This is a genomic window from Streptomyces sp. PTL18 (assembly GCF_059510295.1).
In genome coordinates this window covers 395,072-443,415 of the sequence record NZ_JCAJZO010000005.1, presented here as the reverse complement: position 1 = coordinate 443,415, position 48,344 = coordinate 395,072, and the positions used below count along the sequence as shown (strand labels likewise).

42 protein-coding genes, 1 rRNA gene and 1 pseudogene are annotated in these 48,344 nt (G+C 72.2%); 33 read left to right on the top strand and 11 right to left on the bottom strand.

The features are described 5' to 3' along the window. The first annotated feature begins 84 nt into the window (after nucleotides 1-84). The 3 genes from rrf to AC5WS8_RS13175 all read left to right on the top strand — a co-directional run bounded on the left by rrf (nucleotide 85) and on the right by AC5WS8_RS13175 (nucleotide 2,055). Nucleotides 85-201, top strand: a 5S ribosomal RNA gene (gene rrf / locus AC5WS8_RS13185). 190 nt (nucleotides 202-391) lie between these two features. Further along, on the top strand, nucleotides 392-1,402 hold the full coding sequence (locus AC5WS8_RS13180; RefSeq protein ID WP_496103518.1) for a hypothetical protein: 1,011 nt from the start codon (nucleotides 392-394) through the stop codon (nucleotides 1,400-1,402). Then, nucleotides 1,339-2,055 (top strand): tetratricopeptide repeat protein, encoded by a 717-nt coding sequence (locus AC5WS8_RS13175; RefSeq protein ID WP_496103517.1) that lies wholly within the window; start codon nucleotides 1,339-1,341, stop codon nucleotides 2,053-2,055. Before AC5WS8_RS13180 ends, AC5WS8_RS13175 begins: the two co-directional genes overlap by 64 nt. A 65-nt stretch (nucleotides 2,056-2,120) precedes the next feature. On the opposite strand, the gene AC5WS8_RS13170 is transcribed toward AC5WS8_RS13175, so the two are convergent. Then, on the bottom strand, nucleotides 2,121-3,416 hold the full coding sequence (locus AC5WS8_RS13170; RefSeq protein ID WP_496103516.1) for a DUF1015 domain-containing protein: 1,296 nt from the start codon (nucleotides 3,414-3,416) through the stop codon (nucleotides 2,121-2,123). A 72-nt stretch (nucleotides 3,417-3,488) separates the two neighbouring features. Between AC5WS8_RS13170 and AC5WS8_RS13165 the strand changes: the two genes are divergently transcribed. The 4 genes from AC5WS8_RS13165 to AC5WS8_RS13150 are packed head-to-tail and all read left to right on the top strand — an operon-like array spanning nucleotide 3,489 to nucleotide 7,555. Continuing rightward, a complete protein-coding gene (locus AC5WS8_RS13165; RefSeq protein ID WP_496103515.1) occupies nucleotides 3,489-4,517 on the top strand; it encodes an HAD hydrolase-like protein in 1,029 nt (342 codons plus the stop codon). Between the two features lie 52 nt (nucleotides 4,518-4,569). Further along, entirely contained in the window at nucleotides 4,570-5,613 is a 1,044-nt protein-coding gene (locus AC5WS8_RS13160; RefSeq protein ID WP_496103514.1) for a FecCD family ABC transporter permease, read from the top strand. After that, complete coding sequence (locus AC5WS8_RS13155; protein ID WP_496103513.1) at nucleotides 5,610-6,647, top strand: FecCD family ABC transporter permease; 1,038 nt, start codon at nucleotides 5,610-5,612, stop codon at nucleotides 6,645-6,647. Before AC5WS8_RS13160 ends, AC5WS8_RS13155 begins: the two co-directional genes overlap by 4 nt. Nucleotides 6,648-6,667: 20 nt before the next feature. Beyond that, complete coding sequence (locus AC5WS8_RS13150) at nucleotides 6,668-7,555, top strand: ABC transporter ATP-binding protein (protein WP_496103512.1); 888 nt, start codon at nucleotides 6,668-6,670, stop codon at nucleotides 7,553-7,555. Here AC5WS8_RS13150 and AC5WS8_RS13145 read toward each other — a convergent pair. Beyond that, nucleotides 7,539-7,886 (bottom strand): sterol-binding protein, encoded by a 348-nt coding sequence (locus AC5WS8_RS13145; protein WP_496103511.1) that lies wholly within the window; start codon nucleotides 7,884-7,886, stop codon nucleotides 7,539-7,541. The genes AC5WS8_RS13150 and AC5WS8_RS13145 overlap by 17 nt on opposite strands. Before the next feature lie 53 nt (nucleotides 7,887-7,939). Here AC5WS8_RS13145 and AC5WS8_RS13140 point away from each other — a divergent pair, with 53 nt between their 5' ends. The 6 genes from AC5WS8_RS13140 to AC5WS8_RS13115 all read left to right on the top strand — a co-directional run bounded on the left by AC5WS8_RS13140 (nucleotide 7,940) and on the right by AC5WS8_RS13115 (nucleotide 14,253). Beyond that, nucleotides 7,940-8,254 (top strand): hypothetical protein, encoded by a 315-nt coding sequence (locus AC5WS8_RS13140; protein ID WP_496103510.1) that lies wholly within the window; start codon nucleotides 7,940-7,942, stop codon nucleotides 8,252-8,254. Between the two features lie 7 nt (nucleotides 8,255-8,261). Beyond that, nucleotides 8,262-9,077 carry a TlyA family RNA methyltransferase gene (locus AC5WS8_RS13135; protein ID WP_496103509.1) on the top strand — a complete coding sequence of 272 codons (816 nt, stop codon included), beginning with the start codon at nucleotides 8,262-8,264 and terminating at the stop codon, nucleotides 9,075-9,077. Beyond that, nucleotides 9,074-9,979, top strand: coding sequence for an NAD kinase (locus AC5WS8_RS13130; RefSeq protein WP_496103508.1), 906 nt, complete (start codon nucleotides 9,074-9,076; stop codon nucleotides 9,977-9,979). Before AC5WS8_RS13135 ends, AC5WS8_RS13130 begins: the two co-directional genes overlap by 4 nt. Before the next feature lie 110 nt (nucleotides 9,980-10,089). Beyond that, the gene (gene recN, locus AC5WS8_RS13125; RefSeq protein ID WP_496103544.1) at nucleotides 10,090-11,808 is read left to right on the top strand and encodes a DNA repair protein RecN; all 1,719 of its coding nucleotides are present in this window, start codon (nucleotides 10,090-10,092) and stop codon (nucleotides 11,806-11,808) included. Nucleotides 11,809-12,083: 275 nt separating this feature from the next. After that, nucleotides 12,084-12,929, top strand: coding sequence for a hypothetical protein (locus tag AC5WS8_RS13120; protein WP_496103543.1), 846 nt, complete (start codon nucleotides 12,084-12,086; stop codon nucleotides 12,927-12,929). Nucleotides 12,930-13,116: 187 nt separating this feature from the next. Continuing rightward, on the top strand, nucleotides 13,117-14,253 hold the full coding sequence (locus AC5WS8_RS13115; RefSeq protein WP_496103507.1) for a glycosyltransferase family 4 protein: 1,137 nt from the start codon (nucleotides 13,117-13,119) through the stop codon (nucleotides 14,251-14,253). Nucleotides 14,254-14,259: 6 nt separating this feature from the next. On the opposite strand, the gene AC5WS8_RS13110 is transcribed toward AC5WS8_RS13115, so the two are convergent. From AC5WS8_RS13110 to AC5WS8_RS13100, 3 genes are all read right to left on the bottom strand, one after another. After that, on the bottom strand, nucleotides 14,260-15,900 hold the full coding sequence (locus AC5WS8_RS13110; RefSeq protein ID WP_496103506.1) for a PucR family transcriptional regulator: 1,641 nt from the start codon (nucleotides 15,898-15,900) through the stop codon (nucleotides 14,260-14,262). A 49-nt stretch (nucleotides 15,901-15,949) separates the two neighbouring features. Next, entirely contained in the window at nucleotides 15,950-17,332 is a 1,383-nt protein-coding gene (locus AC5WS8_RS13105) for an FAD-binding oxidoreductase (RefSeq protein WP_496103505.1), read from the bottom strand. Nucleotides 17,333-17,409: 77 nt separating this feature from the next. Further along, entirely contained in the window at nucleotides 17,410-19,212 is a 1,803-nt protein-coding gene (locus AC5WS8_RS13100; RefSeq protein WP_496103504.1) for a glycoside hydrolase family 15 protein, read from the bottom strand. Between the two features lie 494 nt (nucleotides 19,213-19,706). Between AC5WS8_RS13100 and pyrG the strand changes: the two genes are divergently transcribed. The 14 genes and pseudogenes from pyrG (at nucleotide 19,707) to der (ending at nucleotide 35,235) form a co-directional block, all read left to right on the top strand. Further along, nucleotides 19,707-21,383, top strand: a complete 1,677-nt coding sequence (gene pyrG, locus AC5WS8_RS13095) for a CTP synthase (protein WP_496103542.1) — start codon at nucleotides 19,707-19,709, stop codon at nucleotides 21,381-21,383. 93 nt (nucleotides 21,384-21,476) lie between these two features. Continuing rightward, nucleotides 21,477-22,106: an NUDIX domain-containing protein gene (locus tag AC5WS8_RS13090; RefSeq protein WP_496103503.1), complete on the top strand. Its 630-nt coding sequence runs from the start codon at nucleotides 21,477-21,479 to the stop codon at nucleotides 22,104-22,106. Between the two features lie 209 nt (nucleotides 22,107-22,315). After that, a pseudogene (locus AC5WS8_RS13085) lies at nucleotides 22,316-24,386 on the top strand (tetratricopeptide repeat protein). A 135-nt stretch (nucleotides 24,387-24,521) separates the two neighbouring features. Further along, complete coding sequence (gene ald, locus AC5WS8_RS13080) at nucleotides 24,522-25,646, top strand: alanine dehydrogenase (RefSeq protein WP_496103502.1); 1,125 nt, start codon at nucleotides 24,522-24,524, stop codon at nucleotides 25,644-25,646. A gap of 411 nt (nucleotides 25,647-26,057) precedes the next feature. Beyond that, a complete protein-coding gene (locus AC5WS8_RS13075) occupies nucleotides 26,058-27,191 on the top strand; it encodes a ParA family protein (RefSeq protein ID WP_496103501.1) in 1,134 nt (377 codons plus the stop codon). After that, a complete protein-coding gene (locus tag AC5WS8_RS13070) occupies nucleotides 27,176-27,766 on the top strand; it encodes a hypothetical protein (RefSeq protein ID WP_496103500.1) in 591 nt (196 codons plus the stop codon). The genes AC5WS8_RS13075 and AC5WS8_RS13070 overlap by 16 nt, the downstream gene beginning before the upstream one ends. A gap of 19 nt (nucleotides 27,767-27,785) precedes the next feature. After that, complete coding sequence (locus AC5WS8_RS13065) at nucleotides 27,786-28,856, top strand: segregation and condensation protein A (protein WP_496103499.1); 1,071 nt, start codon at nucleotides 27,786-27,788, stop codon at nucleotides 28,854-28,856. Continuing rightward, nucleotides 28,853-29,524, top strand: coding sequence for an SMC-Scp complex subunit ScpB (scpB, locus tag AC5WS8_RS13060; protein ID WP_496103498.1), 672 nt, complete (start codon nucleotides 28,853-28,855; stop codon nucleotides 29,522-29,524). Before AC5WS8_RS13065 ends, scpB begins: the two co-directional genes overlap by 4 nt. After that, nucleotides 29,524-30,603 carry a pseudouridine synthase gene (locus AC5WS8_RS13055; RefSeq protein ID WP_496103497.1) on the top strand — a complete coding sequence of 360 codons (1,080 nt, stop codon included), beginning with the start codon at nucleotides 29,524-29,526 and terminating at the stop codon, nucleotides 30,601-30,603. Before scpB ends, AC5WS8_RS13055 begins: the two co-directional genes overlap by 1 nt. Nucleotides 30,604-30,689: 86 nt before the next feature. Continuing rightward, nucleotides 30,690-31,052 carry a chorismate mutase gene (aroH, locus tag AC5WS8_RS13050; RefSeq protein ID WP_496103496.1) on the top strand — a complete coding sequence of 121 codons (363 nt, stop codon included), beginning with the start codon at nucleotides 30,690-30,692 and terminating at the stop codon, nucleotides 31,050-31,052. After that, complete coding sequence (locus tag AC5WS8_RS13045) at nucleotides 31,049-32,134, top strand: prephenate dehydrogenase (protein WP_496103495.1); 1,086 nt, start codon at nucleotides 31,049-31,051, stop codon at nucleotides 32,132-32,134. Before aroH ends, AC5WS8_RS13045 begins: the two co-directional genes overlap by 4 nt. 161 nt (nucleotides 32,135-32,295) lie before the next feature. After that, nucleotides 32,296-32,991, top strand: coding sequence for a (d)CMP kinase (gene cmk / locus AC5WS8_RS13040; RefSeq protein WP_496103494.1), 696 nt, complete (start codon nucleotides 32,296-32,298; stop codon nucleotides 32,989-32,991). After that, nucleotides 32,949-33,680 (top strand): lysophospholipid acyltransferase family protein, encoded by a 732-nt coding sequence (locus AC5WS8_RS13035; RefSeq protein WP_496103493.1) that lies wholly within the window; start codon nucleotides 32,949-32,951, stop codon nucleotides 33,678-33,680. The genes cmk and AC5WS8_RS13035 overlap by 43 nt, the downstream gene beginning before the upstream one ends. A 73-nt stretch (nucleotides 33,681-33,753) precedes the next feature. Further along, a complete protein-coding gene (der, locus tag AC5WS8_RS13030; RefSeq protein ID WP_496103492.1) occupies nucleotides 33,754-35,235 on the top strand; it encodes a ribosome biogenesis GTPase Der in 1,482 nt (493 codons plus the stop codon). Between the two features lie 66 nt (nucleotides 35,236-35,301). Here the strand turns inward: der and AC5WS8_RS13025 are convergent, their stop codons facing one another. Beyond that, nucleotides 35,302-35,628, bottom strand: a complete 327-nt coding sequence (locus AC5WS8_RS13025) for a hypothetical protein (protein WP_496103541.1) — start codon at nucleotides 35,626-35,628, stop codon at nucleotides 35,302-35,304. A gap of 88 nt (nucleotides 35,629-35,716) precedes the next feature. Next, complete coding sequence (locus tag AC5WS8_RS13020) at nucleotides 35,717-36,490, bottom strand: DUF8842 C-terminal domain-containing protein (protein ID WP_496103491.1); 774 nt, start codon at nucleotides 36,488-36,490, stop codon at nucleotides 35,717-35,719. Nucleotides 36,491-37,031: 541 nt separating this feature from the next. Here AC5WS8_RS13020 and AC5WS8_RS13015 point away from each other — a divergent pair. The 3 genes from AC5WS8_RS13015 (at nucleotide 37,032) to AC5WS8_RS13005 (ending at nucleotide 39,808) form a co-directional block, all read left to right on the top strand. Beyond that, complete coding sequence (locus AC5WS8_RS13015) at nucleotides 37,032-37,688, top strand: transglycosylase family protein (protein WP_496103490.1); 657 nt, start codon at nucleotides 37,032-37,034, stop codon at nucleotides 37,686-37,688. 236 nt (nucleotides 37,689-37,924) lie between these two features. Further along, nucleotides 37,925-38,722, top strand: a complete 798-nt coding sequence (locus AC5WS8_RS13010) for a hypothetical protein (RefSeq protein ID WP_496103540.1) — start codon at nucleotides 37,925-37,927, stop codon at nucleotides 38,720-38,722. A gap of 48 nt (nucleotides 38,723-38,770) precedes the next feature. After that, entirely contained in the window at nucleotides 38,771-39,808 is a 1,038-nt protein-coding gene (locus AC5WS8_RS13005) for a helix-turn-helix transcriptional regulator (protein WP_496103489.1), read from the top strand. Here the strand turns inward: AC5WS8_RS13005 and ctaD are convergent. Continuing rightward, nucleotides 39,690-41,381, bottom strand: a complete 1,692-nt coding sequence (gene ctaD, locus AC5WS8_RS13000; RefSeq protein ID WP_496103488.1) for an aa3-type cytochrome oxidase subunit I — start codon at nucleotides 41,379-41,381, stop codon at nucleotides 39,690-39,692. The genes AC5WS8_RS13005 and ctaD overlap by 119 nt on opposite strands. A 433-nt stretch (nucleotides 41,382-41,814) precedes the next feature. Here ctaD and AC5WS8_RS12995 point away from each other — a divergent pair, with 433 nt between their 5' ends. Further along, nucleotides 41,815-42,030, top strand: a complete 216-nt coding sequence (locus tag AC5WS8_RS12995) for an I78 family peptidase inhibitor (RefSeq protein WP_496103487.1) — start codon at nucleotides 41,815-41,817, stop codon at nucleotides 42,028-42,030. A 105-nt stretch (nucleotides 42,031-42,135) separates the two neighbouring features. Here AC5WS8_RS12995 and AC5WS8_RS12990 read toward each other — a convergent pair whose 3' ends face one another. Together AC5WS8_RS12990 and AC5WS8_RS12985 are read right to left on the bottom strand one after the other, a co-directional pair. Beyond that, nucleotides 42,136-43,155 (bottom strand): phosphatase PAP2 family protein, encoded by a 1,020-nt coding sequence (locus AC5WS8_RS12990; RefSeq protein WP_496103486.1) that lies wholly within the window; start codon nucleotides 43,153-43,155, stop codon nucleotides 42,136-42,138. Nucleotides 43,156-43,394: 239 nt separating this feature from the next. Next, nucleotides 43,395-44,567, bottom strand: coding sequence for a glycosyltransferase family 39 protein (locus tag AC5WS8_RS12985; RefSeq protein ID WP_496103485.1), 1,173 nt, complete (start codon nucleotides 44,565-44,567; stop codon nucleotides 43,395-43,397). Between the two features lie 257 nt (nucleotides 44,568-44,824). Between AC5WS8_RS12985 and AC5WS8_RS12980 the strand changes: the two genes are divergently transcribed. Beyond that, nucleotides 44,825-46,423: an MFS transporter gene (locus AC5WS8_RS12980; protein WP_496103484.1), complete on the top strand. Its 1,599-nt coding sequence runs from the start codon at nucleotides 44,825-44,827 to the stop codon at nucleotides 46,421-46,423. 110 nt (nucleotides 46,424-46,533) lie between these two features. After that, nucleotides 46,534-47,724 (top strand): acyl-CoA dehydrogenase family protein, encoded by a 1,191-nt coding sequence (locus AC5WS8_RS12975; RefSeq protein WP_496103483.1) that lies wholly within the window; start codon nucleotides 46,534-46,536, stop codon nucleotides 47,722-47,724. 43 nt (nucleotides 47,725-47,767) lie between these two features. On the opposite strand, the gene AC5WS8_RS12970 is transcribed toward AC5WS8_RS12975, so the two are convergent. Continuing rightward, nucleotides 47,768-48,205: a cell division protein SepF gene (locus tag AC5WS8_RS12970; protein ID WP_496103482.1), complete on the bottom strand. Its 438-nt coding sequence runs from the start codon at nucleotides 48,203-48,205 to the stop codon at nucleotides 47,768-47,770. Nucleotides 48,206-48,344: the final 139 nt, after the last annotated feature.

Sequence of the window (48,344 nt, the reverse complement as noted above, 5' to 3'; positions counted from 1 at the left end):
CAGTTCTGAGGCAACGAACAGTTGCCGGCTTTGAGCTGAACAGACAATTGAAGAGTGTGCTTGTTCGCTCGAAACCACTAGGGTTTCGGTGGTCATAGCGTGAGGGAAACGCCCGGTTACATTCCGAACCCGGAAGCTAAGCCTTACAGCGCCGATGGTACTGCAGGGGGGACCCTGTGGGAGAGTAGGACACCGCCGAACAATCTTTGGAGGACCCTTGGTCCCAGCGACATGCTGGGACCAAGGGTCCTTTTTCGTTTTCCCCGAGCGCGCCGGGCACCCGGCTGCGCGACAATGATTTTGCGGTACCGAAGACAGGAGTCACCCATGTCCACCAACTCTCCCGACGAGCGTCCTGAGCGCGACCAGCGCCGCCGGGACAGTGGTGACCGTGGCGGCTACCGCGGTGGCCCGCGCCGCGGCGATGACCGAGGAGGCTACGGCCGGCGCGACGAACGTCGTGGGGACGACCGCCGGCGCGACGAACGTCGTGGGGACGAACGTCGTGGGGACGAACGTCGTGGAGACGACCGCCGTGACGGCGACCGTGGCGGGTTCCGTGGCCGTGACGACCGCGACCGTGGGGGACGCCCTTCCTTCCGTCGTGACGACCGCTCGTCCGCCCCGCGCCGCGACGACCGCGACCGCGGTTTCCGCCGCGACGGCGACCGCCCGCCCTTCCGCCGTGATGACGATCGTGGCGGGTACGGTCGCCGTGATGACGATCGTGGCGGGTACGGCCGTCGTGATGACGATCGTGGCGGGTACGGCCGTCGTGATGACGACCGTGGCAGGTACGGTCGCCGTGATGACGACCGTGGCGGGTACGGCCGACGTGACGATCGTGGCTTCCGCCGTGACGACCAGCGCGGCGGCCAGGGCCGTGATGACGACCGTGGCGGGTACGGCCGACGTGACGAGCGGCGGGACGACCGGCGCGACGGCGGCCGCGGCGGCTTCCGTGGAGACGACCGTCGAGACGCCCGCCGAGACGACCGGCCGTCCGGCACGCGTCGTGATGACAGCCGCGACGATCGGGGCGGCTTCCGCCGCGACGACACCCGCTCCGACCGCGGTGGTTTCCGGGGGCGTGACGACCGCGGTGGGCGTCCCGGTGGTTTCCGCGGGCGTGACGACCGGGGTGGGCGTCCCGGTGGTTTCCGCGGGCGTGACGAGCGTGGTGGGCGTGACGAGCGCGGTGGGCGCCCCGGAGGCTTCCGTGGCCGCGACGACCGGCGCGGGGGCGGCCGGTTCCGCGAGGAGCGGGAGCGTGACCGCGAGCCGATCAAGCGACTGCCGATCCCCGAGGACGTCACCGGCGAGGAGATCGACAAGGACGTGCGGCAGGAGCTGCAGAGCCTGCCCAAGACGCTCGCCGAAGACGTGGCCAAGAACCTGGTGATGGTCGCCCGGCTCATCGACGAGGACCCGGAGGGCGCCTACGGGTACTCCAGGGTGGCGCTGCGCCTCGCGTCCCGCGTCGCCGCCGTGCGCGAAGCGGCAGGCTTCGCCGCGTACGCCAACCAGAAGTACAGTGAGGCGCTCGCGGAGTTCCGGGCCGCCCGGCGCATGACCGGGAACGTCGACCTGTGGCCCGTCATGGCCGACTGCGAGCGCGGTCTCGGCCGACCCGAGAAGGCGCTGGACATGGCCGGCGCACCTGAGGTGCACAAGCTCGACAAGGCCGGTCAGGTCGAGATGCGGCTCGTGGCGGCCGGTGCGCGCCGCGACATGGGGCAGCTCGACGCGGCGATCGTGACGCTGCAGAGCCCCGAGCTGGCGTCCAACTCCGTCCAGCCGTGGACCGCGCGGCTGCGGTACGCGTACGCCGACGCGCTGCTGGCCGCCGGTCGGGACAGCGAGGCACGTGAGTGGTTCGCCAAGGCCGTCGAGGCCGACAGGGACGGCAGCACGGACGCCTCCGACCGGCTCGCCGAGCTGGACGGTGTCGAGTTCGTCGATGCCCTGGACGAGAGCGGGAGCGAGCCCGGCGCCACAGCCGGCGACAACGGCGACGGCGACAACGGCGACAACGGCGACGGCGACCACGACTGACGTCGCTCGGCGGCGCCACGACGCGGCAGGGCGGGGACCCGGACGGGTCCCCGCCCTGCCGCACCTCAGAGCTCCAACGCCCGCAGCACCAGCCCCGATGCCGGCTTGGGCCCGAAGGACGTCGACTTGCGCGGCATCGTCACACCCTGGCGGGCCAGTTCGCGGACGACCTCCTCACGGACCGGGTGCATCAGGACCGCCGTGCCGCCGTCGCGCTCCGCCTTCTCGACCGTGGCCGCCGTGTCGTGGATGTAGGCGATGTGCTCCGGTGCGTCCTCGGGGATGCGCCAGACGTGTTCCAGGAGTGCCGCGTGCAGGACCGTCGCGTCCAGGGTGCGCCAGGCCTGGGGACGGTCCGCGGGGACCGTACGGGCCAGGAGCTCCGGGGACGGCTGGTCCACCAGGTGGAAGGCGCCGTCGCCGGCGAGGAGGAAGGCGTTGCCGGCGCATGCGGCGTCGGCCAGGACCTCCAGGGCCTCGGGCAGTGGCAGGTGCAGGTCGCGTATGCGGAACAGGCCCTCCAGGGCGGCCAGCGCCTCGGTCACCGGGAGCCGGTGCAGCAGGCGGTGGATCGCCCGGACCCTGAGCGGGTAGCGGGCGGTGTCCACCAGGAGGACCAGTCCGTAGTCCCACGGGCTCGGGGAGGCGTGCTCCGCGCGGAGGCGCACATAGGTCGCCCAGCGGTGGTGGCCGTCGGCGATCAGGGCCTGGTGCCGGGCCAGGTCCGCCCGGATCTCCGCCAGAGAGCCGGGATCCGTCACCGACCACAGGCGGTGGCTGAAACCGTCTTCCGTGGTGGTGGCCAGGAGCGGAGTGCGTTCGACAGTGCGTTCGATGACGGCGGTCGCGCCGACCTCTGAGCCGGTGCCGCGGTAGGTGAGCAACAGGGGTTCGAGGTTGGCGCAGGTGGCGCGCATCAGGGCCGCACGGTCGGCTATGACGTGGGGGATGACGTCCTCGTGGGGCAGTACCACGCCCTCCGAGGGTTCCGAGACGCGCAAGGCTCCTATGACGCCGCGCTGGAGGACCCCGCCGCCCCGTTGCTCGTAGACGTACAGGCCGGGCTCGGTGTCGGTCCTCAGGACGCCCTCGGCCAGCCAGCGGCGCAGGGTCTCCGCCGCCTGTTTGGTGCGTGCCGCCGGGGTGGTGGCCTGAGGCAGTATGAGACGCACGATGTTGTGCGGGTCCGCCGACTCGAGGTGGAGGAGTCCGTCCGGGCGAACGACGACGTCGTAGGGCGGTGAGGTGACCGCGGCGAGGCTGCCGACGCGGTCGGGGTCGTAGCGCAGGCCCCGGAAGGGGGCCAGGTCAAGGCCCGTGTGTGCCGGTACGTCCTCGGGACCGGGACCTGCAGTGTTCATTGATGCATCGTAAGTGTGTCAGTGCCGTGCGGGATGATCGGGGGAAGGCGATCGAACGAGGAGCGATGCGTAATGAGCCAGACCGTCAGGACGCGGCCCGAGGGCAGTGCGGCGCCCCTGAGCGAGGCGTACGACACGGCGCTGCTCGACCTGGACGGCGTGGTGTACGCGGGCGGGAGCGCGATCGCGCACGCCGTGGAGTCGCTGGGCAGGGCGAGCCGGGGAGGGATGCATCTGGCGTACGTCACGAACAACGCGCTGCGTACGCCGGACGCGGTGGCCGCGCATCTTACGGAGCTGGGCATTCCGACGGGGGCCCCGGACGTCATCACGTCGGCGCAGGCGGTGGCGCGGCTGATCAGTGAGCAGGTGCCCGCCGGGGCGCGGGTGCTGGTGATCGGTGGCGAGGGGCTGCGGGTCGCGCTGCGGGAGCGGGGGCTCGTGCCGGTCGAGTCGGCCGACGACGATCCGGTGGTCGTGGTGCAGGGGTACGGCGGTCCGGAGCTGCCGTGGGGGCGGTTCGCGGAGGCGTGTTACGCCATCGCGCGCGGGGTGCCGTGGTTCGCGTCGAACACCGATCTGACGATCCCGAGCGCGCGCGGCATCGCTCCGGGCAACGGGGCGGCCGTGGAGGTCGTACGGATCGCGACCGGCGCGGAACCGCAGGTGGCGGGCAAGCCGCTGCCGCCGATGCATCGCGAGACGATCCTGCGCACGGGTGCGAAGCGGCCGCTGGTGGTGGGGGACCGGCTGGACACGGACATCGAGGGCGCGTTCAACGGCGGGGTGGACTCGCTGCTGGTCCTGACGGGTGTGACGGACGGCGCGCAGCTGGTGGCGGCGCCTTGGCGGCACCGGCCGACGTATGTGGACGCGGACCTGCGCGGACTGCTGACGGGGCAGCCGGAGGTGGCCGCGGCGGGCGACGGCTTCCGTTGCGGCGGCTGGACGGCGACGGCGGGGGAGGAAAGGCTGGAGCTCGAGGGCGACGGGGAGGCTCTGGACGGGCTGCGGGCGTTGTGCGCGGCGGCCTGGGCCGTGGCCGGTGAGGGTTCGTGCGGGCTGGACGCGGGGAAGGCGCTGGCACGGCTGGGGCTGTGAGCGGAGGGGCGGCCGATCGAGATGCGAAGCAAGGGTAGGCTAACCTAACCTTGTGTTGGTCGACAGTCCTCCCGAACCGCGCGCGGATGCAGCCCCCGCGCCCCCCACCCGCCGGGTGACACGCTCCCTCGGGCTCCTCGTCTCGGTCGCGATCCTCGCGTTCGTCGCGCTGGCGAGCATCGCGACCGGGGCGAAGGGGCTCTCGCCGGCGCAGGTATGGCACGGCCTGTTCCACGACTCGGGGACCTACGCCGACGTCGTGGTCGGCGACCGGCTGTCGCGTACGGTGCTCGGCCTGCTCGCCGGCGCCGCGCTCGGCCTCGCCGGTGCGGTCCTGCAGGCGCTCACCCGCAACCCGCTGGCCGATCCCGGCCTGCTCGGTATCAACGCGGGCGCGTCCGCGGCGGTCGTCACCGCCATCACGTACTTCGGTGTCACCAGCCTGAACGGCTATGTGTGGTTCGCCTTCCTCGGCGCGGCCGCCGTCGGGGCCCTGGTGTGGTTCCTCGGCGGCAGCCGGGGCGCCACACCGGTACGGCTCGCGCTCGCCGGCACCGCGATCAGCGCCGCGCTCTACGGCTACCTCCAGGCCGTGATGATCACGGACGACGCGGCGCTCGGCCAGATGCGCTTCTGGACGGTGGGCTCACTGGCCTCGGCGACGGACGCCACCGTCCGGCAGGTCCTGCCGTTCCTGCTGGCCGGTACGGTCCTCGCGCTCGCGCTGGCCCGCCCGCTGAACGCCGTGGCGATGGGCGACGACACCGCGCGCGCCCTCGGCGCGCATCTGGGCCGCACCCGCGCCCTGTCCATGGCCGCCGCCACCGTGCTGTGCGGGGCCGCGACCGCCGCCTGTGGGCCGATCGTGTTCGTCGGGCTGACGGTCCCGCACGCCGTACGGTCCTTCACCGGCCCCGACCTGCGCTGGATCCTGCCGTACGCGACCGTCCTGTCCCCGGTGCTGCTGCTCGGCGCCGACGTCGTCGGCCGGGTCGTCGCGCGACCCGCCGAACTCCAGGTCGGGATCGTGACCGCGGTGCTCGGCGGACCGGTCTTCATCCTTCTCGTACGGCGGCGGAGGACGGCCCGGCTGTGAAGTCCAAGCGTGTCCTCACAGCCCCGGGCGGGCTGTCCCTCCGACTGGACGTCCGGGCGCTCGCCGTCGTCGTCCTGCTCCTGCTCGCCGCCCTCACCGCGAGCGTGCTGCTGCTCGGCACCGGCGACTTCCCGATCCCGGCCGGGGACGTCCTCAGGACGCTGGCCGGGGACGGCGACCGGGGTCAGGAGTTCATCGTCACCGAACTGCGGCTGCCACGCGTGCTCGTCGGCCTGCTGGTCGGCGCCTCGCTCGGGCTGGGCGGCGCACTGTTCCAGTCGGTCTCCCGCAATCCGCTGGGCAGCCCGGACGTGCTCGGCCTCGGACAGGGGGCGACGGCCGGGGCGCTGGTGGTGATCGTGCTGTTCTCGGGCACCGCCACCGAGGTCGCCGTGGGCGCGCTCGTCGGCGGCCTGGTGACGGGAGCCGCCATCCACCTGCTCGCCTGGAAACAGGGCGTGCACGGATACCGGCTGGTCCTGGTCGGCATCGGAGTCTCCGCGATCGTCACAGCGGCCAACGGATTTCTGCTCACCAGGGCCGACATCGCCGATGCGGCCCGGGCCGTCTTCTGGATGACCGGCTCGCTGGGCGGCCGCGGCTGGGAGCAGGTCTGGCCGCTGCTCGCCCTGTGCGCCGTCCTCGTACCGCTCGTCCTCGGCAACGCGCGGGCGCTGCGGGTGATGGAGATGGGCGATGACGTCTCCTGCGCCCTCGGGGTGCGGGCGGAACGCGTACGGCTGCTGCTGATGGTGTCCGCGGTGCTGCTGACGGCCGGTGCCACGGCCGCCGCGGGCCCGGTCGGGTTCGTGGCCCTCACCGCACCCCAGCTGGCCCGCCGGCTCACCCGGTCACCCGGGCCCCACCTGGTGCCCTCCATGGTCATGGGCGCCACCCTGCTGATCGTCGCGGACTGGGCCTCGCAGCGCCTGTTCGGCGCCGACCAACTGCCCGTGGGCGTGGTGACCGGAGTCCTCGGCGGCGCCTATCTGTTGTGGCTGCTGGTCACCGAACGCAGGGCGGGCCGGATATGAGGGCAGCGGGAGGGCCGGCAATGCGGGCCGCGGGCGGATCCGACACCAACGACACCAGGACCACGAGGAGCACTGTGAACCGCCTCCGCGCCGACGACGTCACCCTTGCCTACGACCAGCGCGTGATCGCCGAGCGGTTGTCCGTGGAGATCCCCGACAACTCCTTCACCGTGATCGTCGGCCCGAACGCCTGCGGCAAGTCCACACTGCTGCGCGCCCTGTCCCGCATGCTCAGGCCCGCGCAGGGGCGGGTGCTGCTGGATGGCCAGGTCATCCAGTCGATGCCCGCGAAGAAGGTCGCGCGCGCCCTGGGCCTGCTGCCGCAGTCCTCCATCGCACCCGACGGGATCACCGTCGCGGATCTGGTCGGGCGCGGCCGGTACCCGCACCAGGGGCTCCTGCGCCAGTGGTCCGGCGAGGACGAGCGGGTCGTGCAGGAGTCCATGGCGCGAACCGGCGTCGCCGAACTGGCCGACCGCTACGTCGACGAGCTCTCCGGCGGCCAGCGGCAGCGCGTGTGGATCGCCATGGCGCTCGCCCAGCAGACCCCCTTGCTGCTGCTCGACGAGCCGACCACCTATCTCGACATCCAGCACCAGATCGACGTGCTCGACCTGTGTGCCGAACTGCACGAGGAGCAGGGGCGCACTCTGGTCGCGGTCCTGCACGACCTCAACCACGCCGCCCGGTACGCCACCCACCTCGTCGCCCTGCGCGGCGGCAGGGTCGTCGCCGAGGGAGCCCCGAACGACATCGTCACGGCCGAGCTGGTGAAGGAGGTCTTCGGCCTGCGCTGCCAGGTCATCCCCGACCCGGAGACGCGGACCCCGCTGGTCGTCCCGGCGGCCCGCAGGGCACGGACGCAGGCCGCCGCTGCGCCCGCTGAGGCCGCTAGAGAAGCTTCCTGAGGCGGAACAGGTCCCTCAGTCCCGCCTCCAGCTTGACCCGGCCCGAGCCCCACGCCCTGGCGAAGTGCAGGTCCCCGTCGACCATCGCCACCAGGTCGTCCCCGGCCATCGCGAGTCTGATCTGGGCCTTCTCCGGCGGTGGCCCCTGGACGGTGTCCAGCACCTCGATCCGGCCGTCCTCGAGGCGGCCGACGAAAGTGACGTCCAGGTCGGTGATGTGGCAGCTCAGCGAGCGGTCGAGGGCCGCCGCTTCGCGCACGTCCCCTCCGGCGCCCGCCAGGTTGTCCGAGAACTTCTCGAGTGCGCTGCGGCACTCCTCAATCGTGGCCATCGTGAGCGACGGTACCTCAGAGCCTGTCAGCGCTTCGCGGTAGCGTCGGGGGCATGAGCGACTCTGTGACCCAGGTTGGGGTCCCGGCGGAAGCGGCGGTACCGGAGGCGGAGGCTCCGGCGGACTTCGCGTCCGCGCCGGAGGACGACCCCTCCGCGCCGGCCGCGCTGAACGTGTCCCGGACGCCCACTGGCAACGCCGACGTGGACGCGGCCCTGGAGCGGCTCGCCGACGCCGACCACCTCGCCACGGACGGGCACATCGAGGTGTACGAGGATGTACATCAGGGGCTGCGCGACGCGCTCACCGCGCTCGACGCCCGCCCGGGACTTCCGGTGCCCCCCTCGACATACCGACACAGGAGCTGAACCGAACGTGGCAGGAGTCGCACGCCGCCGTCTCGACGCGGAGCTGGTCCGCCGGAAGCTCGCGCGTTCCCGCGAGCACGCCGGCCAGCTGATCGCCGCCGGCCGGGTCACCGTCGGCAGGACCGTCGCGACGAAGCCCGCCACGCAGGTGGAGACCGCCGCCGCCATCGTGGTCGCGCAGGACGACAGCGACCCCGACTACGTCTCCCGGGGCGGCCACAAGCTCGCCGGTGCCCTGACGGCCTTCGTCCCGCAGGGCCTGGTCGTCGAGGGGCGTCGGGCGCTCGACGCGGGCGCGTCCACCGGAGGCTTCACCGACGTCCTGCTGCGCGCGGGCGCCGCCCATGTCGTCGCCGTCGACGTCGGATACGGACAACTCGCCTGGTCTCTCCGAAGCGATGAACGCGTCACCGTCAAGGACCGTACGAACGTACGCGAGTTGACGCTCGAAGCGATCGATGGGGAGCCAGTGGATCTTGTCGTGGGGGATCTGTCCTTCATCCCGCTCGGACTGGTGCTGCCCGCCCTGGTGCGGTGCGCGAAGCCGGACGCCGACCTGGTGATGATGGTCAAGCCGCAGTTCGAGGTGGGGAAGGAACGGCTGGGCAGCGGCGGCGTGGTGCGCAGCCCGGAGCTGCGCGCCGAGGCCGTGCGGGGGGTGGCCGAGCGGGCCGCGGAACTGGGGCTCGGGGCGAAGGGTGTGACGGCCAGCCCGTTGCCCGGGCCTTCGGGCAATGTCGAGTACTTTCTGTGGCTTCGAGCCGGAGCACCCGCGCTGGACCCGGCCGACGTCGACCGTGCTGTGGCGGAGGGGCCGCGTTGACAACGAACCGAGCTCGTACTGTTTTCCTGCTGGCCCACACCGGCCGGTCCGCCGCCATCCGCAGTGCCGAGCTCGTGGTCAAGGGCCTGCTGCGCTCCGGGATCGGCGTGCGCGCCCTGGAGGACGAGGCGGCCGACCTTCCGCTGCCGGACGAGGTGCAGCTGGTCAAGGAGGCCACCCCGCAGTGCCTCGACGGGTGCGAGTTGCTCATCGTGCTCGGCGGTGACGGCACCCTGCTGCGCGGCGCCGAGTTCGCCCGCGCCTCCGGGGTGCCGATGCTCGGCGTCAACCTCGGCCGGGTCGGCTTCCTCGCCGAGGCCGAGCGTGACGACCTCGACCGGGTGGTGGACCGGGTGGTGATGAAGGCGTACGAGGTCGAGGAGCGCATGACGGTCGACGTGGTCGTGCACAAGAACGGCGACATCGTGCACACCGACTGGGCGCTCAACGAGGCGGCCGTGCAGAAGGTCTCCGCCGAGAAGCTGCTCGAGGTCGTCCTGGAGATCGACGGGCGGCCGGTGACGGGGTTCGGCTGCGACGGCATCGTGTGCGCCACCCCCACCGGGTCCACCGCGTACGCCTTCTCCGCGGGCGGGCCCGTGGTGTGGCCGGAGGTGGAGGCGCTGTTGATGGTGCCGATCAGTGCGCATGCGCTGTTCGCGAAGCCACTCGTGACGTCGCCGGACTCCGTGCTCGCGGTGGAGGTGCAGCCGGACACGTCGCACGGCGTGCTGTGGTGCGACGGGCGGCGGATGGTGGAGCTGCCGCAGGGAGCGCGGGTGGAGGTGCGGCGCGGTGCGGTACCGGTGCGGTTGGCCCGGCTGCACCATGCGTCGTTCACCGACCGGCTCGTGGCGAAGTTCGCGTTGCCCGTGTCCGGGTGGCGGGGGCGGCCGCAGTAGGAAAGTTCGCATCGTGCCCCTTTCGGGGCGCGGAGTACCTCCCGGGAGTGACACGGGCCGCTCGCACTTCCCCGGCCGGACCTCGTAAGGTCTTCTCCGTGTTGGAGGAGATGCGGATACGGTCTCTCGGAGTCATCGACGACGCCGTCGTCGAGCTGTCGCCGGGCTTCACCGCCGTGACCGGTGAGACGGGCGCGGGCAAGACCATGGTCGTCACCAGCCTCGGGCTGCTGCTCGGCGGACGTGCGGACCCCGCGCTGGTACGCATCGGTGCGAAGAACGCGGTCGTCGAGGGCCGGATCGCCCTGCCCGAGGACGCTTCCGTCGCCGTACGCGCCGAAGAGGCCGGGGCCGAGCTGGACGACGGGGCGCTGATCGTCAGCCGTACCGTTTCCGCCGAGGGACGCTCGAGGGCGCACCTGGGCGGGCGTTCCGTGCCGGTCGGCGTGCTCGCGGAGCTGGCCGACGAACTGGTCGCCGTGCACGGGCAGACCGACCAGCAGGGCCTGCTCAAGCAGTCCCGGCAGCGGCAGGCGCTGGACCGGTACGCGGGGGACGCCGTCGCCGTACCGCTCGCCAAGTACCAGGAGGCCTACCGGCGGCTGCGTGCGGTCTCGGCCGAGCTGGACGAGATCACCACGCGCGCCCGTGAACGGGCCCAGGAAGCCGACATGCTGCGCTTCGGGCTCGAGGAGATCGCGGCCGTGGAGCCGCGACCGGGCGAGGACGTCGAGCTGGCGGAGGAGGCCGAGCGGCTCGGGCACGCGGAGGCGCTGGCGTCGGCGGCGACGGCCGCGCACACGGCGCTGGTGGGCAATCCTGAGGACCCGGAGAGCGTCGACGCCTCCACCCTGGTCGCCGGCGCGCACCGCGCGCTGGAGGCGGTGCGCTCGCACGACCCGGCGCTGGCGGGGCTCGCCGACAGGCTCGGGGAGATCGGCATCCTGCTGGGCGACGTGGCCGGTGAGCTGGCCGGGTACGCCGACGACCTGGACGCGGATCCGCTGCGGCTCGCGGCCGTGGAGGAGCGGCGGGCCGCGCTCACCGCGCTGACCCGGAAGTACGGCGAGGACATCAACGCCGTTCTCGCCTGGGCCGAGCAGAGTGCCGCCCGGCTGACCGAGCTCGACGGTGACGACGAGCGGATCGAGGAGCTGACCGCCGAGCGGGACGCGCTGCGGTCCGAACTGGGCGGTCTGGCCCAGGAGCTGACGGACGCGCGCGCGGAGGCCGCCGAGCGGTTCGCCGCCGCCGTGACCGCCGAGCTGGCCTCGCTCGCCATGCCGCACGCGCGCGTGTCGTTCGACATCCGGCAGACCGAGGACCCGAACGGGGTCGAGGTCGGTGGGCGTACGGTCGCCTACGGGCCGTCGGGTGTCGACGAGGTCGAACTGCTGCTCGCACCGCACCCCGGTGCGCCGCCGCGGCCCATCGCCAGGGGCGCCTCGGGTGGTGAGCTGTCCCGCGTGATGCTCGCCGTGGAGGTCGTGTTCGCGGGTACCGACCCCGTGCCGACGTATCTCTTCGACGAGGTCGACGCGGGTGTCGGCGGCAGGGCGGCGGTCGAGATCGGGCGCCGGCTCGCGAAGCTCGCGAGAACCGCGCAGGTCGTGGTCGTCACCCATCTGCCGCAGGTGGCGGCGTTCGCCGACCGGCAGCTGCTGGTGGAGAAGACGAACGACGGCTCGGTCACGCGTTCCGGGGTGAAGGTCCTGGAGGGCGAGGAACGGATCCGCGAGCTGTCCCGGATGCTGGCGGGCCAGGAGGACTCGGAGACGGCCCGCGCCCACGCGGAGGAACTGCTGGCCACGGCACGGGCGGATGTCTAGGGCCGGGCTCTCGGGCCGGGTCGGCTGTGGGGAACGGTCCTTGTCGGTCCGGCCGAGCGGGGGCTGGTGCGTGCGGCCGCAAGGCGGAGGAGGGAGTCGACGCGGTGGGGATCCCCCCGCTCGGAGGAAGCCGAGGGCGTGGGGGAGCCGGCGGGTGACGACGCCGCAGAGGTGCGTGCCGGATCCCGCGCCGCCGAGCTGATCCGGAAAGAAGGGTCCTGGCGGTCCTGGCCGGGACACCGTTCCGCCACCGGCTCGCTTAAGGTGGCGGGATGATGATCGGGCGTTCCCGCAGGACCGTTTCGTTCGCGCTCGCCGCGGGCGTCACCCGTGCCGCAACCGCCGCCCTGCGTGCTGCGGCACCGGGCGGGCGGGGGCGTTGGGAGCGGACGAACCACGCCGGGCGGACCGTTGTGCTGTACCCGGGGCCCGCGGTGGCCGCGGCGGCCGCTTCCGGTGCCTGGCGGGTCCACCCGGCGGCCGGGTTCGCCGTGCTGGCCGCCGGTGTCTGCGGGGCCTACGACGACGTCGCCGGCGTGGGCGACCCGCGGCGGGGGTTCCGGGCGCATCTGTCGGCCCTGCGGGACGGTGACGTCACCACCGGCGCCGTGAAGCTGTTCGGGATCTCGGCCGCCGCCCTCGCCGCGGGGGCCGTGCTCAAGGAACGGCCCCTGGACAAGGTGCTCGCGGGTGTGGTGATCGCCGGAGCCGCGCACTTCGTGAACCTCGTGGACGTACGGCCCGGGCGCGCCGCCGGGGCCGTCCTCGCGCTGGCCGCCCCCGGGCTGTTGCGCAAGGGCGCCTGCGGGGAACTGGCCGCCGTCGCCATCGGGGCCGCGGCCGCCGCCCTCCCCGACGACCTGGGCGAGCGCGCGATGCTCGGCGACACCGGGGCGCACGCCCTCGGTGCCGCGTTCGGCGCCGCCGCCGTCGTGGGTTGGGGGTCCCCCCGCTCGAGCGAAGTCGAGAGTGGGGGAGGGCGAGCCGGAGTCCTGGCCCACGCGGTCGCGTTGGTGGCCGCGGCGGTGTACGGGGACAAGGTGAGCGAAGCGGCGAGGTCGTGGCGGATCGGGCAGTTGCCCGTGGCCCCCGTCCCGCCGGCCACCGTCTCACCCGTGTGAGTGACCGCGGCGTGCCCCCGGGCGCCCGCCGCACCGATCTCGCCCGCGCCCGCCCGTGCCGCAACCCCCGCGCGCCCTGGCATCCTTGAGTCAACCGCGGTCCACTTCGCGCGGTCCACGCCCACCGCGCGATCCTTCTGTACGTTTCTTCGTGACCGTCCGACGCCGAACCAGGAGCCCCGGCCACGTGAGCCTCGCTAGCAGCCCCTCACCCCACGGCCGGTCGCCGCTGCGCACCGTGCAGGTGCTCGGCGGGGGCAGCGCCGGCAGCAGCGCGCACGTGCGCACACTGGCGGCGGGCCTGGTCGCCAGGGGCGTGCGCGTGACTGTGTGCGCCCCCTTCGAGGCCGAGCGCACCTACGGTTTCACCGACGTCGGCGCCCGCCACGTCCCCGTGCCCCGCAGCACGGACCCCGCTTCCCTGGCCGCGCTCCGCATCGCCTGCGGCGACGCCGACCTGGTGCACGCGCACGGGCTGCACGCGGGCCTGCGGGCCGCCCTCGCACTCGGCGGACGCCGCACCCCGCTCGTCGTCACCTGGCACACCCGGGCGCACGCCGAGGGCGCCCGCGCCCATCTGCTGCGCCTGCTGGAGCGGCGCGTGGCCCGGGCCGCGTCCGTCGTCCTCGGTACTTCGTCCGACCTGGTCGAACGGGCCCGGCGACGGGGCGCTCGCGACGCCCGGCTCGCCGCCGTCGCGCTCCCCGCACCCCGCGGGCCCGCCGAGTACGAGGACCCCGACCGGCAGCGCCCCAAGATCCGCGCGGAACTCGGCGCCACCGACCGGCCGTTGCTCATGGCCGTCGGCGCCCTCGACCGGCACCGCGGCCACGACGTGCTGCTCGACGCCTCCCGCGCCTGGCGCGGCATCGACCCCGCGCCGCTGGTCGTGATCGCGGGGGAGGGGCCGCTGCGCACGGTGCTGCAGCGGCGCATCGAGGACGAGGGACTTCCCGTGCGGCTGCTGGGGCGGCGCGAGGACGCGGCGGAGCTGCTGGCCGCCGCCGACGTCGCGCTGCTGCCCAGCAGCTGGGAGTCCCGGTCCGTCCTCGCCCAGGAGGCCCTGCACGCGCGTGTCCCGCTCGTCGCCACCGACGTCGGCGGCATCCGCGAACTCGTGGGCGACGCCGCCGAACTCGTCCCGTACGGGGACGCGGACGCGCTCGCCACCGCCGTCGTACGGCTCCTGGACGACCCGGCGCGCCGTGAGCTGCTGAAGGAGAGGGGCAGCCGGCAGGCCGCCACCTGGCCCACCGAGGACGAGACCGTCGCACAGGTCCTCAGTGTCTACGACGAGTTGACCCAGGTGCGGCCCTATCCCTGAGCAGGGTCAGGGCACGTGCCGGCGCGCCCGCAGCGCCAGGCTCAGCGTCAGGACCGTCTGCGGGTCGTCCAGGTCCGCGCCCAGCAGCTCCCCGATCCGCGCCAGCCGGTTGTAGAGCGTCTGCCGGTTCAGATGCAGCTCGCGGGCCGTCTCCGCCTTGCGGCCGGCATGCGCCAGATACGTCTGAAGCGTCGGCAGCAGCGGCGGCTTCGAACGGTCGTCGTGCTCCCGCAGCGGGCCGATCGCGCGGTCCACGAACGCCGCCAGGTCCGGATGGTCGCGCAGCCGCCACAGCAGCAGGTCGATGTCCAGACGGCGGGCGTCGTACCAGGGCAGCTCCGGCAATCCCTGCGCGGCCGTCGCGGTCTCCGCCGCGTGCCGCAGCCCCGCCGACGCCGCGGCCCAGCCGCCCGCCACCCCGACGACCACCACCGGCGGCCTGCCGCCCGGCCGCTGCATGCCCGCCCGCTCCACGCCCGCCCGCAGCGCCGCGGCCACCCGGTCGGCGACCGCCCCCCGCTCCGGCTCCGAACGCAGCCCCAGCAGCAGCGGCACCCGCCCCTCCACCGGCCGCACACCCAGCAGCACCGGCACGCCCACCGACGCCAGTTCCTCCGCGACCGCCCGCGCCAGCACCGCCCAGCCCCCGCCGCCCGGCGCGGGCCCGTCCGCGAGCCGCATCACCACCGGCAGCAGCGGGCCGCGGCCCGGCCTGAAGCCGAGCACCCGGGCCTGCGCGGGCGCGTCCTCGGCGGCGACGCGGCCCTCGGCGAGGTCGGTGAGGAAGTCGCCGCGCCCGCGCGCCGCCAGCTCCTCCTCCTGCCGGGCCTGCATCAGCACCACGGCGAGGACCCCCGCCGCCCGCTCGGCGGCTGTTCGGTGCACCGGCGCCACCGGCCCGTTCACCGGGAGCAGCACCAGCCGGGCCCGCACGGACCCCGCGCCGGGCCCGCCGCCGGGCACGTCCACGATCGCCGTCCCCGCCGGCGGCGCGTCCTTGCGGTGGCCGCGCAGCCCCTCCCACACCTGCAGCGGGTCGGTGTCCGCGGGCCCGGTCCCGGCGGCGTAGAGCAGCTGACCGTCGGCGGTCTCCAGGAACACCGGGTTGCCGCCGAAGCCGGCCAGGATGCCCAGGACCTGCGGCACCCCGCCCCCGCCGAGCAGCGCCTCGGTGCAGCGGCGGTGCACCTCTTCGGCTCGCTGGAGCAGAGCGTAGTGCCCGTTGACGATCTCGGTGTGGATCTCCTCGGTGACCGTCACGAACGGCACCTCGCGGTGCAGCTGCACCAGCGGCAGCCCGGCGGCCTTCGCCGACTCGACGAGGGTGGCGGGCAGCCGGGTGAACCGGGTGCCCAGCTCCACCACCAGGGCCGCGATACCGCGCTCGGCCAGCGTGCGCACGAACGCCCGCTGGTCGGAGGGGCGGGTGCCGAGCCCGTACCCGGTGGTCAGCAGCAGCTCACCGCCCTTGAGCAGCGAGGCGATGTTCGGCACCTCGCCCGCGTGCACCCAGCGCACCGTGCGGCCCAGCCGGTCGGCGCCCGCGAGCACCTCCGGAAGCCCGCTGCGCAGCCCGGGCAGCTCCAGCGCCCGGCGCACGGTGATGCCCGCGCCCTCGGTGCCCGGCAGGTCGAATCGGCTGTCCATGCGGCGACGCTACCTGCGCCTGCGTCCCGGGCACAGCGGCCGGCCCCGGTCAGGCGGGCTGGACGTTGTGGTTGTAGCGGAACACGTTGTCCGGGTCGTACCGCCGCTTGACCCGCGCCAGTCGGTTGAGGTTCTCGGTGCCGAGCCCGGCCACCACCCGGTCCCGGCCCTCGTCCCCGATGAAGTTGAGGTAGACCGCGCCCGTGCGCCACGGCCGTACGTCGGCGCGCACGTCCTCGACCCACCGCACGGCCTGCTCGTCGTGCCGTGGGTCCTCCCAGACGCCGAAGGGATGCACGGCCCAGGCCGCGCCCCGGTAGGGGACGGGGAACCCGGCGGGACCGGAGGCGATCGCTCCGCCCTGCGGGAACAGTGCCTGCCGACAGGCCGAGGGGACGGGCATCGAGCGGGCTCGGGCGCAGAAGACGTCGACCAGTTCGTCGGTCAGGCCGCTCACATACTCGACCGACCAGTGGTTCCGCAGCCCGGCAGGGATGTCGAGCATGCACTGGAAGTCCGCGTACGGCACCGCGGAGACGACCTCGCACGCGTGCGGCAGCGCCAGCAGCGGCCGGGCGATCTCGCGCAGGTCGTCCTCGCCGCCGGCACACGTGACCACCACGGCACACAGCAGCGTCCCGACCAGCTGATCGGGGACGAACGGCTGGGGCGGGCCGGTGAGGTACAGCACGCCGCCGCCCACCTCCGGCGGGCCGGCGGTGATGATGTCGCGGTGGGTCCGGACCGCCTCCGGGGCCGCCTCGGGCACGAACATGAGCAGGGCGACGGAGAACTCGGGCAGTTCGTGCAGCCTCAGCGTGAGCGCGGTGGCGACGCCGAAGTTGCCGCCACCGCCGTGCGACGCCCAGAACAGCTCGGGGTTCTCCCCGGCGGTGGCGAGCACCTCGGCTCCGTCCGCGGTCACCAGCTCCACGCCGAGCAGGTTGTCGACGGCGAGGCCGAAGGCCCGGTCCAGCCAGCCGCTGCCGCCGCCGAGCACGAAGCCGCCGACGCCGGTGGTGGAGACCCGGCCGCCGGTGGTCGCGAGCCCGTGGCGCTGGGTGGAGCGGTCGAGGTGGCTCATCACGGATCCGCCCTCCACCCGCGCCGACGCCGACCCGGGATGGACCGTGACGTGGTGCATCCGGCGCAGGTCCACCACCAGACCGTTGTCGTTGAGCGCCATCCCCGCGACACTGTGCCCGCCGCCCCGCACGGCGATCTTCAGATCCAGGTCGCGGGCGAAGCGCACCGCCCGGACGACATCCGCCGTCCCCGCGCACTGCGCGATCACGGCAGGGCGCCGGTCGATCATGGCGTTGAACACCGTCCGGGCCTCGTCGTAGCCCGGCTCACCAGGGGCCAGGACCTCGCCCGCCAGATCCGCCCGGAGCGCGGCGAGCGCCGTGCGCGCCTTCGACAGGGGAGCCATGGCGGCCGCCCCCTTCCAGCGAGGGGACACATCTCAGCGTAGGCGGACACGGCGCTTCGGTCCTGTCCGGGCAGAGCTCAGCCCCCGTACGCCCCGGAAGCCGTCAGCCGCAGTGCCGTGTCGATCAGCGGCACGTGGCTGAACGCCTGCGGGAAGTTGCCGACCTGGCGCTCCAGGCGCGGGTCCCACTCCTCCGCGAGCAGCCCCACGTCGTTGCGCAGTGCCAGCAGCTTCTCGAACAGCCTGCGGGCCTCGTCCACGCGGCCGATCATCGCCAGGTCGTCGGCCATCCAGAACGAGCAGGCGAGGAACGCGCCCTCGTCGCCCGGCAGGCCGTCCACGCCCTCCTCGTCCCCCGAGGTCGGGTAGCGCAGGATGAAACCGTCCGGTGTGGACAGCTCCCGCTGGATCGCCTCGATCGTGCCGATCACCCGCTTGTCGTCCGGCGGCAGGAAGCCCATCTGCGGGATCAGCAGCAGCGAGGCGTCCAGCTCCTTGGAGCCGTAGGACTGGGTGAAGGTGTTGCGCTCCTTGTCGTAGCCCTTCTCGCACACGTCCCGGTGGATGTCGTCGCGCAGCTCGCGCCACTTCTCCAGCGGGCCGTCCGCGTCACCGGACTCGATCAGCTTGATCGTGCGGTCCACCGCCACCCAGGCCATCACCTTGGAGTGCACGAAGTGCCGGCGCGGGCCACGCACCTCCCAGATGCCCTCGTCCGGCTCGTCCCAGTGCTGCTCCAGGTAGCGGATCAGCTTCAGCTGGAGCAGGGAGGCGTAGTCGTTGCGGGCGAGGCCGGTCATGTGGGCCAGGTGCAGGGCCTCGGTGACCTCTCCGTACACGTCCAGCTGCAGTTGGTGCGCGGCGCCGTTGCCGACGCGCACCGGCGCGGAGTTCTCGTAGCCGGGCAGCCAGTCCAGCTCGGCCTCGCCCAGCTCCCGCTCGCCCGCGATGCCGTACATGATCTGCAGGTTCTCCGGGTCGCCTGCCACGGCCCGCAGCAGCCACTCACGCCAGGCGCGCGCCTCCTCGCGGTAGCCGGTGCGCAGCAGCGACGACAGGGTGATCGCAGCGTCCCGCAGCCAGGTGTAGCGGTAGTCCCAGTTGCGTACGCCGCCGATCTCCTCCGGCAGGGACGTCGTGGGCGCGGCCACGATGCCGCCCGTCGGCGCGTACGTCAGGGCCTTGAGGGTGATCAGCGAGCGGATGACCGCTTCGCGGTAGGGGCCGTGGTACGTACAGTGCTCGACCCAGCCGCGCCAGAAGTCCTCGGCCGCCTCCAGCGACTGCTCGGGCTCCGGCAGTGGCGGCGGCTCCTTGTGCGAGGGCTGCCAGGAGATCGTGAACGCGAACCGGTCACCCGGTGCGACCGTGAAGTCCGCGTAGGTGGTCAGTCCCTTGCCGTACGTCTCGGCCTCGGTGTCGAACCACACGGAGTCAGGTCCGGCGACGGCGACGGTGCGGCCCTCGTGCTTGTGGACCCAGGGCACGATGCGCCCGTAGGAGAACCGCATGCGCAGCGCCGACCGCATCGGCACCCGTCCGGTGACACCCTCCACGATCCGGATCAGCTGGGGGGCGCCGTCACGCGGCGGCATGAAGTCGACGACCCGGACCGTGCCGCGCGGGGTGTCCCACTCGGACTCCAGGACCAGCGACTCGCCGCGGTAGGACCGCCGGGTCGCCCTCGGCGGCTCGGCGTCCGACGCGTGGGCCGGGCCCAGTCGCCAGAAGCCGTGTTCCTCCGTGCCGAGCAGTCCCGCGAAGACGGCATGGGAATCGAAGCGGGGCAGGCACAGCCAGTCCACGGTGCCGTCCCGGCAGACCAGCGCCGCGGTCTGCATGTCTCCGATGAGTGCGTAGTCTTCGATGCGCCCGGCCAATGCAACTCCAGTCGAACGGCCACGTCGCCCCGAGGGGCGGTCGCTCTGTGCGGTCATGGGGGTCGGTGAGAAAGGCGGTTGTTCACCGACCCATTCGAAAATGATGCAGTCGATGTTCAACGAACTGACGAGCTCTTGTTGTTCCGGTGACCGGCGGGGGGTGGTGCCGCTTTCCGGGAGTGCTCGGCAGAGAGTGTCCGAGCAGGATACGACGCACGTGCATGATCCGCGTGCCCCACCGGGCAACCGGGCTGCCCCGAACGAGTGAGCCGCGGTGAAACCCCGGTGAAAAGCGCATAAGGTTCGCGCGTCCGTGGTGACACATGAGCGGAGCGTGGCCGGAAGCAGTCCCCTCACGGCGCTGATACGCTGGTAGCCCGTGGACCGGTGGGCCCGAAACCCCCGAACCGCAGCGACGGCACCCCCGTAAAAAGTACTTCGGGACCCAGCCGTACCGCACCCCAGACCGCGACCACGGGAGCCCCCTCTTGGCCATGCCGCCCGCTGCTTTTCGAAACAGCAAAGCCTCGACGACCAAGCACATCTTCGTCACCGGGGGTGTCGCCTCCTCGCTCGGCAAGGGTCTGACCGCCTCCAGCCTCGGCATGCTGCTCAAGGCCCGGGGCCTGCGCGTCGTGATGCAGAAGCTCGACCCGTACCTGAACGTCGACCCGGGAACGATGAACCCGTTCCAGCACGGTGAGGTGTTCGTCACCAACGACGGCGCCGAGACCGACCTGGACATCGGGCACTACGAGCGCTTCCTCGACCGTGACCTGGACGGCTCGGCGAACGTCACCACCGGGCAGGTCTACTCGACCGTGATCGCCAAGGAGCGGCGCGGCGAGTACCTGGGCGACACCGTGCAGGTCATCCCGCACATCACCAACGAGATCAAGCACCGTATCCGCCGTATGGCCACCGACGAGGTCGACGTCGTGATCACCGAGGTGGGCGGCACCGTCGGCGACATCGAGTCGCTGCCGTTCCTGGAGACCGTCCGTCAGGTCCGCCACGAGGTCGGCCGCGACAACGTCTTCGTGGTGCACATCTCGCTGCTGCCCTACATCGGCCCCTCCGGCGAGCTGAAGACCAAGCCGACCCAGCACTCCGTCGCCGCCCTGCGCAACATCGGTATCCAGCCGGACGCGATCGTGCTCCGCTGCGACCGCGAGGTGCCGACCGCGATCAAGCGCAAGATCTCCCTGATGTGCGACGTCGACGAGGCCGCCGTCGTCGCCTGCCCGGACGCCCGCTCGATCTACGACATCCCGAAGACCGTGCACGGCGAGGGCCTGGACGCCTACGTCGTCCGCAAGCTGGACCTGCCGTTCCGCGACGTGGACTGGACGACCTGGGACGACCTGCTCGACCGGGTCCACAACCCCGAGCACGAGGTCACGCTCGCCCTGGTCGGCAAGTACATCGACCTGCCCGACGCCTATCTGTCGGTGACCGAGGCGCTGCGCGCGGGCGGCTTCGCCCACAAGGCCCGAGTGAAGATCAAGTGGGTCACGTCCGACGACTGCAAGACCCCGGCGGGCGCCGAGAAGCAGCTGTCCGACGTGGACGCGATCTGCATCCCCGGCGGTTTCGGCGACCGCGGTGTGTCCGGCAAGGTCGGCGCCATCCAGTACGCGCGTGAGAACAAGATCCCGCTGCTGGGACTCTGCCTCGGCCTGCAGTGCATCGTGATCGAGGCCGCGCGCAACCTGGCGGGCATCCCCGACGCGAACTCGACCGAGTTCGACGCGGCGACGGCCCACCCCGTCATCTCCACCATGGCCGAGCAGCTCGACATCGTCGCGGGCGAGGGCGACATGGGCGGAACGATGCGGCTCGGCATGTACCCGGCGAAGCTCGCCGAGGGCTCGATCGTGCGTGAGGTCCACGACGGCAAGGAGTACGTCGAGGAGCGTCACCGCCACCGCTACGAGGTCAACAACGCCTACCGCGCCGAACTGGAGAAGAAGGCGGGCATCGTGTTCTCCGGGACGTCGCCCGACGGCAAGCTCGTGGAGTACGTGGAGTACCCGCGCGAGGTACACCCCTATCTGGTGGCGACCCAGGCGCACCCCGAGCTGCGCTCCCGCCCGACCCGCCCGCACCCGCTGTTCGCGGGCCTGGTGAAGGCGGCCGTGGAGCGGAAGAACGGCAAGAACGGCAAGTGACACTCGCCTGTACGGTGGCCGGGGTACGCGTCCTTCGGGGGGCGTACCCCGGTTCCGTGCAAGGCGTGCAAGGCGTGGGAGGAACAGGTCGACATGACGACGATCAAGGACACCGCGGAGCAGTGGGAGATCCGGTCGAGCGAGACCCCGTTCGCCGGCAGGAAGACCTCCGTCCGCACCGACGACGTGGTCATGCCGGACGGCTCGGTGGCACGCCGCGACTACCAGGTCCACCCGGGGTCCGTTGCCGTCCTCGCCCTGGACGACCAGGACCGGGTGCTGGTCATCCGGCAGTACCGCCACCCGGTGCGCCGGAAGCTGTGGGAGATCCCGGCTGGCCTGCTCGACGTCCCCGGTGAGAACCCGCTGCACGCCGCCCAGCGCGAGCTGTACGAGGAGGCGCACCTCAAGGCCGAGGACTGGCGCGTGCTGACCGACGTCTACACCACGCCCGGCGGCTGCGACGAGGCGGTGCGCATCTTCCTCGCCCGTGACCTGTCCGAGGCCGACGGGCAGCGCTTCTCGGTGGAGGACGAGGAGGCCGACATGGAGCTGGCCCGGGTGCCGGTGGCGGACCTCCTGCGGGGCGTCCTGGCGGGCGACCTCCACAACAACTGCCTCGTCGTCGGCGTGCTGGCGCTGGTCGCCGCGCGGACCGGCGACGGCCTGGAGGCCCTGCGCCCCGCCGAGGCCCCGTGGCCGGCCCGGCCGTTCGACGCGTGACGTTCCGCAGGCCGCACACCCCGGACGCACGTGTGACGCCCCGGGCGCCCCGCGTTCGACGCCCGCCCGACGCCCCCGGTCGTACCATCGCCTGATCTGATCGGGGGATGTGCCCGTCGTGCTCCGCCAGGATCGTCGCAGAGCGTCAACTAGGCTCTGACAGAACCTGGGCCCCCGGGCCCGTGTGCAGTGGGACGGGAGTGTGGCCCGTGACGGATCAGGCGGTGGACACAGACGGCAGCGTGCGATCGGACAGCGACCCGCGCACCGCCACCGGTCACGGTCAGTTCCTCGGCCGCACACGGGAGTTGAAGGAACTCCGCGCCGACATCGAGCGCGCGGGTCTGGACACCCTCTCCGGACGCAAGGCTCCCCGGGCCCGCGTGCTGCTCGTCGCCGGCCGCCCTGGTTACGGCCGCACCGCGCTCGCCGAGGAGCTGGTGCGCCGGGTCGCGGACGGTTACCCGGACGGTGTGCTGCGTGCCCGCCTCAGCGAGCCCGACGGCAGCCCCGTCCCCACCGAGCGCACCGCCCGCGAGCTGCTGACCGCCCTCCGCCTGCCCACCCCGCCCGGCGCCGACGAGGACGAGCTGGGCCAGGCGGTGCGGGAGGCCCTCGCGGGACGGCGTGCGCTGTTGCTGCTCGACGACGCCGTGTCCGCCGAGCAGGTGGACGCGGTGCTGCCGGACACGCCCGACTGCCTCGTCGTCGCCGTCTCCCGGGGCCCGCTCACCGGCATCGCCGACGTGCGCCCGTGCACCCTCGGCGGCCTCGACACCAAGACCGCCCTGGAACTGCTCACCCGGTACGCCGGCACGGTGCGCGTCACCGTCGACCCGCGTGCCGCCGAGGGGCTCGTCGAGGAGTGCGCGGGCCAGCCCGCCGCGCTCGTCCTCGCCGGGGGCTGGCTGGCCGCCCACCCCCAGGCCGGGGTCGCCGACCTCGCCCGGCACCTGCGCACCGGCGCCGACGACGGGCCGCCACTCGCCCGTACCTTCCGGCTCTCCTACGAGGCGCTGCCGGGACCCGCCCAGCGGCTGCTGCGGCTGCTCTGCCTGGCTCCCGCCGGCCTGCCCGACCCGCATACCGCTTCCGCGCTCGCCGGCTGCCCGGTGGACACTGCCCGCGCCGCCCTCGACGGCCTCGCGGAGCGCGGCTTCCTGCGACGCCTCGAGGCGCCCCTGCCGCAGTTCGAGGTCCCGGGCTGCCTGCTGCCCCTGCTGCGCGCGTGCGCCGAGCGCCACGACCGCCCGGCCGAGCTGCAGCTGGCCCGCGCCCGGATGCTGGAGCGGACGGTACGGCTGCTGCAGTCCTGCCGGGCGATCACCGAGACCGACGACCCCCAGGTCCGCGAGAAGCTCGCCGCACTGCCCCGTGACCTGCGCTTCTCCAGCCCCCGCGCGGCCGAGGACTGGCTGCGCCTGCGGCAGCCCGCGCTGCTGGCGTCGGCCCGGCTAGCGGTCGCCGACGGTGAGCTGGACACTCTCGCCCGGCGGCTGATGGCCGCCCTGGTGCGGGCCCTGGTCGCCCACCTCGGGACCCGGGCTGCCGCGCCCGAGCTCTACGGCGTCCACCGGCTCGTGCTCGATGTCGCCGAGCGCCGCGGCCTGCACCGCGAGAAGGCGGCGGCCCTGCTGAACCTCGCCGACGTGGACGCGCGGACCGGCCGTTCGAGAGAGGCACTGGCCCGCTACCGGGCCGCGGTGGACGCCGGGCGGGCCGGCGACGACCCGTGCGCCACCGGCCGCGCGATGGAATCCGTAGGCGGCGCCCACCAGGAGCTCGGGGACTTCGACCGGGCGGCCGACTGGTACGGCCGGGCCCTGGCCCATCGCCTCGCCCGCGACGAGCGCGTGGAGGCCGCGCGCCTGTACGGCCGCCTCGCCACCGTCCACACCTACGCGGGCCGGTACGGCGAGGCGCAGCGCAACTGGCGTGCGGCGATCGCTCTGCACCGCAGGAGCGGGGATGTGGCCGCGCACGCCCGGGCGTTGAGCGAACTGGCCCGCGTCCAGGAGTACGCCGGCCGTCCCGAGGAGTCGTTGCGCACCTGCGAGGAGGCCGTGGAATGGGCGCGACAGGCCGACGACACCCGGCTGCGGGCGGCGCTCCGGCTCCGGGTCGCCGACACGCTGGAACGTCTCGGCGACCCGGCGGCCGCCGCCCTGCACCGGTCGGCGGCCGAGCGCATGCTGGGAGACGGGCCTGTCGGAGAGCCGGATGACCCCGGAACACACCGCTAACGCCTGCGAAATCCGTAGTACATCCGCTGAAGATTGATGCAATGAAAGGCTAGACAGCGGGAACGCCTTCATTAGACTGGCTCTGCCGCGCGTTCTTCGGCGGTGTATCCCGGCCTGCCCCATGCATCCGGGTATGTCTTGCAATGCCCCCACATCCCCTGAGCCAAGGACCGTGATCGACGTGAAGGTCGGCATCCCCCGCGAGGTCAAGAACAACGAGTTCCGGGTGGCCATCACCCCCGCCGGCGTGCACGAGCTGGTGCGCCACGGCCACCAGGTGGTCGTCGAGCGGAACGCCGGTGTCGGCTCCTCGATCCCCGACGAGGAGTACCTCTCCGCAGGCGCGCAGATCCTGGACACCGCCGACGAGGTGTGGGCCACCGCCGACCTGCTGCTGAAGGTCAAGGAGCCCATCGCCGAGGAGTACCACCGCCTCCGCAAGGACCAGACGCTCTTCACCTATCTGCATCTGGCCGCCTCCAAGGAGTGCACGGACGCGCTGCTGGAGTCGGGCACCACGGCGATCGCCTACGAGACGGTCGAGCTGCCGAACCGCGCGCTCCCGCTGCTCGCCCCGATGTCCGAGGTCGCGGGCCGGCTCGCCCCGCAGGTCGGCGCCTACCACCTCATGGCCAAGAACGGCGGCCGCGGCGTGCTGCCCGGCGGCGTCCCCGGCGTGCCGGCCGCCAAGGCCGTCGTCATCGGCGGCGGCGTCTCCGGCTGGAACGCCGCGCAGATCGCCATCGGCATGGGCTTCCACGTCACCCTGCTCGACAAGGACATCAACAAGCTCAAGGAAGCCGACAAGGTCTTCGGCACGAAGATCCAGACCGTCGTCTCCAACGCGTTCGAGCTGGAGAAGGCCTGCCTCGACGCCGACCTCGTCATCGGCGCCGTCCTCATCCCGGGCGCCAAGGCCCCGAAGCTGGTCACCAACGAGCTGGTCTCCCGGATGAAGCCCGGAAGTGTCCTTGTCGACATCGCGATCGACCAGGGCGGCTGCTTCGAGGACTCCCGCCCTACCACGCACGCCGAGCCGACCTTCCGGGTCCACGAGTCGGTCTTCTACTGCGTCGCCAACATGCCCGGCGCCGTCCCCAACACCTCCACCTACGCGCTGACCAACGCCACGCTGCCCTACATCGTGGAACTCGCCGACCGCGGCTGGGTCGAGGCGCTGCGTCGCGACCCCGCGCTGGCCAAGGGCCTCAACACCCATGACGGCAAGGTGGTTTACCGGGAGGTCGCCGAGGCACACGGCCTGGAGCACGTGGAGCTCGAATCCCTGCTCGGCTAGCCCGGCCGCCGGAGCGGGTTCGATTTCCCGTGCCCACAAGGCGATAGGTCAACACGCATCGTCAACACCGCTCGTCCGGCCGGACCTTGCCCGACAAGGTCCGGCCGGATGTGTGTATGGTCACTTTGGCGACACTCGTTCAAGTCGCCTCGAACGCAACCCTTGCACCGTTTCGCACACCGGTGAAACCGGGCGAACGACGCCCGGACGCCCTTGACAGCGGGATGTTTCATTGCCGACACATCGATCCGGGTCCGGCGGATTGTGTTGCTGCGGACCGCCGACACGCCATAGAGTCGCCAACCGTCGGCATGGTGCCACGCTGACCTGTCTAGAAGTTCCCTGGTCACCAAGGAGGTAAGACGACTTGTGAATGAGTCGACATTTACTCCCGGGGGTGGTCAACCAGGAATGCCTGCGCGGGGCACGGGCCCCACGGGGCTCGAGGCTGTCGGCTCCGTCGCTGTCCGTACCTTCGCAGCCCACCAGAGCCCGAGCCCCCACATGGCTCAGACAGCACACCAGAGCATGGATGGCCAACACGTGAACGCCATGGCCGGCGACGGAAGTGGCGGGGTCCACAACCGCTTCGCCGACTACGAAGAGCTGCCCGAAGGGCACTTCTACGACCCCGACGCCGAATACGAGCCCGATCCCGAGTACGCGGCCACACTTGCGCCCGACGCGGCCCGCCAGCGCCGTGAGCGCATCGGCCCCACCGGCCGTCCGCTGCCGTACTTCCCGATCCCCGGACCGCTGACCGACCACGGCCCGGCCACGATCATCGCGATGTGCAACCAGAAGGGCGGCGTCGGCAAGACCACGTCGACCATCAACCTGGGCGCCGCGCTCGCGGAGTACGGGCGCCGGGTGCTGCTCGTCGACTTCGACCCGCAGGGCGCGCTGTCCGTGGGCCTCGGCGTGAACCCCATGGAGCTGGACCTCACCGTGTACAACCTGCTCATGGAGCGGGGCATGTCGGCGGACGAGGTCCTGCTGAAGACCGCGGTCCCCAACATGGACCTGCTGCCGAGCAACATCGACCTCTCGGCCGCCGAGGTCCAGCTGGTGTCGGAGGTCGCGCGCGAGTCCACGCTCCAGCGGGCGCTCAAGCCGCTGCTGCCGGACTACGACTACATCGTGATCGACTGTCAGCCCTCGCTCGGCCTGCTCACCGTGAACGCGCTCACCGCCGCGCACAAGGTGATCGTGCCGTTGGAGTGCGAGTTCTTCGCGCTGCGCGGTGTCGCGCTGCTCACCGAGACCATCGAGAAGGTCCAGGAACGGCTCAACCCCGAGCTGGAGCTCGACGGCATCCTCGCCACGATGTACGACTCCCGCACCGTGCACAGCCGTGAGGTCCTCGCGCGGGTCGTCGAGGCGTTCGACGACCACGTCTACCACACCGTGATCGGCCGGACCGTGCGTTTCCCGGAGACCACGGTCGCCGGTGAGCCGATCACCACCTACGCCTCCAACTCCGTCGGTGCCGCCGCCTACCGCCAGCTCGCCAGGGAGGTGCTCGCCCGGTGTCACGCCGAGTGAGTCTGCCGGGGGCCGACGAACTGTTCCGTACCACCGGGGGAATGGCGCTCCAGGCGTCCACTCCCAGGCGCCAGGCCAACGGCGAGGCCCGGGTGCCGGCTCCCGCGGGCGAGAGCGACCCGGCCGCTCCGGCGGAGGACGCACCGGCGTCGGTGCCCGTGCAGGGCGGCGACGGGGAGGGCGACGAACACGTCGCGGCGGACGCCACGGAGACGGAGGCCGGGCAGTCCCGCGCCCGGTCCGCCACCGCGGAGCGGGGCGTGCGGGCCGGCGCGGCGGCGCAGGAAGGTTCTGCCGGATCCGCTGCCGCCTCTTCCGCGGCCCAGGCGCGCAAGCGGGGGCGTGCGGCCGGGCGGCGGCCCAGCGGACGGGAGCGGCACGACGAGAAGATCACCGTGTACGTGTCCGCCGAGGAGCTCATGGACCTGGAGCACGCGCGACTGGTGCTCCGCGGCGAGCACGGGCTCGCGGTGGACCGAGGGCGGATCGTGCGGGAGGCCGTCGCGGTGGTGCTGGCGGATCTGGAGTCCCGGGGGGACGCCAGCATCCTCGTACGCCGGCTTCGGGGGCGGTAAGAGGTAGCCTGCGACGGCTATGACCTCGAACGAATCCGGCTCCGCCGGGCGCCGCCGGGTGCTGGGGCTGGGCCCCGGGGCCGCGGCGCCGCCTGCTCCCCCCGAGACGGAGAGCCTGTCGGTGGCCGAGGAGGATTCTTCGGCTGACGCCGCCGGACACGACGGCGGAGAGGCCGAGCCTGTACCGCCCGCCGCGGAACCCGAGCCCCCGCCCGAGCCGGAACCAGCGTCCGAAGAGCCGCGGGCCGCCGAAGCCCCGGCGGAACCCGGCGACGGTGTCTTCAAGGTCCGGCTCGCCAACTTCGAGGGCCCCTTCGATCTGCTCCTCCAGCTGATCTCCAAGCACAAGCTCGACGTCACCGAGGTCGCCCTGTCCAAGGTGACCGACGAGTTCATGGCGCACATCCGGGCCATGGGGCCGGACTGGGACCTGGACCAGACGACCGAGTTCCTCGTCGTCGCCGCCACCCTGCTCGACCTCAAGGCCGCCCGCCTGCTGCCCGCCGCCGAGCTCGAGGACGAGGCCGACCTCGCGCTGCTCGAAGCCCGGGACCTGCTGTTCGCACGGCTCCTGCAGTACCGCGCGTACAAACGGATCGCCGAGATCTTCAACCGGAGGGCGGAGGAGGAAGCCCGGCGTCACCCGCGGACCGTGGGCCTCGAGCCCCACCACGCCGAGCTGCTCCCCGACGTCGTCATCAGCATCGGCCCGCAGGGTTTCGCCAAGCTCGCCGTGAAGGCGATGCAGCCCAAGCCCAAGCCCCAGGTGTACGTCGACCACATCCACGCGCCGCTCGTCAGCGTGCAGGAGCAGGCCGGGATCGTCGTGGCACGGCTGAGGGAACTCGGCGAGGCCGACTTCCGCGCACTGGTCGAGGACACCGACGACACCCTCACCGTCGTCGCCCGCTTCCTCGCCCTGCTGGAGCTGTACCGGGAGAAGGCCGTGGCGCTGGAGCAGGAGACCGCCCTCGGCGAACTGGTCGTGCGCTGGACCGGCGGTGACGGGGACGAGACTCCGAGGGTCACCGACGAGTTCGACCGGCCGCCCGAGGAGGCCGGGAAGCCCGAGCAGGAGGAGAAGGCGTGAGCGAGGACACCATCGACGTGACGGCGGGGCCGGGCCCCGTCGCCGAGCTCGACCTCAAGCCCGCCCTCGAGGCCGTCCTCATGGTCGTGGACGAGCCTGCCACCGAGGAGCACCTGGCGAAGATCCTGGAGCGGCCCCGCCGGCAGGTCGCCGACGCGCTGCGCGAGCTGGCGGACGAGTACACCGTGCAGGGCCGCGGCTTCGAGCTGCGGTTCGTCGCGGGCGGCTGGCGTTTCTACACCCGGGCCGAGTACGCCCCCGCCGTGGAGCGGTTCGTGCTCGACGGGCAGCAGGCCCGTCTCACCCAGGCCGCGCTGGAGACCCTCGCCGTGGTCGCGTACCGCCAGCCGGTCAGCCGCAGCCGCGTCTCGGCGGTCCGGGGAGTGAACTGTGACGGCGTCATGCGGACCCTCCTCCAACGCGGTCTCGTCGAGGAGGCGGGCACGGAACCCGAAACAGGTGCGATCCTGTACAGGACGACGAACTACTTCCTGGAGCGGATGGGCCTGCGCGGCCTGGACGAGCTTCCGGAGCTCGCGCCCTTCCTCCCGGAGGCGGAGGCGATCGAGGCCGAGACCCAGGAGGGCGTACCGTCGTTCGACCCGGACGCTCCCGATGCTCCGGACGCAGACGACGATCACACGACGAAGACGACGACGGAACTTTGATGCGAAGCAGCGGCAGCGGAAAGAGCGGCGGGCGCGGTAACCACCGCGGTGCCGGCAACAACAGGGACCAGAAGCAGGGGCAGGGTCGCCCCCGCAAGCCCCGCCCCGAGGAGCGCCGCTACGACGTCGGCCCGGGCGCCACGCAGGACGGCCCGAAGTCCGGGCGCGGCGGCGCGGCGCGCGGCGGCGCCAAGGGCGGCCCGAAGCAGCCCCAGCAGCCCCAGCAGCGCGGCGGGCGCGGGCGTACGGCCCCGGCGCGCCCGCGCGAGTACGAGGCGCAGATCGAGGAGCGCAACCGGGCGCGGTACGCAGGGAAGAAGGACATCAAGCTCCCCAAGACCTTCCCGGGCGCCGAGCAGGAGGGCGAGCGGCTGCAGAAGGTGCTGGCGCGTGCGGGCTACGGCTCCCGGCGGGCCTGCGAGGAGCTGGTCGAGCAGGCCAGGGTCGAGGTCAACGGCGAGATCGTCACCGAGCAGGGCCTGCGGGTCGACCCGGAGAAGGACGAGATCAGGGTCGACGGGCTGACCGTGGCCACGCAGTCGTACCAGTTCTTCTCGCTCAACAAGCCCGCCGGTGTCGTCTCCACCATGGAGGACCCGGAGGGCCGCCAGTGCCTCGGCGACTACGTCACCAACCGTGAGACCCGGCTGTTCCACGTCGGCCGGCTCGACACCGAGACCGAGGGCGTCATCCTGCTCACCAACCACGGCGAGCTGGCGCACCGGCTGACCCATCCCAAGTACGGCGTGAAGAAGACCTACCTCGCGCACATCGTGGGCCCGATCCCGCGCGACCTGGGCAAGCGCCTGAAGGAGGGCGTCCGGCTCGAGGACGGGTTCGCGCGTGCGGACCACTTCCGGGTGGTCGAGCAGACCGGCAAGAACTACCTCGTCGAGGTGACCCTGCACGAGGGGCGCAAGCACATTGTGCGGCGCATGCTGGCGGAGGCCGGGTTCCCTGTGGACAAGTTGGTCCGGACCGCGTTCGGTCCGATCACCTTGGGCGACCAGAAGTCGGGGTGGCTGCGGCGACTGTCCAACACGGAGGTCGGGATGCTGATGAAGGAAGTGGATCTTTAGGGTCCGGGAGCTCGCGCCCCTGAGGGGGCGCGGCTTGCCCTACGCTGGTCAGCAGACGTTTTCGTAGATCAGCAAGGAGCACCACCGTGGCGGTACGAGCGGTCCGTGGCGCCGTTCAGCTCGAGCGGGACGAGGCGGGGCACATGGACGAGCGGGTCGGTGCCCTGCTCACCGCCATCCTGGAGCGCAACGGGCTGAGCATCGACGACCTGATCAGCATCTGGTTCACGGCCACGCCCGACCTGCACAGCGACTTCCCGGCCGCCGCCGCCCGCAAGCTCGGCATCGTCGACGTACCGCTGATCTGCGCCCAGGAGCTGGACATCGAGGGCGCGATGCCCCGGGTCGTCCGCATCCTCGCCCACATCGAGTCGGACAAGCCGCGCTCCGAGGTCGCGCATGTCTACCTCGGTGCCGCCGCCGCCCTTCGCAAGGACATCGCTCAGTGAGGACAGCGCTCGTCATCGGCACGGGGCTGATCGGCACGTCAGCGGCCCTCGCGCTCGCCGCCCGCGGGGTCACCGTGCACCTCGCCGACCACGACCCCGAGCAGGCCCGTACGGCCGCCGCGCTCGGTGCCGGGACCGACGAGGCGCCCGAGGGCCCCGTCGACCTGGTGATCGTCGCCGCCCCGCCCGCCCACGTGGCCGCCGCGCTCGCCGACGCCATGCGGCGCGGTCTCGGGCGCGGCTACCTCGACGTGGCCAGCGTCAAGGGCGGACCGCGCCGCGAGCTGGAGGCGCTCGGCCTCGACCTGACCCCGTACCTCGGCACCCACCCGATGTCCGGCCGTGAGAAGTCCGGCCCGCTGGCGGCCAGTGCCGATCTCTTCGAGGGCCGCCCCTGGGTGCTCACCCCGACCCGCGACACCGACACCGAGGTGCTGAACCTCGCCCTGGAGGTGGTCTCGCACTGCCGTGCCGTGCCGGTCGTCATGGACGCCGACGCCCATGACCGGGCCGTCGCGCTCGTCTCGCACATGCCGCACCTGGTCTCCAGCATGGTCGCCGCGCGCCTGGAGCACGCGGAGGAGGCGGCCGTACGGCTCTGCGGGCAGGGCATCCGGGACGTGACCCGGATCGCGGCCTCCGACCCCCGCATGTGGATCGACATCCTGTCCGCGAACCCCGGTCCGGTCGCCGACCTGCTCTCCGAGGTCGCCTCGGACCTCGACGAGACCGTCCAGGCCCTGCGCGCCCTGCAGTCCTTTGACGAGGCCAAACGGCGCGAGGGCGCCGAGGGCATCGAGGACGTGCTGCGCCGCGGCAACGCCGGGCAGGTCAGAGTGCCCGGCAAGCACGGCAGCGCCCCGCGCGCGTACGAGACCGTGGCCGTTCTCATCGACGACCAGCCCGGCCAGCTGGCCCGTATCTTCGCCGACGCGGGCCGGGCGGGGGTCAACATCGAGGACGTCCGCATCGAGCATGCGACGGGCCAGCAGGCGGGCCTGGTGCAGCTCATGGTCGAACAGGCGGCCGCCCCGGTGCTGAGCGCCGCGCTGCGGGAGCGGGGCTGGGTGATCCGGCAGTAGAGCCGGCGCACGACCGACCGTCCACGGGTCCGCGCCGGGCGCCGCTCCGCCCGGCGGAGGGGCAGGCCCGGCATACCGGGGCCGGCGAGCCAGTAACCTTGTGCGGGGCGCCTTCGCGTCCCCACCCACCCGCCACACCGCACCAGGAAGGTGTCCCCACCGTGGAAAACGGCGCCGCCCGGACCGCCCCGGCAGTGATTGTCGCCATCGACGGCCCCTCCGGCACGGGCAAGTCGAGCACCTCGAAGGCCGTGGCCGCACAGCTCGGGTTCAGCTACCTGGACACCGGCGCCCAGTACCGGGCGATCACCTGGTGGATGGTGAACAACGGCATCGACATAACGGACCCCACGGCGATCGCGGCGGTGGCGGGCAAGCCCGAGATCGTCTCCGGCACCGACCCGAAGACGCCGACCATCACGGTGGACGGCACGGACGTCTCCGGCCCGATCCGCTCCCCGGAGGTCACCTCCGAGGTCAGCGCGGTCAGCGCGGTGCCGGAGGTGCGCGCCCGGATCACCGAGCTGCAGCGTTCACTGGCCGCCTCCGCGGAGAACGGCATCGTCGTCGAGGGCCGCGACATCGGCACCACCGTGCTGCCCGACGCCGACCTGAAGATCTTCCTCACCGCCTCCCCGGAGGCGCGCGCCGCGCGCCGCAGCGGCGAGCTGAAGGGCGCCGACCTGCACACCACCCGGGAAGCGCTGATCAAGCGGGACGAGGCCGACTCCAGCCGCAAGACGTCCCCGCTCGCGAAGGCGGACGACGCGGTCGAGGTGGACACCACCGACCTCACCCTCCAGCAGGTCATCGAATGCGTCGTCACCCTCGTCGAGGAGAAGCGGGCCGGGAAGTGACCGAGGCTCCTTTGGCACGCGGCGCCGAGGTGGGGCGGCGCATCGGCGTCGCGCTGATGTACGGGCTGTGGAAGCCGCGCGTGCTCGGCGCCTGGAAGGTGCCCGCGAGCGGCCCCGCGATCCTCGCGGTGAACCACTCCCACAACATCGACGGGCCGATGGTCATGGGCGTGGCGCCCCGGCCGACGCACTTCCTGATCAAGAAGGAGGCGTTCGTCGGTCCGCTCGACCCGTTCCTGCGCGGCATCGGCCAGTTGGAGGTGGACCGCACGTCCACCGACCGCACCGCCATCATGCGGGCACTCGGCGTGCTCGAGAACGGGGGAGTCCTCGGCATCTTCCCCGAGGGCACCCGCGGTGAGGGCGACTTCGCCTCGCTGCGCGCCGGGCTCGCCTACTTCGCGGTCCGCAGCGGGGCGCCGATCGTCCCGGTCGCGGTGCTGGGAAGTTCCGAGCGGAGCAGCCGCTTGGCAAAGGGGCTGCCCCCGCTGCGCAGCCGTGTCGACGTCGTCTTCGGCGACCCGTTCGAGGCCATCGAAGGAGTGCGAGGCTCCGCTACGGACGGTGGCGGGCGACGGGCGGGCGGCAGCGTGCGGCGTACGCGCAAGGCGCTGGACGAGGCGACCGTGCGCATTCAGAAGCAGCTCATGGAGCACCTGGAAAACGCCAGGCGCCTGACCGGGCGCTAGGCGACACTTGAGTAGTGGATCACCGTAGGTGCGGTGTTCCACCGATCACCACGATGAACGAGGTACGGACTTCATGAACGACCAGATCCAGCCCGACGGCTCGGCCGAGCACGAGTACGAGCACGGGGCGCTCGGCGACGCCGAGTACGCGGAGTTCATGGAGCTCGCCGCGGAAGAGGGCTTCGACCTCGAGGAGGTCGAGGGCGCCATCGAGGAGGCCGGCCACGGCCCGCTCCCGGTGCTCGCCGTCGTGGGCCGTCCCAATGTCGGCAAGTCGACTCTGGTGAACCGCATCATCGGCCGCCGCGAGGCCGTCGTCGAGGACAAGCCCGGCGTCACCCGCGACCGTGTCACCTACGAGGCCGAGTGGGCGGGCCGCCGTTTCAAGGTCGTCGACACCGGCGGCTGGGAGCAGGACGTCCTCGGCATCGACGCCTCCGTGGCCGCACAGGCCGAGTACGCGATCGAGGCTGCCGACGCGGTCGTGTTCGTCGTCGACGCAAAGGTCGGCGCCACCGACACCGACGAGGCGGTCGTCCGGCTGCTGCGCAAGGCCGGCAAGCCCGTGGTGCTGTGCGCCAACAAGGTCGACGGCCCGAGCGGCGAGGCGGACGCGGCATACCTGTGGAACCTCGGCCTCGGGGAGCCCCACCCGGTCTCGGCGCTGCACGGCCGTGGCACCGGCGACATGCTGGACGCCGTCCTCGAGGCGCTGCCCGAGGCACCCGCCCAGACCTTCGGCGGCGCCGGGGTCGGCGGCCCGCGTCGTGTCGCCCTCATCGGCCGCCCGAACGTCGGCAAGTCCTCGCTGCTGAACAAGGTCGCGGGCGAGGAGCGCGTCGTCGTCAACGAACTCGCGGGCACCACCCGGGACCCGGTCGACGAGCTGATCGAACTCGGCGGCAAGACGTGGAAGTTCGTCGACACGGCCGGCATCCGCAAGCGGGTCCACCTCCAGCAGGGCGCCGACTACTACGCCTCGCTGCGCACCGCCGCGGCGGTCGAGAAGGCCGAGGTCGCGGTCGTCCTCATCGACGCCTCCGAGTCGATCTCCGTCCAGGACCAGCGCATCGTCACCATGGCGGTCGAGGCGGGCCGTGCGCTCGTCCTCGCCCTCAACAAGTGGGACACCCTCGACGAGGAGCGCCGCTACTACCTGGAGCGGGAGATCGAGACCGAGCTGGGTCAGGTCGCGTGGGCGCCGCGGGTGAACGTCTCGGCGCGCACCGGACGGCACATGGAGAAGCTGGTCCCGGCCATCGAGACCGCGCTCGCGGGCTGGGAGACCCGGGTGCCGACGGGCCGTCTCAACGCGTTCCTCGGCGAGCTCGTCTCCGCTCACCCGCACCCCGTGCGCGGCGGCAAGCAGCCGCGCATCCTCTTCGGCACGCAGGCGGGCACCAAGCCGCCGCGGTTCGTGCTCTTCGCCTCCGGCTTCATCGAGGCGGGCTACCGCCGCTTCATCGAGCGTCGGCTCCGTGAGGAGTTCGGCTTCGAGGGGGCGCCGGTCCACATCTCGGTGCGGGTGCGCGAGAAGCGCGGCAAGAAGAAGTGACGTGACACAAGGGCCGGCCCCCGTCGAGGGCCGGCCCTTTTCGTGTCCGGGTCCGCTGCGGCCCGCTCACAGACCCCTGCGCGGTGCGGGCGGCAGCGCCGGGACGTGGTGCATGCCCCGCGCGTGCCGCGCCACCTGATGCCAGACCGTGGCCGCCGAGGCCGTATGGCCGTGCTGGGCGGCCAGGTGCCCGGTCCCGTGCTGGGGGGAGGCGGAGAAGGCGGTGAAGCCCAGCTCCTCCTCGCCGCTGCGGTCACCCGGGCACGCCCGGAAGGACCGGACGTACTCGGCGTAGAGCGCGTCGTAGATCGGCGTGGCGGAGGGGTCCTGGGCCGCTGCCCCGGAGCGGATCGGCTGATAGGACTGGCGGCGGGGGACGTCATATGCGTGCACATAGGTGCAAACGACCCCGCCGCTCAAGGGATGCGCGCGATTCGTCCGCTTCGCCGGAAGCGGCGGCGCCCGCGACCCCAGCCGGATCTCAGATGCCTGCCAGAGGCAGCGCCGCGGCCACGAGCCGGCCGTTCGCCGCGGCCCTGTCCAGTGCCTCCCGCAGCAGGTCCTCGCGCGGCTGGCGCCCGATCGATCCCACCGGCGCCGCGAACATCAGCACCTGCTGGTGCTTGTTGGCGGCCGCCCGCCACCCGTCCGTCACCTGCAGCGGTTGGTGGGCCTGCCACCACGCCACCGGCTGCCCGCCGTTCACCCCGGGCTGCAGCACCGCGTGCAGCTGGCCCACGGCGAGCAGCACCGACCAGCCGTGCAGGACGGGCGGCACCGACTCGATCGCGGTCAGGGGCAGGAAGCCCTGTTCGATGAGCAGCGGCAGGAAGTCGTCGCCGATCCCGGTCGTGCCCGGGCGTGCGATCGGCGCGGTCGGCTCCACCACGAGCGCCGGGTGCAGCTCACCGGCGATCAGGACGAGTCCGCTGGTGACGCCGAGCACCGCCTGCTCGGGGACGGCCGCGCCGGACCCTTGGTGGGCGGTGATGGAACGGACGGCGCCCTGCAGCTGCTCCTCGGTGACCTGGACGACCTGGGAGGGCAGGCAGGTGGCGTGGGCGAAGGCGAGGACGGCCGTCTCCTCGCCGACGAACAGGACGGTGCTGGTGCGCTCCTGTGCGGAGTCGCCCGGGGTGCGGCAGGAGGTGCAGTCGTAACTGCCCGGGGCGTTGTCTCCGGCGAGCAGCCGGTCGGCTTCTTCGTCGCCGATCTCGGCGCGTACGGCGTCGCTGACGTCGAGCATGCGCGGCACGGGTGGCTCCCTCGGGATGCGGTGCGTGACGGTGCCGGGTGGCTCCCGGCCCATGAGCCCGGGGGTCCCCGGCTCATGAAGATGACAACGGGCGATCTGTGGCCGGAGTCACGCCCGGAGGCGAACGGAATCGAACCAACCGACGCGCAGGGTGAGGCTCTCCGCGGAATCGGTCACTCCATGTCAACTTCTGCGATGGCGCGGCAAGTTGGTTCCGTGAACTGGCTCACAGATCCTCATGGAGGCTGGTCGACAAATCCGGAAATCAGCGAATGAAGTGGGTGGCCGAAAATCGCCGATACCGGCGGTAATGGCCAACTGGCCTGGAATGACAGGGAGTTGGTTGATTCCGGGCTGCCGACCTCCTTACATTCCTCCGCCGTGTGCAACGAGCACCGCCCGGGTACGTCCACCGGCCGCGCCGCACAGCCGGCGCGCAGCACCACATCCGGTGGACGGGGCGGAGGTGCGACGACCGCGTTCCATGCGCGGGTCGACGCACCCCGCCTTGGGGGATCCGGGTTCGTGGAGAGGGAATTACATGTCCGAATGTGCCGATAACGCCCGTAAGACTCGTACGACCCGTAACTCGGCGGTCCTCGCCGGCGCGGCCCTGCTCGCCCCGCTCGGACTGCTCGCCGCGACCGGCAACGCCGCCGCGGCAGACGGTGGAGTGTGGGACCGCATCGCCCAGTGCGAGAGCGGCGGGAACTGGCACATCAACACCGGCAACGGCTACTACGGAGGACTGCAGTTCTCCGCCGGCACCTGGCGCGCCTACGGCGGCACGGCCTACGCCCCGACCGCCGACCGGGCCTCCCGTGAGGCGCAGATCGCAGTCGCCGGCAAGGTCCAGCAGGCCCAGGGCTGGGGCGCCTGGCCGGTCTGCTCGCAGCGCGCCGGAGCCTACGGCAGCGCGCCCGCCGCGTCGGGCGGCGAGGTGGGTACCCGCTCCTCCTCGAGGGCGGCCACCACCGAGTCCGCCCCGGCGAAGCAGGCGTGGAAGGCGCCGCAGCGCTCGACGGGTCACGTCAACCGCAGCGCGTCCCGCGGCGACTACACCATGCGCGCGGGCGACACGCTCAGTGACATCGCCGAGCGGCACGGCACCACCTGGCAGCGGCTGTACGAGCGCAACAAGGCGGTCATCGGCGGCGACCCCGACCTGATCCTTCCCGGGCAGCGGCTCGAACTCTGACCGCGCCCGCCCCGCCCGCCCCTCGGGCCCCGACGTCACAGCGGGACGTCGGGGCCCGACGCGTCCCTGCACCGCCGACGGGCCGCCCGTGGAGCCGAGGAGCGGGCCGGAGCCGCGCACGGGCCGCCCGTCCGTGGCAGGCTGGGAGGACAACGCCTTCGGGACCGGAGGGACGAACCGCGCGACGTACGACGTCGCGAGCGCGCTCGTCCAGTGGCACGACGTGGCCCCGCATGATGACCGAGCCCTCACCCACCGCCCCGCCCGTGCCGGCCGACTGCGTCGCCGACACCGCGGGCGGACTGACCTTCGACATCGGCGGCAGCGCCGAGCCGGGGCCCGCCCACCTGGTGCTGCGCCGCCGCGACGGCTCGGAGTGCGCGCTGCCACTGACCCCCGCCGAGGGCGGCCGGTTGCGCGCCGCCCTGCCCAGCAGCGTCGACCTGCCCGAGGGCCGCTGGGACGCCTATGCACGGTTCGCCGAGGACCGGATGCACCCCCTCGTCCCGGGGGTCAACGACGTGCGCTCCCTCGTCGACCGCATGCCCGGGGAGACGGCCGGCCGGATCGCCGTCCGCATCCCGTACACCACCGGGCGGGGCACCCTCGCCGTCCGCAGCTGGCTGCGCGCCCCGCACGCCGAGGCGAGGGAACTGCACATCGCGCACGGCGAGTTGACGGTGAGCGGCCGGGTGTACGGAACCGGGCTCGCGCCCGACGCCTACGCCGAGGTCCGCGAGCGGAGGTGCGCGGAGAAGGTGCTCCGCGCGGACGTCACCGCCCGGGAGACGGAGTTCGGCTTCACCGTGCCCTTCGCACCGCTCGCCCCCGGCATCTGGGACCTGTGGCTGCGCCCGGCGGGGGAGGAGGGGCCGCGGGTGCGGATCGCGCGGCTGCTCGACGACGTCGCGGACAAGAAGCCGGTCTTCCGATACCCGAAGGCCGCGGTGCGGGCGCCGCACGGCGAGACGCGGGCCCGGCCGTACTACACCGTCGACAACGACCTGTCGGTGACCGTCAGCGCCGTGAGCTGACTCCTTTGCGGACAGAAGGTGACCGCGAGAACTGGCAGACTCGGGCCCATGCTGGAGACCTCGGCACGACTGCTGCGCCTGCTGTCCCTGCTCCAGACCCACCGTGAATGGTCCGGAGCCGACCTCGCCGAGCGTCTCGGCATCAGCCCCCGCACCGTCCGCCGGGATGTGGAGCGGCTGCGCGACCTCGGCTACCCGGTCAACGCCAGCCCCGGGACCGGTGGCGGCTACCAGCTCGGCGCGGGAGCCGAGCTGCCGCCGCTGCTGCTGGACGACGACGAGGCGGTGGCCGTGGCCGTGGGGCTGCGCACGGCCGCCGGGCAGGGGATCGAGGGCATCGGCGAGAGCTCCGTCCGCGCCCTCGCCAAGCTGGAGCAGGTGCTGCCCGACCGGCTGCGCCGCCGCGTGAGCGCCCTCAACGCCTTCACCGTGCCCATGCTGCGCGGGCCCGCGCCGTCCCCCGTCGACCCGGGCCTCCTCACCGAGCTGGCCCACCTGTGCCGGGACGCGGAGCGGCTCCGCTTCGAGTACCGCGATCACGACGGCGCCCCCACCCGCCGTACCGTCGAGCCCCACCGCCTGGTGTGCACCGAGCGCCGCTGGTACCTGGTCGCCTGGGACCTCGACCGCGACGACTGGCGCACCTTCCGCGTCGACCGGATCACCCCGAGGCCGCCGCACGGCCCCCGCTTCGCCCCGCGCACACCACCCGCCGACGACCTGGCCGCGTACGTGTCGCGGGGCGTCTCCACACGCGCGTACGGCGCGCGGGCCGTCCTGCGGCTGCTGGTGCCGCTGCACGAGGCGGCCGAGCGCGTCTCCCCGTCGGCCGGGACCCTGGAGGCCGAGAGTGACGGCAGCTGTCTGCTGCGCACCGGGGCCCCGAGCGTGGAGGCGATGCTGGTTCATGTGATGACGATCGGCTTCGCGTTCGAGATCCTGGAGCCCGCCGAGCTCACCGAGATCGTCAGGACGGCCCGGAACCGGCTTGATGCCGCTCTGGCTCGGGCTGCGGAGCCTGACCGGCGTACAGCGGATGGTGCAGGTCGAACGCGGGGGACTCCGAGCGGATCCGGGGCACCGTGACGAAGTTGTGCCGCGGCGGCGGACAGGAGGTGGCCCACTCCAGGGAGCGGCCGAAGCCCCACGGGTCGTCGGCCTCCACCTTCGGGGCGTACTGGCCGGTCCGCCAGACGTTGTACAGGAACGGCAGCGTCGACAGGCCGAGCAGGAACGCGCCGACCGACGAGACGGTGTTGAGCGCGGTGAACCCGTCGGCGGCCAGATAGTCGGCGTACCGGCGCGGCATACCCTCCGCACCCAGCCAGTGCTGCACCAGGAAGGTGGTGTGGAAGCCGGCGAACAGCGTCCAGAAATGGATCTTGCCGAGCCGCTCGTCGAGCATCCTGCCGGTGAACTTGGGCCACCAGAAGTAGAAGCCGCCGAAGGTGGCGAAGACGACCGTGCCGAAGACCACGTAGTGGAAGTGGGCGACCACGAAGTACGAGTCGGTGACGTGGAAGTCCAGCGGCGGCGACGCCAGGATCACTCCGGTCAGCCCGCCGAACAGGAACGACACCAGGAAGCCGGTCGCCCACAGCATCGGCGTCTCGAACGACAGCGACCCCCGCAGCATCGTGCCGCTCCAGTTGAAGAACTTCACCCCCGTCGGCACCGCGATCATGAACGACATGAACGAGAAGTACGGCAGCAGCACCGCCTGCGTGGCGAACATGTGGTGCGCCCAGACGACGATCGACAGCCCCGTGATCGCCATCGTGGCGCCGACCAGCGTCAGATAGCCGAAGATCGGTTTCCGGCTGAAGACCGGGATGATCTCCGTGATGATCCCGAAGAACGGCAGTGCGATGATGTACACCTCGGGATGGCCGAAGAACCAGAACAGGTGCTGCCACAGGATGGCGCCGCCGTCCGCGGACTCGAACACCTGCGAGCCGAACCGCCGGTCCGCCTCCAGGACCAGCAGCGCAGCCGCCAGCACCGGGAACGCCATCAGGATGAGGATCGACGTGAACAGCGTGTTCCAGGTGAAGATCGGCATCCGGAACATCGTCATCCCCGGGGCGCGCATGCCGACGATCGTCGTCAGGAAGTTCACCGCGCCGAGGATCGTGCCGAAGCCGGCCAGCGCCAGCCCCATGATCCACAGGTCGGCGCCGATGCCCGGTGTGTGCTGGCGGCTGTTGAGCGGGGCGTAGGCGAACCAGCCGAAGTCGGCGGCGCCGTCCGGCGTCAGCAGCGAACCCGCCACGATCAGCCCGCCGAACAGGAACAGCCAGTACGACAGCATGTTCAGCCGCGGGAACGCCACATCGGGGGCGCCGATCTGCAACGGCATGATCTCGTTCGCGAAGCCCGCGAAGGTCGGGGTCGCGAACAGCAGCAGCATGATCGTGCCGTGCAGGGTGAACAGCTGGTTGTACTGGGTGTTGCTCATGATCTGCAGGCCGGGCCGGGCCAGTTCCGCGCGCATCAGCAGCGCCATCGCACCGCCGATCAGGAAGAAGCCGAACGAGGTGATCAGATAGAGGTGGCCGATCTTCTTGTGGTCGGTGGTCGTCAGCCAGTCGACGACCAGCCGCCCGGCCCGCCTCCTCGGTACGGGCCCCGCGATCGCCCGTGCCGTGTCCGTCCCCATGCCTGACCTCTCGCTCGTCGCGCCCGGGGGGCTGCCGGCACCCGCGGCTCGGCACTCCGGCGGGCTCACGTCATGATGTGCGCGCCGCCGACGGCTCCGACCGCAGACATACGGGGATTCTGTGCTGAAGCCGTGTGTTTCTCATGCGGAGTCAGGCGGCGCGGTATCCCGGAATCGGAATGGAAAGAGTCCCCGGTGAACTGCGTGCCTGGCTTTCCGTGGGGTTATTCCGAACCCCTTCCGACGCTGGTCAAGCTAGCCCCGAATTATGTTCGCCGGTGTGCGCGGCGCGACCGGAACCGCCCGTACGTGTGACGCCGTTGGGGCGAAACGGGTGTCGTGATCCTGTGACAGAAGTGTAATCATAGGGGTATCTGGGGCTGCTGTGGCGTTCCGGCTTCCGCCTCGGGAGTCGGGGGCCTACGGTGGCGGCATGGCACCCCATCCCGCACCCGATGCCGAACCCGAGGACTCCCCGGAGCGTTACGTGGGCCTGGAGGCCGAGCAGGCCGAGCGGCTCGCCCGAGAACGCGGCTGGCGCACCGTGCGCTCGCTGCCGCCGGGCTCGGTCATCACCATGGAGTACCTCTTCGGCCGGATCAACTTCGAGGTCGAGGGCGGCAGGGTCAAGCGCTCCTGGAAGGGCTGACCGAACCGTCCGGCACCCATGGACGAGGGCCCCGGAAACCGCCATGGAGCCGGGGCCCTCGTCATGCGGAGAGGTGTGCGTACCGCTCCCCGGGGCGTGCCCTGCTCAGCCGCCCGCCAGGGGCCGGGCCGAGGTGGTGCCGCGCGAGACGCGGTCCGAGTGCGGCGGGCGGCGGCTGCCCACCGGGGTGACCGGGGTGCGCTCCGCCCGGGTCAGATGCGGTCCCGCGGCCAGATACACCGGTGAGCGGGGAGCGCGGGAGGCGGTCACCGGCTCCCGCAGCGGCGCGGACTCGCCCGCGGCGGCGCGCGGGGTGACGACCGGCGACGGCGTGCCGACCGGGGCCGGAGCGCGTGCCGGCACGGCGCGGCGGCTGCGCAGGCGGTCCCGCAGCGCCAGGATGCGCACCTCGGCGGCGGCGATCGGCGACTCGAACCAGGGCAGCGCCAGCAGGATCATCAGGCCCGCGGCCCAGCCGAGGAGCACGTCGCTCAGCCAGTGCGTGCCGAGGTAGACCGTCGTCAGCCCGACACCCAGGGAGGTCACCGCGGAGAGTGCGGACAGCCAGCGTCTGGCGCGCGGCGTGGAGGCCAGATAGGCGAGGATGCCCCAGGTCACCACGGCGTTCGCGGTGTGACCGGAGGGGAATATATCGCCGCCCCGCCACATCTCGTTCGACCCGATCACGGTCGCGTAGTGCGGGCCGAGACGTCCCATGCCGTACTTGGCGGCACCGACCGTGATGTTGAGCATCAGCAGTGCCGTGGCCAGCGTGAGCAGGGGGCGCAGGGTGTGCTGCCGCCAGGAGCGCCAGCCGAGCCAGGCCGCGACCATCACCGCGGTGGGGCCGCGCTGGCCCAGGACCACGTAGTAGTCGAGGAACGCGTGGATCTGCGGCCACTGCTGGTACGGCCGGAAGAACATGACCTGCCAGTCGAGCCGGACCAGCCAGGAGGAGACGACGACGGCCCACACGATCGCCAAGTAGAAGGCCAGAGTCGCCGAGAAGAGAACCACTCGGTGCCGGCTCATCCTGGGCACGTCGATGTGCGCCGGTCGGCCCGGCTCACGGTCCAACCGGGCGAAGACCCGCTCCCAACGGCTCAGCTTTGGTTCGGTACGCACTCAATCGACGTTACAGCGGGTGAGGTGTGAACCCGCCCGAAACACTGGGGTCGTGATGACGATGTGATGTGGGATTCCTCTCAACAGGACGTTTATTTCAACGGATTTCGCAATCGGCTGCGAGGAGCCGCCTTCAATTCCATTGATCTTCGGGCTACGCGTTTTATGGGCATTGACTATTCGTTCACCGAACGCTGGCGCTCAATTCCCCGGCCGATCACCGGCCGTCGCGGAGCGGATCACGGCGGACCCGAGCCGTTCAGCCAGAACGCTCCGTAGACGGCCGACGCCAGCGCGGCACCGCCGAGGACGGCCGCCGACCTCCCGGTACGCCCGCGGGCGAGAGCCCGGGCCAGGGGCAGCAGCAGGGGGAAGGCGGGCATCAGGAGGCGCGGCTTGGAGCCGAAGTAGCTTGCCGCGCCCAGGGCGAGTGCCGTCACCACACCCGTGTACACGAGCAAAGGCAGCGGCTGGCCCTGCCGTACGCACACCACGTACAGCCAGACGATCAACGCGACCCCGGCCACCAGACCCACGCCGGCCGGCACCGCGGCCGGCGACGTGAACCGGGCGGCGGCGAAGCGCGCGAAGGCGTAGCCACCGTCGAAGCCGTTGCGCCAGCCCGCCTGGACGTCGAGGTAGCCGAGCGGGCCCCGGCCGGTGCGATGACCGACCCACAGGACGTACGCGGCGGCGCCGACCGGGGCGAGGAGCGTCCCCAGCACCCGGCGGACAGCGGTGCCGGGCCGCCGCTCCGCCGCCGGCGCGCCCCGGTCGCGCACGGACGCGTGGATGGCCGCCATCCACACGGCCGCGACGACGGCCGCACCGACCGGGCGGGTCAGTCCCGCCAGCGACGCGAGCACGCCCGCACTCACCCAGCGCTCCGTCAGCACCGCGTACAACGCCCAGGCGGCGAGCGCCGTGAACAAGGACTCGCTGTACGCCATCGACTGCACGATCCCGACCGGCAGCACCGCCCACACCAGCGCCGCGCAGACCCCGACGCGGCGCCCGTACACACGATCCGCGACAGCGAAGATCCCCCAGGCGGCGGCGAGCGAGGCGAGCGTGGAGACGGCGAGGCCCGCGTCGGCGTACGACAGGGGGGTGAGCGCCGCGCCGAGCCGCTCCAGCCAGGGCAGCAGCGGGAAGAACGCGAGGTTGGAGTGCACGTCGCCGTTCGGCAGCCGGACCTCGTAGCCGTAACCGAGTGCGGCGACCCGGGTGTACCACAGCGCGTCCCAGCGGGCGTTCAGCAGCGTGTGAGGACTCGTACCGCGCGCCGCGCTCCACACGGCGAGCACGACGAGCCCGAGGGCGCGCACCGCGGCGTACCCCACCAGGGCGGGCACGGCCCGGCGCACGGTGCCGGTGGGGGGAGGCACCGGGCGCGTTGCAAGATCGGTCACGCGCTCGATTATCGGTGCCGTACGGAACCGGAGCGGTTCCACCGGCGTGGCGGAGCGAGCGGGCGTGGTACATACCACACCCTCTCCCAGGGGAACGTGAGAGGTCTGCCACGCGACGGCCGGGGGAACTCGCGTACGCTGACCACTCACTCGCTTCGTTGCGTGGGCCCGGAGTACCGCTCCTCCCGGCCGCTCCCGCGGGGACGTCCCCACCCCGTGCGTCCGCCGGAGCGAGGGACCATCTGGGAGGTACGTACATGTCCGGGACGACCACGGCCGCCGCTCGGCTGCGCCGTAGGACGGCCGGGGCCGGTGCCAACCGCTGGGTCGTGCTCGTCGTCCTCTGCGTGAGCCTGCTGCTCGTCGCCCTCGACGCGACCGTGCTGCACGTGGCGATGCCCGCCGTCACCGAGGACCTCAAGCCCGGCGCGATAGAACTGCTCTGGATCGTCGACACCTATCCACTCGTCTGCGCCTCGCTGCTGATCCTCTTCGGCACACTCGGCGACCGGATCGGCCGCAGACGTGTCCTGCTGCTCGGCTACGGGCTCTTCGGTGTCGCCTCCGGCGTCGCCGCCCTCGCCCAGGACGCCCAGGTGCTGATCGCGGCGCGGGCGCTGCTCGGCGTGGGCGGCGCGATGATCATGCCGGCGACCCTGTCCCTCCTCCGCCAGGTGTTCCCCGACCGGCGCGAGCGGGCGCTGGCGATCGGCGTCTGGAGCGCGGTGGCCGCCGTGGGCGCTGCGGTCGGTCCACTCCTCGGCGGCTTCCTGCTCGAGCACTTCTGGTGGGGTTCGGTCTTCCTGATCAACATCCCGCTGATGCTGGTCAGTCTGCCGGTCGGACGGCTGCTGCTGCCCGAGTCGAGAGGGGAGCGGGACGGGCCGTGGGACGTGGCCGGTGCGCTGATGGCGGCGGGGGGCCTCTTCGGGCTGGTACTCGCGGTGAAGCGGCTCGGCGGCGGGCAGCCGCCGTTCAGCCCTGCCACGCTGCTGCCGCTGCTGGTGGGCGCGGCCCTGCTGGTGGGCTTCCTACGGCGGCAGCGATGCCGCGCACACCCCCTGGTGGACCTGAGGATGTTCGCGCGTCCGGCGTTCAGCACATCGGTGGGGTGCATCGTGCTGGCGATGCTCGCGCTGGTCGGTCTGGAGCTGATCGCGGCGCAGTACCTGCAACTGGTGCTGCGTCTGTCGCCGCTGCAGACGGGCCTCAGGCTGCTGCCGCTGACGTTCGCGGCGATGGCGGCGGGCCTGGTCGGCTCCCAGTTGCTGCACCGGTTCGGCCCGCGCCGGATGGTCGCGTTCGGCTTCTGCCTCACCGCCGCTGCGGTGCTCCTGCTGACGGCGATGGGCGCACAGGACGACCCGGCACTGCTGCTGTCCGGTTTCGTCCTGCTGGGCTTCGGCCTGGAGACCACGCTCTTCGGTGCCTACGAGTCGATGCTGAGCGAGGCCCCGCAGGAGCAGTCCGGTGGCGCGGCGGCGATCGGCGAGACGTCGTACCAACTGGGTGCGGGCATCGGGATCGCGCTGCTGGGCAGCGTGATGAACGCGGCGTACGCCCCCGGGCTGTCCTCGGTGCCCGGCGTCCCACCGCACGCCGCACGGGCGGCGGGGCACTCGCTGGGAGAGGCCTACGAGGTGGCCGACCGGCTGGGCGGTGCACGGGGCGACGCACTGCGCCACGCCGCCCGGGACTCCTTCGTGCACGGCCTGCATGTGACGCTGCTGGTGAGCGCAGGGCTGCTGCTGCTGGGCGCGGTGATGGCGGTGAGGCTGCCGCGGGTGATGCACTGCGAGGCACCTTCGGCGGTGCCGACGTCACGCGAGTCCGCCGACACGCGCGTCTCGGCGTAGCCGGGGCCGGGCGGGCACCCGGTACTGGACGCGGAGCGCACCGCGTCGTAGCGTCGGCCCCGTCCCGTCCGACTAGCGCTGCTAGTTTTCAGTTCACGGAGGCTGCCCCCATGAACGCGTCATCGACGTCGCCGTCCTTCGACCCGGCCGACCCGCTCGGGATCGACGACCTGCTGGACGCCGAGGACCGTGCCATCCGCGACACCGTACGGAGCTGGGCGGCGGACCGTGTGCTGCCGTACGTCGGTGAGTGGTACGAGAAGGGCGAGCTGCCCGACATCCACGAGCTCGCCCGTGAGCTCGGCGGCATCGGCGCCCTCGGCATGTCGCTCAGCGGCTACGGCTGCGCCGGAGCCAGTGCCGTGCAGTACGGGCTCGCCTGCCTGGAGCTGGAGGCCGCGGACTCCGGCATCCGGTCCCTGGTCTCCGTGCAGGGCTCCCTCGCCATGTACGCCGTCCACCGCTACGGCAGCGAGGAGCAGAAGCAGCAGTGGCTGCCCCGCATGGCCGCCGGCGAGGTCATCGGCTGCTTCGGGCTCACCGAACCCGACCACGGCTCCGATCCGGCCTCGATGCGGACGTACGCCAAGCGCGACGGCACCGACTGGGTCCTCAGCGGCCGCAAGATGTGGATCACCAACGGCTCCGTCGCCGGGGTGGCCGTGGTGTGGGCCAGGACCGACGACGGCATCCGGGGGTTCGTCGTCCCCACCGGCAGCCCGGGCTTCTCCGCCCCCGAGATCAAGCACAAGTGGTCCTTGCGCGCCTCTGTCACCAGCGAGCTGGTCCTGGACGACGTACGGCTGCCCGCCGACGCCGTACTTCCCGGTGTCCAAGGGCTCAAGGGCCCGCTCAACTGTCTCTCCCACGCCCGCTACGGGATCGTGTGGGGTGCCATGGGGGCCGCCAGGTCGTGCTTCGAGGCCGCCGTGGAGTACGCGAAGAGCAGGGAACAGTTCGGCAGGCCGATCGGGGGGTTCCAGCTCACCCAGGCCAAGCTCGCCGACATGGCGGTCGAACTGCACAAGGGGATTCTGCTCGCCCACCACCTGGGGCGGCGCATGGACGCGGGACGGCTCCGTCCCGAACAGGTCAGCTTCGGCAAGCTCAACAACGTACGCGAGGCGATCGAGATCTGCCGCACCGCGCGCACGATCCTCGGCGCCAACGGGATCTCGCTCGAGTACCCCGTGATGCGGCACGCCACCAACCTGGAATCGGTGCTCACCTACGAGGGCACCGTGGAGATGCACCAGCTCGTGCTGGGCAAGGCGCTCACCGGGCTCGACGCCTTCCGGTGACCCGGGGCCCGGGAGCGGGCAGGGCCGGTGGGGCGGCCCTGCCTCAGCTCTGGTTGAAGAAGCCGTCCGTGGTACGGCTCGCGGCGTCGCCGCTGACGATCTCCGTGTTCGCCGGGGTCAGCAGGAAGACCCGGCTGGAGACACGGTCGATCGAGCCGCGCAGGCCGAAGATCAGACCGGCCGCGAAGTCCACCACGCGCTTGGCGTCGCCCGGCTCCATGTTCGTGAGGTTCATGATGACCGGGACCCCGTCCCGGAACAGCTCGCCGATGACCCGGGCGTCCCGGAAGCTGTCCGGGGTGACCGTGCCGATCCGGCGGCCCTTCTCCTCCGCCGTGTCGGAGGCGACCCTGACGCGCGGGTCGGTCACCCAGGCGTCGCCGGTCTCCTGGTCCTCGGCGTAGTCGTCGTCGTAGTAACGCTCGTCATCGTTGTCGTCGACGAGGCCGAGCCAGGCACTCGCCTTGCGCACCGATCCCATGGACGCCTCCTCTCACAGCGGTCCTTTTCATGCCTTCCGCAACCCCATGGTCGTCCATGATGCGGATGTGGCGCCAAGGGGATAGACGCCGCGCGGGGGTTTCGTGACGGTACTGGTGCACAGCGGATCCGTCGAGAGG

Bases quoted from the DNA above. Each gene is read 5' to 3' on its own strand.
- AC5WS8_RS13170 (WP_496103516.1), bottom strand. From the start codon at position 3,416: ATGAACACTGCAGGTCCCGGTCCCGAGGACGTACCGGCACACACGGGC.
- AC5WS8_RS13165 (WP_496103515.1), top strand. From the start codon at position 3,489: ATGAGCCAGACCGTCAGGACGCGGCCCGAGGGCAGTGCGGCGCCCCTG.
- AC5WS8_RS13150 (WP_496103512.1), top strand. From the start codon at position 6,668: ATGCGGGCCGCGGGCGGATCCGACACCAACGACACCAGGACCACGAGG.
- AC5WS8_RS13145 (WP_496103511.1), bottom strand. From the start codon at position 7,886: ATGGCCACGATTGAGGAGTGCCGCAGCGCACTCGAGAAGTTCTCGGAC.
- AC5WS8_RS13140 (WP_496103510.1), top strand. From the start codon at position 7,940: ATGAGCGACTCTGTGACCCAGGTTGGGGTCCCGGCGGAAGCGGCGGTA.
- recN (WP_496103544.1), top strand. From the start codon at position 10,090: ATGCGGATACGGTCTCTCGGAGTCATCGACGACGCCGTCGTCGAGCTG.
- AC5WS8_RS13120 (WP_496103543.1), top strand. From the start codon at position 12,084: ATGATCGGGCGTTCCCGCAGGACCGTTTCGTTCGCGCTCGCCGCGGGC.
- AC5WS8_RS13110 (WP_496103506.1), bottom strand. From the start codon at position 15,900: ATGGACAGCCGATTCGACCTGCCGGGCACCGAGGGCGCGGGCATCACC.
- AC5WS8_RS13105 (WP_496103505.1), bottom strand. From the start codon at position 17,332: ATGGCTCCCCTGTCGAAGGCGCGCACGGCGCTCGCCGCGCTCCGGGCG.
- pyrG (WP_496103542.1), top strand. From the start codon at position 19,707: ATGCCGCCCGCTGCTTTTCGAAACAGCAAAGCCTCGACGACCAAGCAC.
- AC5WS8_RS13090 (WP_496103503.1), top strand. From the start codon at position 21,477: ATGACGACGATCAAGGACACCGCGGAGCAGTGGGAGATCCGGTCGAGC.
- AC5WS8_RS13075 (WP_496103501.1), top strand. From the start codon at position 26,058: ATGCCTGCGCGGGGCACGGGCCCCACGGGGCTCGAGGCTGTCGGCTCC.
- AC5WS8_RS13065 (WP_496103499.1), top strand. From the start codon at position 27,786: ATGACCTCGAACGAATCCGGCTCCGCCGGGCGCCGCCGGGTGCTGGGG.
- AC5WS8_RS13055 (WP_496103497.1), top strand. From the start codon at position 29,524: ATGCGAAGCAGCGGCAGCGGAAAGAGCGGCGGGCGCGGTAACCACCGC.
- AC5WS8_RS13035 (WP_496103493.1), top strand. From the start codon at position 32,949: ATGCGTCGTCACCCTCGTCGAGGAGAAGCGGGCCGGGAAGTGACCGAG.
- der (WP_496103492.1), top strand. From the start codon at position 33,754: ATGAACGACCAGATCCAGCCCGACGGCTCGGCCGAGCACGAGTACGAG.
- AC5WS8_RS13015 (WP_496103490.1), top strand. From the start codon at position 37,032: ATGTCCGAATGTGCCGATAACGCCCGTAAGACTCGTACGACCCGTAAC.
- AC5WS8_RS13010 (WP_496103540.1), top strand. From the start codon at position 37,925: ATGACCGAGCCCTCACCCACCGCCCCGCCCGTGCCGGCCGACTGCGTC.
- AC5WS8_RS13005 (WP_496103489.1), top strand. From the start codon at position 38,771: ATGCTGGAGACCTCGGCACGACTGCTGCGCCTGCTGTCCCTGCTCCAG.
- ctaD (WP_496103488.1), bottom strand. From the start codon at position 41,381: ATGGGGACGGACACGGCACGGGCGATCGCGGGGCCCGTACCGAGGAGG.
- AC5WS8_RS12995 (WP_496103487.1), top strand. From the start codon at position 41,815: ATGGCACCCCATCCCGCACCCGATGCCGAACCCGAGGACTCCCCGGAG.
- AC5WS8_RS12980 (WP_496103484.1), top strand. From the start codon at position 44,825: ATGTCCGGGACGACCACGGCCGCCGCTCGGCTGCGCCGTAGGACGGCC.
- AC5WS8_RS12975 (WP_496103483.1), top strand. From the start codon at position 46,534: ATGAACGCGTCATCGACGTCGCCGTCCTTCGACCCGGCCGACCCGCTC.
- AC5WS8_RS12970 (WP_496103482.1), bottom strand. From the start codon at position 48,205: ATGGGATCGGTGCGCAAGGCGAGTGCCTGGCTCGGCCTCGTCGACGAC.